Annotated in this window: 31 protein-coding genes (1 of these 31 running past the window's edge); 13 read left to right on the forward strand and 18 right to left on the reverse strand. The window is 42.0% G+C overall.

Features of this window, described 5'->3' with window-relative positions; genetic code table 11:
• Nucleotides 1-377: 377 nt before the first annotated feature.
• From hisS to DMB45_RS12975, 12 genes are all read left to right on the forward strand, one after another.
• Nucleotides 378-1,739, forward strand: coding sequence for a histidine--tRNA ligase (hisS, locus tag DMB45_RS12920; protein ID WP_041501950.1), 1,362 nt, complete (start codon nt 378-380; stop codon nt 1,737-1,739).
• Between the two features lie 169 nt (nt 1,740-1,908).
• Nucleotides 1,909-3,408 carry a histidine ammonia-lyase gene (hutH, locus tag DMB45_RS12925; protein WP_041504878.1) on the forward strand — a complete coding sequence of 500 codons (1,500 nt, stop codon included), beginning with the start codon at nt 1,909-1,911 and terminating at the stop codon, nt 3,406-3,408.
• Nucleotides 3,409-3,931: 523 nt separating this feature from the next.
• Nucleotides 3,932-4,486: an RNA polymerase sigma factor gene (locus DMB45_RS12930; RefSeq protein WP_041501948.1), complete on the forward strand. Its 555-nt coding sequence runs from the start codon at nt 3,932-3,934 to the stop codon at nt 4,484-4,486.
• Nucleotides 4,487-4,686: 200 nt separating this feature from the next.
• Entirely contained in the window at nt 4,687-5,613 is a 927-nt protein-coding gene (locus DMB45_RS12935; RefSeq protein WP_041501947.1) for an ABC transporter ATP-binding protein, read from the forward strand.
• A 20-nt stretch (nt 5,614-5,633) separates the two neighbouring features.
• Entirely contained in the window at nt 5,634-7,934 is a 2,301-nt protein-coding gene (locus DMB45_RS12940) for a Gldg family protein (protein ID WP_041501946.1), read from the forward strand.
• A gap of 50 nt (nt 7,935-7,984) precedes the next feature.
• The gene (locus DMB45_RS12945; RefSeq protein ID WP_041501945.1) at nt 7,985-8,917 is read left to right on the forward strand and encodes an ABC transporter ATP-binding protein; all 933 of its coding nucleotides are present in this window, start codon (nt 7,985-7,987) and stop codon (nt 8,915-8,917) included.
• Nucleotides 8,918-8,935: 18 nt separating this feature from the next.
• On the forward strand, nt 8,936-11,236 hold the full coding sequence (locus DMB45_RS12950; RefSeq protein ID WP_041501944.1) for a Gldg family protein: 2,301 nt from the start codon (nt 8,936-8,938) through the stop codon (nt 11,234-11,236).
• 165 nt (nt 11,237-11,401) lie between these two features.
• On the forward strand, nt 11,402-12,586 hold the full coding sequence (locus DMB45_RS12955; RefSeq protein ID WP_041501943.1) for a FecR family protein: 1,185 nt from the start codon (nt 11,402-11,404) through the stop codon (nt 12,584-12,586).
• 75 nt (nt 12,587-12,661) lie between these two features.
• Entirely contained in the window at nt 12,662-16,102 is a 3,441-nt protein-coding gene (locus DMB45_RS12960; protein ID WP_041504877.1) for a SusC/RagA family TonB-linked outer membrane protein, read from the forward strand.
• 10 nt (nt 16,103-16,112) lie between these two features.
• The gene (locus DMB45_RS12965) at nt 16,113-17,609 is read left to right on the forward strand and encodes a RagB/SusD family nutrient uptake outer membrane protein (protein WP_041501941.1); all 1,497 of its coding nucleotides are present in this window, start codon (nt 16,113-16,115) and stop codon (nt 17,607-17,609) included.
• Between the two features lie 11 nt (nt 17,610-17,620).
• The gene (locus tag DMB45_RS12970) at nt 17,621-18,316 is read left to right on the forward strand and encodes a DUF4843 domain-containing protein (RefSeq protein WP_110688833.1); all 696 of its coding nucleotides are present in this window, start codon (nt 17,621-17,623) and stop codon (nt 18,314-18,316) included.
• Between the two features lie 21 nt (nt 18,317-18,337).
• The gene (locus tag DMB45_RS12975; RefSeq protein WP_041501939.1) at nt 18,338-19,930 is read left to right on the forward strand and encodes a PKD-like family lipoprotein; all 1,593 of its coding nucleotides are present in this window, start codon (nt 18,338-18,340) and stop codon (nt 19,928-19,930) included.
• A gap of 160 nt (nt 19,931-20,090) precedes the next feature.
• On the opposite strand, the gene DMB45_RS12980 is transcribed toward DMB45_RS12975, so the two are convergent.
• The 18 genes from DMB45_RS12980 to DMB45_RS13065 form a co-directional block, all read right to left on the reverse strand.
• Nucleotides 20,091-22,811, reverse strand: a complete 2,721-nt coding sequence (locus DMB45_RS12980; RefSeq protein WP_110688834.1) for a S9 family peptidase — start codon at nt 22,809-22,811, stop codon at nt 20,091-20,093.
• 92 nt (nt 22,812-22,903) lie between these two features.
• Nucleotides 22,904-25,531: a zinc-dependent metalloprotease gene (locus DMB45_RS12985; protein ID WP_052649357.1), complete on the reverse strand. Its 2,628-nt coding sequence runs from the start codon at nt 25,529-25,531 to the stop codon at nt 22,904-22,906.
• A gap of 74 nt (nt 25,532-25,605) precedes the next feature.
• Nucleotides 25,606-28,236 (reverse strand): zinc-dependent metalloprotease, encoded by a 2,631-nt coding sequence (locus DMB45_RS12990; RefSeq protein ID WP_052634292.1) that lies wholly within the window; start codon nt 28,234-28,236, stop codon nt 25,606-25,608.
• 282 nt (nt 28,237-28,518) lie between these two features.
• Nucleotides 28,519-30,843, reverse strand: a complete 2,325-nt coding sequence (locus DMB45_RS12995) for a S9 family peptidase (RefSeq protein WP_041501937.1) — start codon at nt 30,841-30,843, stop codon at nt 28,519-28,521.
• A 94-nt stretch (nt 30,844-30,937) separates the two neighbouring features.
• A complete protein-coding gene (locus tag DMB45_RS13000) occupies nt 30,938-33,259 on the reverse strand; it encodes a S9 family peptidase (protein WP_041504873.1) in 2,322 nt (773 codons plus the stop codon).
• A 5-nt stretch (nt 33,260-33,264) separates the two neighbouring features.
• Nucleotides 33,265-35,601, reverse strand: a complete 2,337-nt coding sequence (locus tag DMB45_RS13005) for a S9 family peptidase (RefSeq protein WP_041504872.1) — start codon at nt 35,599-35,601, stop codon at nt 33,265-33,267.
• Nucleotides 35,602-35,717: 116 nt separating this feature from the next.
• Entirely contained in the window at nt 35,718-37,343 is a 1,626-nt protein-coding gene (locus DMB45_RS13010) for a PKD-like family lipoprotein (RefSeq protein ID WP_041504871.1), read from the reverse strand.
• A gap of 18 nt (nt 37,344-37,361) precedes the next feature.
• A complete protein-coding gene (locus DMB45_RS13015; protein ID WP_041501933.1) occupies nt 37,362-38,123 on the reverse strand; it encodes a DUF4843 domain-containing protein in 762 nt (253 codons plus the stop codon).
• Between the two features lie 9 nt (nt 38,124-38,132).
• The gene (locus DMB45_RS13020) at nt 38,133-39,641 is read right to left on the reverse strand and encodes a RagB/SusD family nutrient uptake outer membrane protein (RefSeq protein WP_110688835.1); all 1,509 of its coding nucleotides are present in this window, start codon (nt 39,639-39,641) and stop codon (nt 38,133-38,135) included.
• Between the two features lie 14 nt (nt 39,642-39,655).
• Nucleotides 39,656-43,078 carry a SusC/RagA family TonB-linked outer membrane protein gene (locus DMB45_RS13025; protein ID WP_059025332.1) on the reverse strand — a complete coding sequence of 1,141 codons (3,423 nt, stop codon included), beginning with the start codon at nt 43,076-43,078 and terminating at the stop codon, nt 39,656-39,658.
• A 280-nt stretch (nt 43,079-43,358) separates the two neighbouring features.
• On the reverse strand, nt 43,359-44,546 hold the full coding sequence (locus DMB45_RS13030) for a FecR family protein (RefSeq protein ID WP_146216448.1): 1,188 nt from the start codon (nt 44,544-44,546) through the stop codon (nt 43,359-43,361).
• A 135-nt stretch (nt 44,547-44,681) separates the two neighbouring features.
• Entirely contained in the window at nt 44,682-45,266 is a 585-nt protein-coding gene (locus tag DMB45_RS13035) for an RNA polymerase sigma-70 factor (protein WP_059025330.1), read from the reverse strand.
• 269 nt (nt 45,267-45,535) lie between these two features.
• The gene (locus tag DMB45_RS13040; protein WP_070807432.1) at nt 45,536-46,663 is read right to left on the reverse strand and encodes a metallophosphoesterase; all 1,128 of its coding nucleotides are present in this window, start codon (nt 46,661-46,663) and stop codon (nt 45,536-45,538) included.
• Nucleotides 46,664-46,698: 35 nt separating this feature from the next.
• Entirely contained in the window at nt 46,699-50,097 is a 3,399-nt protein-coding gene (locus DMB45_RS13045; protein WP_110688837.1) for a SusC/RagA family TonB-linked outer membrane protein, read from the reverse strand.
• A gap of 159 nt (nt 50,098-50,256) precedes the next feature.
• Complete coding sequence (locus DMB45_RS13050) at nt 50,257-51,762, reverse strand: RagB/SusD family nutrient uptake outer membrane protein (protein WP_059025327.1); 1,506 nt, start codon at nt 51,760-51,762, stop codon at nt 50,257-50,259.
• A 12-nt stretch (nt 51,763-51,774) separates the two neighbouring features.
• Nucleotides 51,775-54,963, reverse strand: coding sequence for a SusC/RagA family TonB-linked outer membrane protein (locus DMB45_RS13055; RefSeq protein WP_181416521.1), 3,189 nt, complete (start codon nt 54,961-54,963; stop codon nt 51,775-51,777).
• Nucleotides 54,964-55,100: 137 nt separating this feature from the next.
• Nucleotides 55,101-56,288: a FecR family protein gene (locus DMB45_RS13060; RefSeq protein ID WP_110688839.1), complete on the reverse strand. Its 1,188-nt coding sequence runs from the start codon at nt 56,286-56,288 to the stop codon at nt 55,101-55,103.
• 73 nt (nt 56,289-56,361) lie between these two features.
• On the reverse strand, nt 56,362-56,910 hold the full coding sequence (locus tag DMB45_RS13065) for an RNA polymerase sigma-70 factor (RefSeq protein WP_059025324.1): 549 nt from the start codon (nt 56,908-56,910) through the stop codon (nt 56,362-56,364).
• Between the two features lie 394 nt (nt 56,911-57,304).
• Here DMB45_RS13065 and DMB45_RS13070 point away from each other — a divergent pair, with 394 nt between their 5' ends.
• On the forward strand, nt 57,305-57,671 hold the 5' portion of the coding sequence (locus DMB45_RS13070) for an iron-sulfur cluster assembly scaffold protein (RefSeq protein ID WP_110688840.1). 326 nt of this gene lie beyond the right edge of the window; 367 of the gene's 693 nt are visible here — the first part of the coding sequence; its start codon is at nt 57,305-57,307; its stop codon lies off the right edge, out of view.

Below are 57,671 nucleotides of genomic sequence, written 5' to 3' on the forward strand. Positions count from 1 at the left end.
CCGGAAAGCGGGTGCAAAGATAAAACAACTTTATCCCCTTTTCCAAATTTTTTATCACATTTTTTCCAGGAAAAAATCAAACGGGAAGCTATCATCCTGCGGATGAATCGTTTGAAAAAAAAGAAACAAACGCGTTTTCACGCGAGAGGGAAATCGAGAATCGATCGCTTCGAATAAAAATACGGGGTACATAAAAGGCGGTCAAATACTCCATGCATCGACCAAGGGCATTTTACAATTGTCAATTTTCAATTGCCAATTATCATTTTTATCTTCTATATTTGCAGCAGAAAAATGAGAGATTAACGTAAATTTTAGGCGAAAAGGCAATACATTGTCCGTCCTATATATTATAAAACATAAATCTAAAACCGACCATGGCACAAATTCCATCCATACCCAAAGGCACAAGAGATTATTCACCTGAAATCATGGTGAAACGGAATTACATATTCGATACGATCAAATCCGTATTCAAACTTTACGGATACCTTCCATTGGAAACACCGGCTATGGAAAATCTATCGACATTGATGGGAAAATACGGGGAGGAAGGAGATAAGCTACTCTTTAAAATCCTTAACTCCGGTGATTTTCTATCCTCCGTCTCCAATAACGAGATCGAAGAGAGAAACATTCCCCGACTTACGAATAAAATCTGTGAAAAAGGATTAAGATACGACTTAACGGTCCCATTTGCCCGCTTTGTCGTTCAGCATCAAAACGAAATCAGCTTTCCATTCAAACGCTATCAAATTCAACCCGTATGGAGAGCCGATCGTCCTCAAAAAGGACGTTACCGGGAATTCTATCAATGCGACGTGGATGTAGTCGGTAGTGATTCCCTATTAAACGAGGTAGAACTTATCCAAATCGTAGATGAAGTATACCGTCGTTTAAAAATCAACGTACGCCTACTGATCAATAACCGCAAAGTCTTGGCCGGAATCGCCGAAACAATCGGTGCTTCCGACAAACTGACCGACATTACGGTCGCCATTGACAAAATGGATAAAATCGGTGCAGAAAGCGTAAATGCAGAACTGCGGGAAAAAGGAATTTCCGAAGAGTCCATCCAAAAACTGCAACCCATATTGAATTTGCAGGGTAGTAACGAAGAAAAATTGAACTCTTTACAGCATATACTTCAAGAAAGCGAAACGGGTCTAAAAGGCGTTGAGGAATTAATTACGGTCTTTCAATACATAAAGGAGCTGAACATTGCAACCGATATAAAATTAGACCTTACCCTCGCCAGAGGTTTAAGCTATTACACGGGAGCTATATTTGAGGTGAAAGCGAAAGACGCGGAAATCGGAAGCATCACGGGAGGAGGACGCTACGATGACCTAACCGGTATCTTCGGCATGAAAAACATGTCCGGCGTAGGTATATCTTTTGGAGCCGATCGTATTTTCGACGTCATGAATCAATTGGATCTATTCCCCAAAGATACTACCACTACGACCCGTATTCTGTTCGTCAATTTCGGAAAACGCGAGGAAGCATTTTGTCTCCCACTTCTGAAAAACTTACGGGATCAGGGCATCAATGCAGAGATCTATCCAGATACGGCAAAAATGAAAAAACAAATGACTTACGCCGACAAAAAAGGAATCCCTTATGTAGCATTAGTGGGAGAAAATGAGATGGCAAATCATACGGTAACATTGAAAAACATGGCAACGGGAGAACAGGAGAGTGTAGCAATCAACCGTCTATATGAAAAATTAAAATAATCTCTACCGATAGGTTCTATATTATGCAAATCTATAAAAAAGAACAGCGTCCTTTAAAGAATCACGGATTCGATACCCGTTTCCCATGAGAATCCCCTTCCTACTGTTTAGAGGATAGTTATCCTCTGTTTTACATATTGATAATTTCTAATTTTTAATTGTTAACAAGATGAAAACTCATTATATATCACCTGATATTTTAACCTTTGAAACAATCGAGGCTATCTTAACTCAAAAATATAAATTAGCCCTATCGGAAGAAAGCAAAAAACGAATCAACGATTGTAAAGCCTATTTGGACAATAAAATTGCGACATCAGACAAACCCTTATACGGTATCACGACCGGATTCGGCTCTCTTTGCAAAATAAGTATCTCGACAGAAGACTTAAGCCAACTGCAAGCCAACCTGGTCATGTCCCATGCATGCAGCATCGGCACTCCCATTCATAAAGAGATCATCCGTCTGATGTTATTATTAAAAGCCCACGCCCTCTCGTTAGGCAAATCCGGGGTACAACTTCAAACAGTGGAACGAATCATCGATATGTTCAATCGCGACGTGCTCCCTGTCGTACGGGAATTAGGCTCGTTAGGTGCTTCCGGAGATTTAGCTCCGTTAGCCAATCTCTTTTTGCCGATTATCGGTGAAGGAGAAGTCTTTTATAAAGATAAAATCTACCCGGCGCAAGAGATCAATAAAAAATTCGGTTGGGAGCCTATTGCTTTAGGAGCGAAAGAAGGTTTAGCCTTATTGAACGGAACCCAATTCATGAGTTCTCATGCTGTATACGCCTTATTAAAGGCTTTTAAATTAGCTAAATATGCCGATATTATCGGAGCTCTCTCTTTAGAGGCTTACGATGGCCGCATCGATCCGTTTTTACCACAAATTCACGAGGCTCGTCCTCATCCCGGACAAATCGAGACGGCCCGTAATATACGCTCCCTGTTAGAGGGTTCCGAATTCCAGCAAATAGAGAAAACACACGTGCAGGATCCTTATTCGTTCCGTTGCATACCTCAAGTTCACGGAGCCGTCAAAGATACGATCAATTATGTCGCCTCGGTCGTAGAAAGAGAGATCAATTCCGTTACGGACAATCCGACAATCTTTTTGGAAGATGACCTGATCCTGTCCGGAGGAAATTTCCACGGAGAACCCTTAGCCTTAGTACTGGATTTCTTAAGCATCGCCGTAGCCGAATTAGGCAGTATATCGGAAAGAAGAACATACCGGCTTATTGCCGGCGATCGTAAAACACCCGAATTTTTAGTCGCCAATTCAGGACTGAACTCCGGATTTATGATCCCGCAATATGCAGCAGCAGCTATCGTAAGTAAAAACAAACAACTGTGTACCCCGTGTTCCGTCGATTCTATTCCCTCATCCAACGAACAGGAAGATCATGTCAGCATGGGAGGCAATGCCGCCACGAAGAGTGTAAAAGTGATGGAAAACGTGGAGAGGATCTTGGCCATAGAACTTATGAATGCCGCACAAGCCATCGACTTGCAACGTCCCACTAAAACTTCTCCCTATTTGGAAGATTTCATGGCAGAATTCCGTAGCATCGTTCCTTTCAATGCAGAAGATCGGGTGATGTACAAAGACATTGAAAATGCCATCGAATTTTTAAATCAAGGCGAATTCGCTAATTTTAAATAATAAATATAACGACCGAGGGGATAAAGCCTCTTGGTCGTTTTCACGCAAACCTATATTCTTCTATTTAAAATTCAAACGATATTCTTCCTATCGCCCGCACAAGCTTAAAATACAATTCCCAAATTGAAAATTCTGTATTTTCACGTACTTGATTAAATGATCATTCTCTTTCAATCAGGTACATAACAATGCCCCACCTCGCGCGGGGACAGGATCGTCCGATTTCGTTCGATACCGCTCGTAAACACCCGCACGTTTAATATCTTGCCATCATTTGCTCCCTTTTTACATCTTGCAGAATGAGTAAAACATATGCATTCAAACGTTCAAACTACCGTCCCCAACAAGTAAACAAGTATAAAAGAATAACATAAAACGTTCGTTTAATGATATACAACCTTATTGCCAAATGAAATTTTTAATTATTTTTAAACAAACTAATTATCAATTATTTCAAAAAAAATAGCAAATCATTTTTTTTTGTTACATTTGAACGCATTAAACGAACATTTTTAGCTTGCATATGGCAGAAGGTATTTCATACGAAGCTATCAAAGGTGGTGATATAGACGCATTCGGGAAATTATTTGAAGAACTTTATCCGTCCATGTGCAGGATCGCGATGAAATTTATTGCAAATAAGGCTGCAGCAGAAGATATCGCACAAGAGGCATTTGTCCGATTATGGGAAAAAAGAACGGCTTACGATAGTATTCCCAACCTGAAAACCTTTTTATATGTTTCAGTAAAAAATTTATGTTTTAATCACTTGAGAGACAGAAAGGAGACCATCGAATATACCTCTCCCGAGGTTGAAAGGCAGGAGATCCTTTTCCATAACCGACTTATCGAGGAAGAAACTTACCGAATCCTTACACAAGCCATAGAGAAATTACCCTTTCAAAGTGCAAAGATTATAAAACTAACTTTGGAAGGTAAACAAAATAAAGAGATATCTGAAATTATGGGCATATCTGTCAATAGCGTTAAAACACTAAAATACAATGCTATACACAACTTAAGATACAGTCTTAAAGACTATTTCTACCTCTTATTGATTTTCTTGAGTCAAAAATAAATTAATAGATACATTCACACTCTATCATTTACATGGAAGAATCCATTTTTGATCTCTATTGAAGAAAAAATTATCTACCATTCATCCTTTTTAATATTTGTCGTGTTCTCTAAAAAGGAACACGGAATTTTCCCGTTTTCCGGCCAAGTCGATGGCAAAAAAGATTGATTGTATGTAAATCTGTAAAATAAATTGAATGTATGGAAGAATCAGTAGTAAAAGTTGTACATCTTTCTCATCGTTATAGCATTCAATGGGCTATAAAGGATATCAATTTTGAAATAAAAGAAAAAGGTATCCTCGGTCTGTTAGGTTCTAACGGGGCAGGTAAATCCACGACTATGAATATTATTTGTGGAGTTCTGAATCAAACCGAAGGAGAGGTGTATATCAACGGTATTAATTTAAGCGAAAATCCGGTCGAAGCCAAGAAGCATATCGGTTTTTTACCGCAAAAACCTCCGTTACACCCGGATCTGACAGTTGAAGAATACCTTCGACATTGTGCCATTTTAAGACTTGTCGAGAAAGAAAAAGTAAAACAAGCTGTCGATGAAGCAATGGAAAGGTGTCGCATCACCCAAGTCAGTAATCGATTGATCCGAAATCTATCCGGAGGCTATCAGCAACGGGTTGGTATAGCACAAGCTATTGTACATCATCCCCGTTTCGTTGTGTTGGACGAACCGACCAACGGACTGGATCCCAATCAAATAGTGGAGATTCGTAACCTGATAAAAGAAATTGCCAAAGATCGATCGGTATTGCTTTCCACTCACATTCTGCCCGAAGTACAAGCCACTTGTGACGAGATTAAAATGATTGAACACGGTCACGTCGTTTTTTCAGGTTCCATCGGAAATTTCAATAATTACATGGCACCCAGTACTTTCGTCATGACATTGGAAAATCCTCCCGATCTTTCCATATTAAATCAAATACCCGGCGTCGTACATGTCGAATCATTAACCAGAACACGCTTCAGGGTTCACTTTAAAGACAGTCCCGACATAACCAAAAAAATAACAGCATTAAGTGTTTCCAACGGTTGGAGACTAAGTGAAATCGCGTTAGAACGAGAGTCGTTAGATACGATTTTCGCTCAATTATCCGGGAAGAATCTTTAAAATACAAAATTAGATAACTTATGAATACTATATATAGACTTGCAAAATCCGAATTAGGACAATTGTTTTTCTCTCCTGTTGCCTGGTTAGTACTCATTATTTTTGCTTTTCAGACAGGAATGATCTTTTCCGACGTTTTCGGGAATCAGCTACAAAACCAATCCTTAGGGCATTCACTTTACGGTGTAACCCATCAAGTATACGTAGGGTATGTGGGAATTTTCACCAAAATGGTTCGTAATCTTTATCTTTACATCCCTCTTTTAACCATGGGATTAATGAGTAGAGAATTTAGCAGTGGTTCCATCAAGCTACTTTATGCTTCCCCCATCACTAATTTACAGATTATTTTGGGTAAATATCTTTCCATGATGGCATACGGTTTTATTCTCATCTGCATTTGGTTACTTTACATTCTATTCGGAGCATGCACCATCGACCATATGGATATCCCCTTGACGTTGTCATCCGTATTCGGTTTATATTTATTGATCTGCGCTTATTCTGCCATCGGACTTTTCATGTCCACTTTAACCTCTTATCAGGTTGTCGCTGCCATGGGTACTCTTGCTGTTCTCGGTTTTTTGAATTTTGTAGGAGAAATGGGACAAGGCGTTGACTTCATTAGGGATATCACCTATTGGCTCTCCATTTCGGGAAGAGTTTACGAGTTTTTAGAAGGTATGATCTGCAGTGAAGACGTCATCTATTTTGTTGTCGTTATTTTCCTCTTCCTCGCACTCTCCGTTATAAAGCTACAAGCCGAACGAAAAAAACGAAGCTTACCGAAAACCATATTTCAATACAGTGCAGTTATTATTTCCGCACTATTTATCGGTTATTTGAGTACTCTTCCCCATGCAAAATACTATTACGATGTAACAGCAACAAAAAACAATACATTAACTCCTAACAGCCAAGAGATTGTAAAAAAAATAGAAGGAGGGCTTACAATTACCACCTATGTCAATTTATTGGAAGAGAACCGTTACACAGGACTACCACGGAATAGAAAAGACGACTTCAAAAGGTTCGAGAAATACATTCGTTTTAAGCCAGAGATTAAAATGAAGTATGTTTACTATTACGATCATGCCAAAGATGAATCTCTTGAAAGTCGCTATCCCGGATTAAGCGACAAGGAAAAAGCAGAAAAACTTTGTAAAGTGGATAAACTAAACTTCAACATGTTCCTGTCACCCGAAGAGATAAAAAAAATAATCGATTTAAGCCCGGAAGAAAATCGTTTCGTTCGTCTTATAGAAAGAGATAACGGCCAAAAAGCAGTACTACGAGTTTACGATGATATGGAGAAGCATCCTTCCGAAACCGAGATTACAGCAGCTTTAAAACGCTTTTTAGTAAAAAGTCCCCGGTTGGCCTTCCTCATCGGACACGAAGAACGGAACATCACGAGTGGCGGAGATCGTTATTACAAACGTTTTGCCACCGATGTTTATTTCAGACATTCATTGATCAATCAAGGATTCGATGTAACAACCCTTTCTCTTAAAGAGGAGGAAGTTCCTCAAGACATCGACATACTGATTATTGCCGACATGAAAACGCCCCTGGACCCGTTGGAGCAAGAGCGTTTGAAACGCTATATTGATAAAGGGGGTAACCTGTTTATCTTGGGAGAACCCCAACGTCAGGAATTCATGAATCCCATCTTAGCTAATTTCGGAGTTCAACTCATGCCGGGCATCCTTGTACAGGACAACAAAGAGGATTTTTCTCCTACCTTAATCATCGGAGAAATTACGGATGAAGCGGCAGAACGATTTCCTTCATTCAGACTGACCCGCTACCACGGTTATTCTTTTGCTTTTCCTTCTGCCTGCGGCTTAAACTACGTGACGAACAAAGGGTTCGATGTATGTCCCGTCGCCCGGAGTCCGCAACAAAAAAGTTGGAACGAATTAGAAACGACCAACTTTCAGGATGCCGTACTCACGGTCAATACCCAAGCCGGGGAAGTGGAACAGGCCAATTCCGTCGTTCTCGCTTTAAGTCGTAAACTCCACAATAAGGAACAAAGAATTATGATTGTCGGCGATGCGGACTGCATCAGCAACGGAGAACTGGGTAAACGACGGAATGGAATTTATATAGCCAATCACCAATTCGTAACAGGTACATTCAAATGGCTTTCTTACGATGAGTATCCCATCGCTACGGATCGTCCGAATCTCCCGGATAAAAAAATAAAGTTGTCCATTCAAGCTTCAATCTGGATTAAAACAGCAACCATGGGTGTTATACCGGGTTGTTTATTCCTATTAAGCATCATGACTTGGATTAGAAGAAAAAGAAAATAACGCGAATCCTATCCTGTAAATCATCATCTATTATTATATATCAAAAACACATGGAAGAATCAGTCGTAAGAGTAGAACATCTCTCCCACAGATATAGTGTTCAATGGGCTATCCGTGATATTAACTTCGAAATCAAAGAGAAAGGTATCCTCGGATTATTAGGTTCCAACGGAGCAGGTAAATCCACCACCATGAATATCATATGCGGTGTACTAAACCAAACAGAAGGAGAAGTATATCTAAACGGTATCAATTTACGGGAAAATCCGGTAGAGGCTAAACGCCATATCGGTTTCCTTCCTCAAAAACCCCCGCTATATCCCGATTTGACGGTAGACGAATATTTAACCCTATGCGCCCATCTGCATCTGGTAGAAAAAAACAAAATAAAAAAAGCGATAGATACAGCCAAAGAAAAATGTTGCATTACTCATTTCAGCAAAAGACTAATCCGAAACCTATCGGGGGGATACCAGCAACGGGTCGGCATTGCACAAGCCATTGTTCATAACCCCAGTTTTGTCGTTTTAGACGAACCGACAAACGGATTAGACCCCAATCAGATCGTAGAAATTCGCAACCTTATCAAAGAGATCGCAACAGACCGAACAGTCATGCTCTCCACTCATATTCTTTCAGAAGTACAGGCCAGTTGTGACAATATTAAAATGATCGAACAAGGAAGAGTCGTTTTTTCGGGGAGCATGGATGATTTTGATAATTACGTGGAACCGACCGCCTTTCTGGCTACTCTGGATAATCCTCCCGCAATAGAAGAATTACAGGCATTAGAAGGCGTAAAACGAGTTGAACCTCTCGACAACTCGATTTACCGGATTCAATTCGACGCTCCCAGGAACATTACCGAAAGGATGGTTGAGCAAAGTATCTACAATGGATGGGAACTTCGTGAAATTCACCTTGAAAAAGAATCATTAGATGAAATCTTCGCTCAATTGTCCGGAAAAAGATCACACAAATAAAAATAGTAAAGATACATTATGAGAACATTATTCAGAATCACCAAAACAGAACTAAGCACGCTGTTTTTTTCCCCGATAGCGTGGCTGATTCTAATCATTTTCACCTTTCAAGCAGGGATGACCTACGCGGATGTATACTCGGACGTGATACGTTATCAGGCATTGGGTTACAACCTTTCAGGTATAACTTCCAGACTTTTTTCCAACTACAACGGAGTTTTCTCTAAAATGCTCGATAATTTATATTTATATATTCCTCTTTTAACCATGGGATTAATGAGTAGAGAATTTTATAGCGGATCCATCAAATTACTTTTCTCTTCTCCTGTAACCAACAAACAAATCATATTTGGAAAATACTTGGCCATGATCATCTACGCGTTGATCCTAATTGCCATTCTCTCCATATATATCATATTTACCGCTTTTGCCATAAAAAACATCGATCTTCCCCAACTTTTGTCCGGATTGCTGGGAGTATTTTTAGTCACGTGTACTTACGCGGCGATCGGTCTCTTTATGTCTTGCCTGACCTCTTATCAAGTGGTTGCCGCAATAGGAACATTAGCTCTTCTAACTGTATTAAACTTCATCAAAGAGGTAGGACAAAACATGGAGTTTGTTAGAGAAATAACCTATTGGCTGTCGATCTCGGGGCGGTCATCCACCCTGTTGGATGGTCTGATTTGCAGCGAAGACGTACTTTATTTTATTATCGTGATAACTTTATTCTTAACTCTTTCCATTCTGAAATTAGGTTCTGAACGGAAAAGACACAAGCCATACGTTGTCCTCTTCCGGTATGCTTCAGTCATTATCATAGCCCTTTTACTCGGTTATATATCTTCCCGACCCCAGTTTATGAGTTTCTACGACACCACAGAAACTAAAATAAACACGTTAACGCCCAACAGTCAGGAGGTAATGAAAAAACTAACAGGAGGTTTAACGATCACTACTTATGTCAATATTTTAGAGGATAACTATTGGCGGGCAATGCCCGATCGAAGAAAATACGATTTCGAAGAATTTGAAAAATATGTACGTTTTAAACCGGAAACCGAAATCAAATACGTATATTACTATCATCCCTGCTATAATCCTTATATGGACAGGCGTTATCCCGGATTAACCCCCGAACAGCGGGTCCAAGAAATATGTAAAGTCATGGAATGGGACACCGCCATGTTCCTCACCCCGGAACAAATCAATCGACAAATCGATCTCTCCGGGGAAGGATACCGATTGGTTCGGGTTATCGAACGAGAAAACGGTCAGAAATCATTCTTGCGATTTTATGAAGACATACGGCGCACTCCGACAGAAAGTGAGTTTACGGCTGCTTTAAAACGTCTCGTCACGAAACCTCCCAAAGTTGCCTTCCTTACGGGACACGGAGAAAGAAACGTAGACGGGGCAGGAGAACGGGATTACGGAGCTTTCGTCAGAGATCTCACCTTCCGCTACTCGTTACCGAACCAAGGATTCGACGTAACATTGTTAAGATTAGACGAGCAAAAAAAGATCCCGGAAGATATCGATATACTTGTTATAGCAGAACCCAGAACGGTTTTAGCACCGGAAGAATTAACCAAAATCAAAGAGTATATAGACAGAGGAGGAAATATGATCCTATCGGGAGAACCCTACCGTCAACACATAATGAATCCCCTTCTCTCTTTTCTCGGACTTGAATTTATGCCAGGAATCTTAGTCCAACCCTCCAAAGATTTCACGGCCGATTTGATTTTTGGCAACATTACCGAAGCAGCAGCACAATCGTCCAAAGGGTATCAAAAACTATGGAGAGGAAAATATAAAATTACAATGCCGGGAGCCGTAGGAATCAAAATCTTAGAAGAAAAAGAATTCAAAGTCACTCCTCTTGTCACCACAAACGAAGAAGGAGCCTGGAACGAATTAGAAACGACAGATTTTATTGATAATCGACCTATTTGCAACTCCCAAGTCGGAGAGGAGGAACGAACGATTCCGGTTGTTGTCGAATTAACGCGTCGGGTAGGAGAAAAGGAACAACGTATCTTCGTATGGGGAGATGCCGACTGCATCGGAAACGGAGAATTAACCACCTCGCGAGAGGGAGTGAAGAGTTCTAACTTTTCCTTGATTACAAATTCATTCGGCGATCTCAGTTACGGTGAATTCCCGGTAGACACGAGCCGACCTCGCCCCTCTGATGATAAAGCTTACATAGGAGAAGGTTCTGAGATCTGGTTAAAACTACTATTCATGGGACTTCTTCCCGGCATATTAGTATTTATCAGTCTGAGAATGTGGTGGTTCAGAAAAAGTAGATAATACAATAATCAATTCATTCGTATCAACAACCAAGAGCTGTCCGAAATTTTAGTTTCGGACAGCCTCTTCATCAAATCAATTATTTATAAAAAATAAACACTCTCATTCATCCTTTTCAACTTTTGTTGTGTTCTGTCAATAAAAGGTCCCATTAAAATAAAAATAATGACTACACATTATTCTGAAGATTACAGGATTTCACAACTTTTAGCCAAATACTTGGCCAAAACCATAACCTCAAAGGAAGAGGCTGAGCTGGAGGCATGGAAAGCGACAGACGAAAACAATCGAATCCTATTTGAAGATATCTGTTCTACCGAAAACAGAAAAGAACGAGATCAATTCATACAACAAATTAATATCCCCCTGGCATGGAGTAAAACCCGGAAGCGCCTATTCGTACCCCGAAAGAGAAATAAAAAGTTATTTGTCTATGGCGGTATGGCAGCAGCTATCAGTCTGTTTATCGGTTTTTCCATCCTCTTTCAATCTCCCCAATCGGAAAAAGCTGTAACTCCTACGGCACAAATTGTACCGGGAAGTTCAAAAGCCATGTTGATTACCTCCTACGGACAAAAAATAGCTCTATCATCAATTGATGAAGAAGAACAGGCCATCCAACTTAAAAACGGTACAAAAATAACCAATGACGGGAAAAAAGTAACTTATTTCCCAACAACGGATTCCTTAGTTCCCGTTAAGATCGATACGATCCGTACTCCTCGCGGAGGGGAATTTATTCTAATTTTACCGGATGAAACCACCGTTTGGTTAAATTCGGAAACGGAAATCTCCTTCCCGACCCGATTCGATAAAGACAAACGAATTGTCAATTTAAAAGGTGAGGCTTTTTTTTCCGTAACAAAAGATTCTTCTGCCCCATTCATCGTTCGAACGGCGGATAAATTAACAATTAAAGTTCTCGGTACAAAATTCAACGTACAGGCCTATACCGATGAAAATACCATAGAAACAACACTTAGCGAAGGTTCTGTTTTAGTCAGCAACGGACAACGGTCGATCCAATTAAAACCGAACCAACAAGCCGTTTACCATACGAGTAATCGAGTTTTAAATTCCAGAGAAGTAAATGCCGATCACATCTCTTCCTGGAGAGAAGGTAAATTTATTTTCGAAAACGAAACGCTTGAATCTATCATGAATAAGTTGAGCCGATGGTACGATATTCATCTGTTTTACGCGAACGAATCTGTTAAGAATTTCCATTTTACAGGAGATTTGGAACGATACGATGATTTCAGCGAAGTACTAAAAATGCTTGAGAAAGCAACCAATATTCAATTCAATATCAACGGGAAAAATGTGATTATAAGTAAAACTCATAAATAAAAATACAGAAGATAGTGGTAATATCTTCTGTATCCTATTAATCTATTAATCGACTATTAATAAATTCTCAAATTTATGGAAAAAAAACGAATCTATGTCTTTGATTTACATCAAAGATACAAAAAAACGTTAACCATTCTGCGAGCAACTCTATTGCTTATTCTGATTTCCACGTTTTCACTACAAGCCGGAAATACATCACAACACGGAAGGTTGACTGTAAAAATGCAAAATGCTACCATCGATGAATTAATTAAAAGTGTCCGGGCAGAAACAGAATACAAGTTTCTGTATCGTATCGAAGAAGTCCAAAAATACGGGAAACGGGATATCGATATCAAAGATGCTACCATCGAAGAATTTTTACAAAAAATTTTAGCCAATACCCAACTATCATATGAAATCCAAAACGGAGTGATCATCATTCGCCCCCAACAAAAAGTTCGGGAGGACTACAAGCCTCGTGTAATCAAAGGAAAGGTTATGGACGAAAAAGGTTTGCCTCTGCCTGGGGTTTCTGTTATTATCAAAGGAACGACACTCGGCATCGCTACCGGAATAAACGGTGAATTCAAATTGGAAATACCCAAGTTAGACAGTACGATTTTGGTCTTTTCGTTTATCGGGATGCAAACCGTAGAGCATCGTTTAAAAGAGGATCGCAAAGATGATAATAAAGATTTGATCATCAGAATGAAAGAAGACGTAACAGAAGTCGACGAAGTCGTTATTACCGGTATTGCCAATATCCGTAAAGAGAGTTTTACGGGTTCTTCCGTAACCATCCATAGAGAGGAACTGTTAAAAGTATCCAAGACCAATGTGATCAAGGCATTACAGGTTTTTGATCCCTCTTTTCGTATTCAAACCAATAACGAATGGGGATCCGACCCGAACGCCTTGCCTGAAATGTATATTCGAGGCCGTTCCGGAATCGGATTAAAAGAATTGGATAAATTAAAAGCCGATCAGGCACAAGGCTATATTTCCAAATCGGCGTTAAAAGACAACCCGAACCTGCCGACGTTTATCATGGACGGTTTCGAAATCAGCGTACAAAAATTATACGATATGGATCCCACGCGGATCGAATCGGTCACCATCCTAAAAGATGCCGCCGCCACGGCCATGTACGGATCGCGAGCTGCCAACGGAGTTGTCGTTATTACGACCGTTGCCCCGAAAGCCGGAAGTATCAATGTCTCTTATAGTTTCGATAGTGAGATTACTATGCCGGACTTAACCGATTACAACCTGACGAATGCGGCGGAAAAACTCGAAACGGAAGTTCGTGCCGGTATCTTCGAGGCGGAAGACGAATATGACAGGGTAACCCTTGAAAAAATTTATCACAGGAAACAGGCTAATGTAGCCAAAGGTGTCGATACCTACTGGCTTTCATTACCTTTGAGAACAACCTTTAATCACAAACATGCCCTTTTCGTGGAAGGAGGTTCAGAAGCCTTGCGTTTCGGGTTAGATGTTTCTTACCATAATCAGGACGGTATTATGAAAGAGTCTTTTCGAAACAGATTTGGCGTGGCCTTATATATAGATTACCGGTTAAAATCCTTACAGGTAAAAAATCAGGTCTCCTATACTGTTGTAAGATCCCAAGAGTCCCCTTTCGGAAGTTTCTCCGAATACACGAAAGCACAACCTTACGATGTGTACAAAGACAAATTCGGACGTTATTTGGAAAATTTGGATGGTTGGGGAGAAACTCTGAACAAGCCCAACCCTCTATACGAATCGACTTTGGGAAGTTTCGAAAAATCCTCTACCGAAGAGATTACCAATAATCTCAGCATCAACTGGTACGCGACAAACCACTTGTTGATTAAAGGAGAGTTCAGCATAACCAAAGAAGTGAACGACGGTAAAAAATTCTTAGATCCGCTATCGAAAAGAAATTCTCAACCTCTCAGCTCTTACAATACCTCTTCTGGAGAACTTAGGACCAACGACGGAAAAAATTTTAACTGGAACTTAAATTTCCAGGCATCTTATAACCGCAACATCAACAAACACAACATCAATGCTTTGGCCGGAATAAACGCCCGCTCAACCAAAACGACCGGAAATTCGGCCTTTTACAGAGGTTTCCCGTCTGGGAGTCTTTGTTCTCCAAACTACGCGCAAACGATCGTTCAAAAACCGTCTTATTCGGAAAATTCTACCCGGTTAATCGGATTCGTGGGTTTAGTTAACTATAGCTACAACAATATCTATCTATTCGATGCCTCTATTCGCGTTGACGGTTCTTCCGAATTTGGAGTAGACAACAAATACGCCACCTTCTGGTCAACAGGAGCCGGTATCAATATCCATAACTACGCCTTCCTAAAAAACAACTCCATTATCGAACAATTGAAAATTAAAGGTACTTACGGACAAACCGGTAAAGTAAATTTTGCCCCCTATCAAGCGAGAACCACGTACGAGATTCTTTCGGAAGAGTGGTACAAAACCGGATACGGAGCATCCTTAAAAGCATTAGGAAACAAAGATTTAACTTGGGAAACCACGAATAAGATCAACCTCGGTATCGAATTAGGTTTATTGAAACAGGCTTTCTATGTCGATTTCAACTATTACAACGAAAAAACCGTTGATCTGGTCAATAGCGTAACGATCCGCAGTTCAACCGGTTTCACGACCTACGTGGATAACATCGGAAAATTACGGAAAACCGGATTCGAAATCAACATGAGAAGTAACCTGATCTCAAAAGGAAACCTTTTTCTCGCCCTGTTTGCCAACTTGGCTCACAACGAGGACAAACTACTGGAAATCGCCCAAAGTTTAAAAGATTATAACAACCAGGTTAACGATCATTTCACGAATAGTAGCCGATATGACGGATCGAATACCAAACCCTTCCGTCAATTTGAAGAGGGAGGCTCGCTAACGTCCATTTTCGGAGTCCGCTCATTAGGAATCGATCCTGCCAGCGGTAATGAAATATTAGTGAAAAAAGACGGAACGTTAACCGATCTGTGGAATGCCAACGATCAGGTTATCCTGGGAAATGAGGAGCCCAAAGCAAAAGGATCGTTCGGTATGAATGCAACGTATAAAAATTTCAGTTTATTCGTTACCTTTTCATATGAATGGGGAGGTCAGATCTATAACCAGACTTTAGTAGACAAAGTTGAAAATGTAAACATCCGTACCACAAACGTGGATAAGCGCGTATTGAAAGAGCGTTGGAAAGAACCCGGAGATATCGCGAAATACCGTAAAATTAATTTAGGAATAGCCAATCAATCGGAAGAAACGACCCGTCCTTCCTCTCGTTTTGTTGAAGATAACAACTGGTTGTCTTTGAACTCCGTTACCCTCGGATATGATTTCGACAGAGAGTCAAGCTGGATGAGAGCTTGTCGCTTAAGCATGTTGCGTTTAGAAATAGGTGGCAGCGAAATCTTCAGATGGAGTACGGTAAAGGCAGAACGCGGATTGAGTTATCCCTTTGCAAGATCTTTCAGTTTCTCAATAAAGGCCAGTTTTTAAATTGTAAGTTATGAAATTAAAGAAATTTTTAATCATATGTATTTTACCGATCGTGCTGAATTCCTGTAATGATTGGTTAGACGTAGACCCGCAAGATACCGTAACGGAAGAAGAACTTTTCTCGACTTACGAAGGTTATCGAAATGCACTACACGGAGTATATCGCCAAATGTCCTCATACGACATGTACGGACAAGAGATGAGCTGGGGATTGGTCGATGTCATGGGACAACTTTATTACAAATCCCGCTTCAAAAGTTCTACCGCCTATCGCAAAATTGCGGATAGCTATGCTTATACCGACAAAAGGGTAAAGCCTATCACAGAAAGCATCTGGACGAAAACATACAATTGCATCGCTAATTGTAACAACCTGATTACGAAACTACAGACAACCGATCCCCTGATTTTCCCGGGAGCTCAGGAAGAGAAAAACCTAATCGAAGGAGAAGCATTGGCCTTGAGAGCCCTACTCCATTTCGACATGTTACGTCTTTTCGCTCCTTCGCCGGAAGCAGCCAAAAACGACGATAGAGGTTACATCCCTTATTTCAGTAAATATCCCTCTACTTTCGAGCCGGATAGAACCGTGACCGAAATATTGAACCTGGTCGAACAGGATTTGCTAAAAGCAAAAAACCTCGTGGGTTCTTTCGACACGATCCCCGCTCATGTGGATATGCTAAACATGGCACAATACAGGTATTATCTTTCAGGTGAAAGCAGTTATGTCCCTAAAGATTTATTTTACAGGTATCGCGGATATCGCATGAACTATTACGCGGTAACGGCCTTATTAGCCCGCGTCTACAATTACATGGGCAAACACGAAGAGGCCTACAAACAAGCAAACGAAGTAATCGATGCCGCTTACGGAAGCTGGGATACCAAAGTATATAGTTTTACCGATGCTTATGATGTCGAAAGCAACAAGGATCGTAAAATGTACGAAGAAATCATATTTACATTATCTAACACGCTGTTATTGGATCGGTATAAATCAGTCAATAACTACAATGACAACAGTATAGAGTTCACCCTTATGACCAAAACTACCGATCTGAAAACGATGTTCGATGACGGAGGAGATTGCCGCGGAAATGCCGTAACGGAATTGATCGGAAGTTACAGAGCTTGCAACAAGTTGTTAGAACCTACCGGAAGTGCAGGCAATTACAGCAGAAGTGCCGACATGATTCCGATGATTCGTCTTGGTGAAATGTACTATATCAAAGCCGAATATCTTTTCAGAAATAACGACAAAACCGAAGCTTTGAAAACCCTCGACGATTTAAGAGAAGCTCGGGGATGCGAACGAGAAGGCCTTAACAACAAAATCAACGATTTAGATAGTTTCCTGGAGGAATTAATAAAAGAAGCCAAAAGAGAATTCATGCAAGAAGGCCAGCTCTTTTACTACTACAAACGTTTAAACATAAAGCCGGTCAGAACGATGCCCGATAACGGATTTGTTATTCCATTACCCGATAATGAACTCATCAATTAAACATCTATACCATGAAAAAATATATTCTGTTATTCGCTTTTTTTGCAGCATTAATCGGCTGTGAAACAAATGAAACCCCCATCTACGAAGGGGAAGCACGCTATCTCTATTTCCCCAATGATGAAGGACGGGATTCTGCCGTGATCTCCTTTACCCATTATCTCACGAATGAACTGGACGTTCCGTTTGAAATTGCCTTAATCGGTAAACCGTCTCACGACTCTCTGGAATACAAATTGGTGGTCGTCGATTCATTAACAACAGCGCTACCCGTGGATTACGAGTTACCCAATACATTGAAATTCGCTCCGAATCAAGATAAGGATACCATCTATATCCACATCAAAAAAGCCAGGCCGGAGCTTTCGGAAAGAAGCTTTAAAGTTACCTTCCGGATCACTGCCAATGAAAATTTCTCACCGGGAATTTACAACAAGCAGGACATCAAAGTTATTTTCAGCAATATTAAAAGCCAACCGCTGTGGTGGAAAGACGATGTCGAGTTGATTTTGTTAGGAGAATACAGCGATGCTAAGTACGACCATTTTGTTATTGCCACCCAGGTCAGCGATCTTTCCGAAATGTCTTTTTCTGAAATTCGAATTCTTGCATTGAAATTCAAAGAATATCTGATTAAAAACAACATCATGGAAAAAGATAAGGACGGCAATGAATTTCCGATGGTAGATGGAGTTCCGGCTTACTAACTTTATAACTAATAAAATATTATGAGATCGAAAAATATCATATATACACTCGCGGTATTGATACTGAGTTTTATCGGATGTTACGACGATAAAGGAAATTACGACTACGCCGATCTGAACGAGATTCGGATCGAAGAATTCAACTATATCTCCAGTCCGACCCTCGGAGATACCATACGGATCGTTCCGAAGTTCACTTACTCGAAAGGCGACAGCAGCAATGTGGAGTTAAGTTACGAATGGACATTTGCAGGTAAGGTTATTGGCAATGAACGGAATCTGGAATGGATTATCGACACCATGACCAAAGCCTATTGCATACTGCGGGTCACGGATCACAAATACAATGTGCAATACATGCAAACGACCCAGTTGAATATTACAACTCCTTACGTCAACAACGGTTGGTACATTTTAACGGAAAAGAACGGGTATTCCAGTTTAAGTTATATTCGTGAAATTCAAGATGACGAGACGAATATATACCACAATCGAATCTACGAAAATCTCTATAAAACCGTAAACAAGGAAGAGATGGGGAGCGGCCCGTTAAAATTACATGAACATTTCGGTCGCCGTACGACACCTCCCGCCCAACTTCTGGTACTTCAATCAGGAGGACAAGGCGATATCGATGTTAACAGCACCACATTCGAAAAAGATATAAACTTGAAGCAAGCGTTCATTGGAGGCAATTACCCTGTCGACTTCCGTCCGGTAAACGCCATGTTTATGCAATGGGTTGATCTTTTACAGAACCACGACGGCAAAATCTATTCGCGTGTCAAACAAACCAATGAATTGATTCATTCCGGATTTTTTATTCAGACTCCTATGAAAATCGAGGAACATGAAATTTACGGAGAATTGATTCACTCCAGAATCGGAGATACTCAATATTGTCTCGTTCATGAAAAAGGTACTTCTCAAGCTCCTCAAAATAGATTCTTGGTTGTATTCGACGTAAAAAATACTTTCCAGGATGTTTATGCCATGGGGAAAGTGGAAGTGTTGCCGGATCCTAACGACGGATGGCCCAAACAATACATACCGGCAAACAACTTAGGAAACAACACCTTGATTCATTGTGGCTATATATTCCAAGGTAATACCTCTTGTCAATATTTCTTAGTATTGAAGGACAACATAACCAATAAGTATTACCAGGAACAATTCATTCTCAAAAGAGATTACAGCTCGACCGGCTTAACTTATGAATTCCCCGGCACGGCATATGCGGAATTACCTCAGCAAGCATCAGACGGAACCCCGTTAAAATACGAAGATTGTGTCATTTATAACTTACCCTATAAATCTAAACCTTTCGTGATGATTGCCCAAGGAAAAGATTTATTCATCTACAATCTCAATAACCCGGAAAACGGAGTTAAACCGTATTATCATTTCGAGGACAGCGAAATTGCTTGTATGAACGCTGAAAATTACAATTCAAACAGATTAGGCATCGTTCTTAAGAACGGCCGGGTCATTATACTCGAAGTGAACGGTTTGAATCTGGAAAAAGAAAAACTACTTTGGGAAATGCCCAAGGGAACGAGCTTGGGTGATAAAATTATTAATATTCTTTTCAGAATAGGAAGCGACTTCGGATAATTATTTCTCTAACATAGCGCAAAGGGCAGCCTCGCAATGAGGCTGCCCTTAGCATTTCAGCAAGAATCATATTATCGATACGAAACCAGACAAAAAAAGTTGAATTCAAAAGTTTTAAGCTTTTGAATTCAACCTCCCGTTAGTAGAATCGATTTTTCCGTTACTTCACGTAATCGTATTTCTGATCAATTCCCCTCTCGTTAACGTCAATTCCTTCATCCATCCAACGAGGCATAGGCGCATCCTTCAAATAATAATCGAAGAACTGTTGCAAACGGATAGTCCAATCCACCTCTGCAGCATGATTATAGATAAAATGACGATCTCCCTTGTAATTCAATAACCAGGCCGGTTTCTGCAAACGACGCATGGCTAAGAAAAGGTTTAATCCTTCCGAATAGGGCACGGCTTCATCGGCATCGCAATGGAAAATCAACAAGGGGGTTTCAATCTTATCGGCAAAAAAGATCGGGGAGTTTTTAATATACATCTCCGTATTTCCTTCTCCCCACAACGGTTTACCCATACGACTCTGAGTCTCTTCGTACATAAACATACGAGGCATCCCGCTGCCGGAACGAATACCCGTATAAGCCGAAACCATGCTGGACACGGCAGCTCCGGGATTAGCGCATTTAAACATATTCGTACGCGTCACCAGATAAGCTACCTGATATCCGGACCAACTATGCCCCTGTATACCTATCCGGTCTTTATCGGCGATCCCCTTGTCTATCAACATCTGGGTTCCACTGACTACCGCATTATAACTGCTCTCCCCGGGAGCCCCGACCGTAAAATGGACATCGGGCATAAAGACGACATAACCATTGCTTACATAGGTCACCGTGTTGATCATGGCACTACTTAAAGCGGGGACATGGTACATGTGAATATCTCCCGTGTGAGTCTCGTAAAAATTCACGATGGTAGGATAAATTTTGGTCGAATCGTACCCCTCCGGCAAATAGAGTAAACCCCGGTTAGGTTTTCCTTCGTAATTGGTCCATTCCACCAACCGAACGGAACCCCACTTATAGTTTTCCTGTTGCGGATTGGCATGAGTCAAACGTTTCGGGTGTGTAAAATCGGATTTACTCCACCATAAATCACGGAATTCCGTGTAACTCTGTCGCGTAAAGATACAGGATTTTCCATCTGTAGAAAATTGATTGACATAAATGGAAAAAGGTCCTTCGATCAATTTCTTAAATTTTCCGTTAGGAGAGAAACGATATATTCCCATATCCAAATTACTTACCTTCACCGTACGCAATAACAGACTCTGGCTTGCGTCCAACGTTTTGGTGTCGTAATCCGCTTTCAACCAGCGCAAAATAATATTATGCTTGCGTCCGTATTCTCGTGTTAAGGAAACGGTTTTATTTTTCCCCGTCAGATCAATGGTCCAGATATCATAACGATCGTAAAGATAAACGGTATTCCCGTCTTCCGACCATCCCGCTATACCGTAAGCATCCGCAGGTTTCGGCTTATCATGGTCTTCATCGTATACCGGATAACCGATGGCCGAAGAGATGTCGCTCAACTCTCCCGTCCGTACATCCAACTTGTACCATACTTTTTCCACCCCGCGATACAGCAAGGCATATCGTCCGTTCGGACTCCAGACAGGACGTCCTTCGAAATCCTTAAATAACGGTTTACGCTCCCCCGTTTCTAAGCTGACCAAATACAAATCGGCGTTCACTCCGTCTTTCCAATCGGAGAACCTACGATAGGGAGCTTCATCCACGAGGATAACATATTCATAATTCTCACAGGTGGGAGCAGAGATCCGTTCGATATCAGCCGGAGCGATCTCGATGCATTTTTTATCTTCCACATGATAAACATATTTCGGCATTTCCCTCCTGAGACGGGTCCCTCCCTGCCTTTGGCGGCTTTGTGAAACTTCATCGTCCCATTTCCACAACTCCAATTCAAAACTGGTATCCGGTTTTGCTTTAGGCTTACGCGGTTCTCTCACCTTAGGTTCTACATCAACTAAAATATACTTACCGTGGTTAAAAACAGTATAAGTACTGGGACTGATCTTGTATTCTCCCGGTAATTCCACCTCTTTCAAATCCATCACCAATTTATATTTTCCATCGGCAACAGAAAACGTATACAGTAGATCCGGATTTTTCAAATAGGAGGTATCGGAAGCGACCGTAAACACACCCTCTCTTCCTCCCATTTTCAAAGAGAAATTCTTTATCGGAGCCTTTGGGTCCCCGTATATCAACCGATGCTTTCCTTTCAACGGTCCGACGTAAAGACTCTTGTGCGTTCCGTTATTCTTCAGGTAAGCGATCGTCTTGTATTGGTCATAAGAAACGGGATATTCAATGCTGTCGAGCACCGTGGAATCTCCTGTCTCAAAATTCCATACTACCAATCTGTTAACAGGTTTCCCGTCAGCTTCTCCGATAGAATAAGTATACGTAATAAGCGGTGAACGGGGCGATTCATTACACGCATATTCCCTATCCCAATACGTTTTTTTCATGTCCTTTAAGGAGAGTAATATCGTAGAGTCGGATGTCAGATTGGCCGTATCCAACGGAGATTTATTCACAGTATATTTCAACCCCTTACCCCCGTTAAAGAAATTCACGTAATTAACATTCCGCAATTCATACTCTTTACCGGTCGCCACATGGCGTAAATAGGTTACCGGTTCATCCTTATCATGTCCTTCGCCGTCAATATACGCAAAACGGTAAGTAACCCATTTACCGTCCTCGGACATCTTTTGAGCTTCCACCCGTCGCCATAGTTTATAAGACTCCAAATCCAAAGGCCTCTTTTGGGCTCCGGCTTCCCATACGACAAGCAACAGGATCAATACGCCGAAAATTCGTTTTAAACACATAATATACAATTTAGATTTACCTTTAAACGAATACAGGCTGACCAAGTACGAAAAATATACCCGCCAGCCCGTAATCTTATACTGTATTAAAGTTATTTCGGGTCAAGAGCTTTCTCTACCTTAAACAATAACAATTGATAATAAGATTTGGCCTCGCCTGTACTTCTGTTCACGGCCTGCGCCAGCATATCTTTTGTTTTCAAAAGCATGTTATAGAATAGATGAGTGGTAGAATACGGTTTTGCCTCGATATAATCCACCATACCGAATCCCTCTTTTTCTCCGGCAATCATCATACCCTCTTTCATCGGCCCTACCGGGAATTTGGCATTTTCAAGCAAAGCAAAATTATGCTGATACATGCTCCGGACACTCAAATCCTCGAAATCGGCCAAACGGAATGCTTCCCTCGGAACATCGAATACGGCCGGAGACATATTAACCGTAGAAGTCGTAATGATTCCCATCAAAAAGGCACTCTGTAATTTCATATCCTTATTGGTCAATTTCTGATTCTTCATCGTCGGAGCCCAGATGATATTATAAATATCATTTACATACTCTTCCGGAGTATAGTCTCCTCCCCGTTCCGCCGAAAGGGCGATAAACCGGATCCGATCCAACAATCCGTAAATGATCTCTTCCTCGTTTTTAGACGCTATTCTATCTCCAATTTCAAACTCCTTCAAAACCGCCTCATTATCCAACCAAGAGAGATCACGGGAAAGATCGACCAAATACTTCACAATCTCCTTTTGTTTTGCCTTCGGTACCGGCTGATAGGAAGGCTTGGTATCTCCCGCACGTTTATCCGTCAAGTACATACCGCCGATATAGGCAAAAACATAATCCAGTTTCGTCCTGAATGCGGAAGTCAATCCGGAATACATGGAACGCCTCTTCGTCATACTTCTGTCCTTGTCTCCCCCATACCAGGTAAACACATTTTGAAGAGACGTTTTCAGGTTGTTCACGGTATAAATCAATCCTTTCACGGGATCATCCCCCAAATCGGCATAAAGCGAAGTCGGATCATAAGAAGCGTAAGAAGCTTGTCTGATTCCGAAACGATACATCGGATCATCCTGGTGTTCACGAATCCACTGATCCAGCACGGGTTCTTCATCTTTCGGGGTAGCAGCTTCATATATGGGTTTATACAACCATTGAATGGCATAATAATCATAAGCCCCGATCCCGGTAGTCGTTAAACGAACGCCCTTCTCCACGTCTTCCGGTTGCGCCACGTAGTTAAACATGAAGTAATCCATGATGGAAGGACTCAGACCGTACTTCTGGGTGAAAGAAGCAGAACGCAAAGAATCGGTCGGATAGGCAGCCGTAGCTCCCATATTTTCCGTTAAACCAAGACATTTACCAACAATTTGCATCACTTTCAAACGAAGAGCCTCTCCATCCAACTCCGGGGTCGGATCGAACGTACGAACGGAAGGATCAGCAGCCATTGTCGTGATCAAACGATCTTCATGCAAACCGATAACCACATTATCGTGAATATACATGGATGCCTGTAAAATTTCTCCCGTACGAGGATCCGTAAACATGGAGTTTTGAATAAAATACATCCACAAGGGAGCGTAACGAATGGTATTATAGTTGATATTATTGGCATCAAACGTGGGATCATCAGCAGGAAAATCTTTTACCCGCAATACATTTTTAAATCCGATCTTCTCGAAAGCCTTATTCCACTCTTCAACACCGGCCTTGATATAGGGTTTCCAGAATGCAGGCATTAACGTATCGATATAAAATACAATCGGTTTTTTCGGTTCAACCAACTCTCCGTTCCGGTATTTTATCTCGTCGGAAGGTTCTATTCTCCAGCGTTTCGTATAATACATCGGTTTGAAACCTTCGCTTCCTCCGGTATAATCGGTTTTTCCCGTGTAAGCAACTCCGATACGGGAATCGGCCATACGGGGACGCATCGGTTCTTCCGGCAAAAGAGATAACATTTTATCCACGTTTACGCTTACCGGAACATCCTTTTTCATTAAGAAAGCCCCGAATACCAAATGATCCACATCGTACCCCATATTACACATCACCACGACATTATCGTCATAAGCCTTAATACCGGAGACGGAAGAACGGTCACCCTGGAATTTATGCGTCCGTGCCACAAAACCGAAAAAAGAGTTTCCGGCATAGCCGGCAAACGGATTGGTATAATAGGAATGCTCCAGGAACAAGTCCGTCATGTCGACAACAATTGCCGTACTGTCCGGAGTGTAAGCCTTAATTTTAAAAGATTTGAAAATACCCGGTAGATTGGATTCTACCAAAGCTTGATTCGCTTTCACCTCTTTTCCCGTATTTACAGGGATGTTGAATAAAAGAAATCGAGCTTGTAATAACGAATCCTGACGGGTAAAACGCAAATGCATTGGACGGCCGGCAAACTGTCCGACAACACCCTCTCCGTTATCGCTAATCGTTCTGATAGAGGAGGTCAATGCCATATCCCGATCCAATAAGGCAACCGGGAATTCGACCCAAATCTTTCCCTGCATGTTATGAATCTTCATCAGCCCCTCTGCCGTAGTATATTTCTTTCCCCTGAACAACTTATCATAAGCTGTCTCGGTCGCTTTTTTGGTTTCCTTGCTTGTCTCTTTTTTCCGCTTGGCATCTACTTGAGTACAGATACCGAACAAGAAAAACGAAAGAAACAATAAATATATTCCTTTTTTCATATATCAAACTTTAGATTCATGATTTCAGACCCGGGAATTTCGGCGACATACCGCCCCGGATCTTCTATCGCAAATTATTTTTTTAGCGCTTGTTCTATTTTGTAGATCAACAATTTGTAATGTTGACGCGTATCTGCATTTCCGGTATTCGCTTTACTCTTCAATAAAGTCAACGTATTTTGCAACGCGTTGAAGTAAAGGTGTTCCAACGGTTCATAGGGAGGTGTAACACTCACATACCAACCAAATCCTTGTTTTTCGACACCACCGCATTGTACATGGTCATGACTTATCTCTTTCTTGTTCGTGAACATACCCATCCAATGCTCGGACACCTCACCATACATTTTACGGCTCTTCTCTTTTATGCATTCGGGAACCTGAATCATCAGGTCTTCGGCATGGAAACTCAAAGAATTGCCTCTCATCATATTCATTCCGGTATTTCCGATAGTGAAAGAAACAAAATTCAATTGCAGTTTTTTCTCGATATTACTCAATGATTTACCTTGCTTGGTAGGAGCCCATACAAAGTCCATCAAATCTTTCATATAATCTTTTTGCGTGTAAGGATTCTTCTCCGCTTTGTCCGCACTCATGGCAACGGCACCGAAACGTTTGGTCAAACCTTCCCAAATAGCATCTTCCATATCGGAAATGATATTGCTGCGGATTTCGAAATTCTTCAATAAAGACTGGTCATTCAACCAAGCGAGATCTTTCAATTGAGCCAACATAAATTGAGTTGCCCGTTTTTGTTTCTCCGTCTCCACGGATTTATAGCTCGGACGTGCATCCTGTGCATAACGCTCGTTCAAATAGATACCACCTATATTGAAAATCACATGATTGATATAGCGGAAATATTGATAAATCACCTCATTATAAATATTCTCGCGGAAACGGAAGTCCTTATCTTCATCACCGATCCAGTTGTTCAGGTTTTTCATCAGATATTTCAAGTTCTTCACACCGTAAGTAGCAGCCTTTATCGCATCGTCACCCAAATCTTCTTCCATAGCACTCGGGTCGATCCGGTAATTGATCTGTTGTTTTCCGTAACGATAAATCGGGTCATGGGATTTTTCCGTAATCCATTTATCCAATACAGGCACCTCCTCTTCGGATGTTTTAGCTTCGAATATCGGAGTATACAACCAATGGATAGCATACATATCGTAAACACCCAAATCAGGAGGGGTCATTTTCACACCCCGCTCGGCATCTCCCGGTTGCGCTACATAATTGTTACGGGCATAATCCATAATAGAGTATGTCGTTCCGTATTTTTGAGTAAACGACGGAGAACGCAAAGAGTCTACCGGAATAGCGGAAGAAGATCCCATGTTATGCATCAATGACAAACAGTGACCGATCTCGTGAGCTACCACATAATGGATGCAATCTCCCAGAGTCTCTTCATCCAATACCATTTTACGAACGGAAGGATCTGCAGGTCCTCCTTGGATAAAACGCCAGTTCTGTACTAACTCGATCAAGTTATGATACAGGTATACGGAAGCATTCAAAATCTCTCCGGTACGAGGGTCCGTCCAGGAGGGTCCCATCGCGTTAGCCGTCCAGGAGGGAGAATAACGCACACAAGAATATTTCAAATTATCCGGATCGAATTCAGGATCATCCGTGGGAAAATCCTTAGCGATAATCGCATTTTTAAAGCCGATAGCTTCAAAAGCAGCCTGCCATTGCTCTACACCTTCTTTGATGTATTTACGCCAAGCTTCCGGGAAAGTGTTATCCACGTAGAACACGATCGGTTTTACCGGCTCTACCAACTCTCCCCTCTTATACGCTTCCACGTCAGAAGGCTCCAATCTCCAACGGTTAGCAAAATAACGAGGCTGTATACCGGAACCGTCACTCGTAAATTCAGAACGACCTCCCACGAAGATTCCGATACGAGGATCGGCGTAACGGGGACGCATCGGCTCTTCCGGCAGCAAGATAATACTCCGGGTCATTACCGCATTGAAAGGAGCCTTATAAATATAATAGTAACGTTGATCGCTTACGCTGACAACATAACTCAATGAAGACTCCACGCTAACATTATCAGCATAGGCTTTAATACCGGTAATCTGGGAATCCTGTTTTTTAAACTCTTTCTCCAAACGACGACGATATAAAATAGGAGCATACGGTGAGAACGGTCCGATGTTATCTTCGTTGGAAAGGAAATAATCCGTCACATCGAATACGACAGCCGTACTGTCCGCATTGTAAGCCATAATCTTAAAGGTCTGCATAACGGCGGGAATCGTACTCTCCTCAATCCGCTTGCCAATGTTTTCATCTTTGGTCGTATAATTGGTGTTAACGGCACAAAGATTCATGGAAGAATCTCTTTTCACAAAGGTGATGTGCAAAGGATCATACGGTTTTTCACCAACACTACCAAAACCGTTATTGGTAATCTGGGTAATCGTTGATCCCAAAAGCATATCCTTATTCAATAAATTCAATGGAAATTCAAAATAAACTTTCCCGTCCATTTTGTGAATGGTAATCATTCCCTTTACAGTCTCGCACTTCTGACCTTTAAATAATTTGTCATAAGCAGACTCTTTCTTTACTTCAACTTTCTCTTCCTTCGATTTCTTTTTTTTCCTTTCTCCTGCAAAAGTCACACTGCTTTGCAACAAGAAAAGACCGACAACAACAAAAACGATAGTTTTCAGTCTCATAATAAATCAATTTTGGTTTAAAATATAGTACACATTAATTGTTCGATCCGTTATGCCGCATGCCCTTGTTAGACCCCTTTTCTACATACACATCCGGCATCACAACTCATTATACAAATGAAATAAATTTAATTTAGACAAACTTGCAATATAACATATATAACATAAGTTTAACAAAAGTACCCCGTTCCGTTAAACTTATAACAAAATGGAGTTCCGGGACAGCGGTTAACCGGGTGTTATTCCCGGTTAACCCCATAGCTATATCCCTCCCCACAAACATTAACGCTTCATAAAATAATTGATATCGCCTTCGTAATCAGCGGAATCATCTTCTAAAAGATGCTTTGCAAAATGAAACCACAATTTCCGTTCGAAGAAATCTTCCGCTTCTCCGCTAAAACCGTGCGTATTACCCGGTAATACCAACATATCGAAATTTTTCCCCGCCTTTATCAAAGCATCCACGACCCGTAACGTATGTGACGGATGAACCGTCTTATCCATATCTCCGGTAACGATCAACAACCCCCCTTTGTAATTTTTGGCCAACTCCGCATTGCTCTTACTTTTAGTCGTAAATGTAATCTCCTCCCGGTCTCCGTTAACGCTATCCTTAACGATTTTCTTGTTCTCCTTCACGCCATAATGGATCTCCACGAATCCCTTATTATAAATATTATTATCATGATTTCCCGCGGAAGATACAGCCGCACTGTAAAAGTCGGGATAAGTCAATAAAGCCGCCGTAGACATAAAACCGCCCCCGGAATGGCCGAATATTCCGACTTTCTTCCCGTTGATATATGCATGACGGTCTGCTAACTGTTCGATAACGTATTTATCATCTGCTAAAGGGTAATCCCGTTGATTACCATAGCCGTAGGTATGATAAAATTTACCCCGCATAGGTGTTCCCCCCCGATGTCCGACAGAGATTACGATAAAACCGACTTGTGCCAAACGGGTATTCAAATCATCATTTAAGGTAAAACGAGTCTGGACATACTCGAAAAAAGGTCCCGGGTACACGGAAGAGATAATCGGGTAACACTTGGTCGAATCAAAATCGGCCGGTTTCCACATCGTCCCGTATAAATCGGTAACCCCGTCAGCCGCTTTCACTTTAAAGCGTTCCGGTTTTTTCCATCCCAATTCATAAAGACGGCGTAAATCCGGTTTTTCCAACTCCATAATAACTCTCCCTTTCCGGTCGCGAACCACATTTACAGGCTCCATATCTACCCTCGAATAACTATCGGTAAAATAGTTGCATGAAGGAGACAGACTGATATCATGCGTTGCGTTCTCGGGAGTCAGCAAGGTTATCGCGTTCGTTTTATCTATATCGGCCCGGTATAACACGTAGTAATAAGGATCCACGTTTGCCTCTTTACCCAAACCGATAAAATAGATTTGTCTCTTTACCGTATCGATTTTCATAATCGGTCCGGCGACCCAGGCCCCGGAAGTCACCTGATTCTTCAGGTTCCCGTTTTCGTCATATAAATAATAATGCCCCCATCCGGTACGTTCCGAACGGAATAAAATCTCCTTCCCGTCATTCAGAAAAGAGATACCTCTCATCTGGTAATCCAAATAAGGCTTATCAACCTCATGAATTAAAACTTTCACCTCTCCGCTTTCCGTGTCCACACAGCAGATTTCACATTCATCCCAGGTTCTCTTGTAACGTTGGAAATAAAGTCTTTTCCCATCATTACTGGTATACAACACGTCAATATACTGATCTTTCCACCGGCTTATATCTATTTTCTTTACTTCCCCTTTATCTGCATCTCCGATCAGAAGTTCATATTGGATCACATGTTCGTCCCCAGCTAATTCAGCCTTGTAAGTTTTCAGTTTCGGACGCGGTTCCGCTAACGCATCGACCAACCACAGTTCCTTTACTAAACGGGAATCCTCCCTTATGGCATAAAACTTATGCCCCTGCTTAAACCATTTGGCGGAACAACCGAAACGATCGTCGATCTCTCCTTCGTCCTCCCGGTTAAAAGTATAATAACGTTCTCCATCCTTTGTCAGCTGTACCTCTGTCGTATCCTTTCCTTTTTCAGCATTCCCGACCACGTAAAGATTATGTCTTTTAGCAAAAAGCATGTAGGAACTATCCGCACAATAGTACATCCAATAAGGAGAGGAAGAGTAATAACCTCTCGTTTTCTCTTCCGTTTTCAGCACTTTGGTTTCCGTATTATAGGCAAAATTATTCCGGTCAAAGTTGAAATAAATGGTCTTCCCGTCGGGAGCAAATTCAAAATTTATATCCAACTCTTTATCGCTATAAGCCTTACGGGTAATCTCACTGATTTTCATCAACAACTCCGCATTGTCAAAGAGCAAACGTTTACTTTTTTTCGACGGATCGACCAAATAATACCTATTCCCTTCTTCCGTCCGGAAATCATACCAGAAACGGTCGGTATTATTGATATAACGGGGACGTATCTCCAACGAATTTTTCACGACAGGCACCCGAGTAAGACACCGGAAACGTTCCGCCAACTCGTAATTCGCCCTTTGTTGCGCCGTACTGCAAAATACGATCCCTGATAATAAAATACATATTAAAATACTCCGCATCACATATAATATTATTTATGATTTAACGATTAAAAGATTCTGTGATCGAATGAAGTAATCACAGAATCTCTAAATTACATCCTCTTCGAATCTTTTAGTTTCGATCCTTGTACTGCTCTATCTCGTAATAAAAATCACCCGTTTCGTCACCCAACAGATGCTTGGCAAAGTGAAACCACATTTTCCGCTCATAGAAGGTATTGGCAGCGCCTCCAAAACCATGATTTTCAGCAGGTAAAATAATCATATCAAAGTTTTTATTCGCACGGATCAAGGCATCCGCCATCCGCAAGGTATGTGCCGGATGCACATTATCGTCCACCCAACCGTGAATCAGCAACAAACCGCCTTTGTAATTCTTGGCCAATTGCATATTCGTGGGGACACTAAATTTAAAGGTACTCTCCGTCCGATCGCCGTTGATACTGTCTTTAATCACTTTTTTCTCCTCTTTTACCCCGTGATGAACCTCTCCCCACCAGGAATTATAGATGTTATTGTCGTGATTTCCGGCAGAAGACACGGCAGCACTATAAAAATCAGGATAGGTACAAATAGCTGCCGTGGACATAAAACCACCTCCCGAATGGCCGTATATACCGACCTTCGTACCGTCGATGAAAGAATAACGGTCCGCCAACTGTTCGATGGCATATTTGTCATCCGCTAAGGGATAATCCCGTAAACGACCGTGACTATAAGTATGATAGAACTTACCCCGCATAGGAGTTCCCCCGCGATGCCCCACGGCAATCACGATAAAACCGAGTTGAGCCAAACGGGTATTATCGTCATGCAGCAATGCGAACTGGGTCGGAACATACTCGTAGAACGGTCCGGGATAAACCGAAGAGATAATCGGATACTGTTTCGTGGAATCAAAATCGAAAGGTTTCCACATTACACCGTACAAATCGGTCACGCCATCGGCGGCTTTTACCTTAAATCTTTCGGGGGCTTTCCATCCCATCTCCACCGCTCTCCGGATATCCGGTCTGGCTAACTCCATTAACTCTTTACCTTTCTTATTTTTGAGTACAATACGGGGAACCATATCTACCCGGTTGTATATATCCACAAAATAGTTATAGGATTTAGGAAAATGAACCATATGGGTCGCATTTTCAAAAGTCAGTTGCTTCACGCTTCCCGGTTTGTCGATATCCACTTTACACAAGGTATAGTAATAAGGATCGATATTTTTATCTATCCCCAAACCATAAAAATAGAGCGTGCGTCCCACCGTATCGATATCGGACACAGGACCGGCCACCCAAGCTCCCGAGGTAATGGCATGTTTAAAATTACCCTCCCCGTCATAAAGATAATAATGTCCCCAACCGGTACGCTCCGAACGATAAATAATATCTTTCCCGTCATTCAAAAACATGATATTGGCCATCTTATAGTCCATAAAAGGCTTATCGACCTCATGAATCAACACTTTCACCTCTCCCGTTTTCGTATCCACAACGCCAACTTCCTGTTCGTCAAATGTCCGGGGACGACGCTCGAAAAAGATTTTATCGCCGTTTTTCGAAGTATGTAAAACAGAAAAATATTCTCCGTTCCATTTTTGTATATCAATATTTTTGATCTCTTTCGTCTCTACATCGATAATCACCATTTCCGTACGGCCGGCTTCCTGATCTCCCGGCATTGAGTATTTATAGGTTTTCAGTTTGGGACGAGGCTCTGCCAATACATCCACGATACCCATCTCTTTCATATTTCTCATATCCTCGCGAACGGCAAAGATTCTCTTCGAATCTTTCAACCATACGGCAACAGGAGCCGTCGGAAACGTATCCGCCTCCTCTTTCGCGTAAGTATAATATTTCTCCCCATCCGTCGTCAATTGTACAACGGTCGTATCTTTTCCTTTCTCCTTATTCCCCATCAGGAACAGATTATGATTTTTGGCATAAAGGATATAAGAACTATCCGGAGAATACTTTTTCCAAGATTCTCCCCATCCCTTGCTGATCACGGTATCCACCTTTTCAACGAGCCCCGTTTTCATATCGTAACGATACCTGTTTTTCTCAAAAACGAAGGTGAAAGAGGACCTTTTCTTATCAAACTCGACTCCCTGAAGAGTAAAATCCTTTGTATCGTATGCCTTACGGGTCTCCTCACTCAATTGTCCCAATAACTTTCCCGTGTCGAATAACAACCTTTTTTCCCGTTTGGCAGGATTCACGTAATAATACTTTTTACCCTCTTCCGTCGTAAAAGAAAACCAGAAACAATCCCCGTCGTTGATAAATTCCGGGTAAATAGATAAACTGTTCCGGTCGGCATACCGGAAATTTTTAAAGGTAAAACGATCGGCCAATTTATAATTCGCTTTCTGTTGGGCAGAAAGACTAAAACCTGCCAATAACAGCATCCCTAACACTATATTCTTTATCATCGCTTTCAATTTTCTGTTTCTTTATATTGATCTATAGTTCCAAAATGATCGGCCGTCGTATCGCCTAATAGATATTTGGCAAAGTGATACCACAATTTCCGTTCAAAGAAATAGTCGTCATTTCCGTATCCGTGGCCTTTTCCGGGCAATACCAGCATATCGAAATTTTTCCCGGCTTCTATCAATGCATGAGCCATCCGCAAGGTATGGGCCGGATTAACGTTTTTATCCATATCCCCCGTGACCAACAAAAGATGTCCCTTCAGATTTTTCGCAAGCTCCATATTCGTAGCAACTTTCACGCTGAATTTCGACACTTCCCGGTCTCCGTTGATGCTGTCCTTGATCACCTCTTTCGTCTCTCTCACCCCGTGATGAATCTCGACCCAACCGTTATTATAGATATTATTATCGTGATTTCCCGAAGAAGAAACCGCTGCTTTGTAAAAATCAGGATAGGTACAGATGGCTGCCGTGGACATGAAACCGCCACCGGAATGCCCGAATATACCGACTTTCGTGATATCTATAAAAGGATAACGATCGGCTAACTGTTCTATGGCATATTTATCGTCGGCCAAAGGATAATCCCTTAAGTTTCCGTATCCGTAACGGTGGTAAAACTTACCCCGCATCGGGCTTCCTCCGCGATGTCCCATAGACACCACGATAAATCCGAGCTGCGCCAACTTCATATTGTAGCTGTCGTCCAAACTGAATCCGGTAGAGACATATTCGAAGAAAGGTCCCGGATAAACGGAAGAGATGATCGGATATTTCTTGTTCGGATCGAAATCGGCCGGCTTCCACATGATTCCATGAAGATCCGTCAAACCGTCTGCCGCTTTCACGGTGAAACGTTCCGGAGCCTTCCACCCCATCTCGTAAGCCCTTCTGAAATCGGCTTTTGCCAATTCCGGGATAATCACTCGTCCCTTATTGTCTTTTAAAACAAACTTCGGTTCCAGGTCTACCCTTGAATAGGTATCTACAAAATATTTTCTGGATTCAGAAAAAGTAGCTTTATGCTGACCGTCTTCGGGAGATAACAAAGAAACCCCTTCCCTGTCGATATGGGCTTTTACTACTTGGTAATAGTAAGGATTTATCTTTTTATCATACCCGTGCGCATATAGATAGACGGTCCGGCCGGCAGTATCTATGGCCGCAATTTGTCCGGCCACCCAATCGCCTGAGGTAATCGTATTCTTCAGGTTTCCTTCCCCGTCGTAATGATAGTAATGGGCCCATCCGGTTCGCTCCGAACGGTAAAGGATATCCTTTCCTTCATTCAGGAACACGATATTCCGCATATGGTAATCGATATAGGGCCTGTCCTCCTCGTGGATCAATACTTTCACTTCTCCGGTCTCGGTATCGGCAACACAAAGTTCCACCTCATCCCGCTTCCTCTTGTAACGCTCAAAGAAAATTTTATCTCCCTTCTTGGTCGTGTATAACACTTCCATATCCTGATCCTGCCATTTATCTGCATTGATTTTCAACACCTTGCGCTTCTCAACATCGATAACGGACAATTCCCATTTGGACAACTCTTTTGCCCCGGCCATATCGTATTTATAACTTATTGCCTTAGGTCTCGGTTGAGCCAATACGTCGATCACGGCCATCTCTTCCACTTTCCGTTGATCCCGGCGTAAAACGTAAGCCTTATCGGCGAACTTAAACCAACGTCCCTCCATTTCCGTCTCCGTGGAGTCCATACTTTGGTTATCCCGGGCATAGGAAAAATATTGTTCCCCGTCGGTTGTCAACTGTATTTCGGTCGTATCCCGACCTTTATATTTATTTCCTCTGACATAGAGGTTGTGATTTTTCGCGTATAAAATATAACTGCTATCCGGAGACAGCGACATCCAGGTATAACGCACGGGTTCCTCCTTCTTTTCCTGCTTAGGCAATTGTCGTACAACCTTCGTTTTCATGTTGTATTCGTATTCTCCGTTATCCATGGAAAAGGTCATTTTCGACAAATCTTTGGAGAAATCGATATCCGACAATACTAAATTTTTCTCGTCATAAGCCCTGCGGGTGTACTTACTCACTCCCCGGGCGATATCCGTATTATTGAAAAGCAGACGCTTTTCTCCTTTTTCCGGATCTACAAAATAAAATTTCTTCCCCTCGTCCGTTCTGAATTCAAACCAAAATTTTTCTCCGTTATGGATATACCGGGGAACCACGTGCTTACTATTTTGCGACACGACCCCGCTCAATCCCATCCGGGTAAATTTTTCTGCTAACTTATAATTCGCTTTCTGCTGGGCATTCCCACTTTCAAAAACAAAAAATAACAGAAATAAAATCAAACATTTTTTCATACAATTATCATTTACATACAATTACCATCTATATCCTTCACATCCGCACTCTCTTTCGTTAGAACATAGAAGGGAGCCTAAGCTCCCTTCCATATTTATTAAAATCCAGTTTGTAATCAATTCGGCTGATACTTATAATTTAGTATAGTACTTTCTCCATACTTATATATGACATCTACGATATTACCAAATCCGGCATAATGATACAACTCCCGCATCTCGGTCACTTTCGCCGCATCCTCGTCATACTTCAACTCGTAGATATAGAACTCCCCGTTATCCAACGCCACTCCGACATGAGCACCGCCGAAATCATATCTCGGGCTATCCGGATTTCGTCCCATATCCTTGGCATCAATGGCAACGATATTACCGGCGAAGGTCATAAACTCTTTACCGGGATCGTTCTCGTCGGTCAAAGAACAACTGTATAATTTGTTGCCGTTAGCCACGATCAAACATTTATAAAAATTAAGAGCAGCCACATCCGTGAAATTATCCATCATGGCAGAAGAAATTTTATGTGTTCTTCCGTTGGTTGAGGCAACATCCAAATTGGGCTCTTCCGAAGAAGGATTACTCTTATATACAAAAGAATAAGTATGCATGTAATAATCGCCCTGTCCTTTCAACAAAGATACGAACGAAGGATCTTCGTACTCTTCATCCGTCCATGTCGTAAACAACACCTCTTCCGGAATATTCTGGAACAAAGTCTTATCGTAGCTTGCTTCGGGGAAACGAATCTCGGCTAACGCACCCGCTTTACCCCCCATTTGAACATCCTGACTACCGTATCTGGCAGTAGCATCGTCTACGATTCCGACCAAAGTGTTATTTGCATCCAGAGCCAAGAAAAACTTAGCGTTATTCCGGTTGGATTGATAAAGTGCTTTAAATTTCCTTCCGTTGAAGGCCGGCTCCGACGGATATCTTCCGGCATGGAAATCGGTGATTACGGCTCCCGTACTCGTGTAAACATAACCGTCTTGATCCAATACGCATTTTAATCCGGTTGTCATAATAGCATCCAAAGGACGGAAATTAGAGGGAACGGCTCCCGAGAATTCTTCTTCCGTGTTAATTACTTTATGCAAGTCGCTCCCGTGTAATTCAGCGCATTTGTTATCTTGTAATACAACAATTTCATCCATGGCTCCGTCAAAAGCATAATCGTAAACCATAAAAGATTCTCTCAATTTCTTCGGTCCCGTTCCCAGATCCTTTACAATATTGATATCCTGGCCATCATACAAAACCGTATCTTTGATTTGATTTTCCGGTAAAGCGACCTCGCTTCTTCTCATCAACACCATGGATACCTGAGAAGCGTCTCCGGCCCCCTTGGACAAGATCATCCACCCTTTTAGCCAACGAGAGTCAACGGAAACCTGAGTTCCTGCCACAAACTGAACACCGGTCTGATTATCGGTCACACAAAAAACGATCTTATGTGTGGCGATAACATCCGATTTGAACGTATACGTGGGCTCCGTATGTTCGGTCAAAGCACCGTTAACATACCAGGAGTAGCTTACATCCGGATTCAACGTGTCTTTGGAAAGCTTTACTTCAGGAACCAAATGCACCTCTTCGCCGGGGAAACAAGTATAAACACTTCTTAATCCTGTAATCTTAGAATCTCCAACCGTATTTATATCCTTGTAATTGTAGTTGTTTTTATCGTCCAAACAACTCACTGCCATCAGCAGCATTACAATCCATAAAAAATTATGTCTCATCTTATTTTCTCGTTTTAATTATCCCTTGATAGGAACAGTTATTACTCTACCTTTCTCATCCTTCAACGGTGTCAACCCGGCAGCTTGATTAGCCGGATCATTGTTGAACTCCTCGATCTTGTACTTCAATTGCAAACAATAACCCCTCAATTTGTTCCGGTCCTTTCCGTCAAAAGGCTCACCGTCCAGTATATCCAGGAACATCAGGTATTTCGTATCCGAATATTCTCCGATATAATAAGCTTCCGCAATATTAAAGAGAGGTTGTCCGTTCGTACCGATAAAATCCCATACGGTCCACCACTCCGGTTGGAAAATCCGGTCCGTGATAGAAATAATCGCTCTTTGATTGATAACCGGTCCTTCCAAAACATCTCCTTTCGGATCGATTTTCAAAACCAATCTCAAATTTTTCGTGGCCAAATCGGGATGGTTGATAAGTTCGATAAAGATCGTATCAACCTTATGATCGGCGCGGTAAACGAATTTTTCCGGAATAACATAGTTCTCCGGATACAAGGTGGTTTCGTTCAAATCTGCAGATACGGTATACTCGATATCCTGATCCGGCCACTTACCGGCAACCGTTACCTCCACGGGAATCGTAATCCGGTTCTCTCCGGCAAACAATTTAAAAGAAGTCGCCGTGCTGTCTTTTGTCGCATCTTTAGAGAAATAGATATAAGTCACATCATTCGAATTCTCCCATAAACCTTGCTCGTCGCAAGCCGACAGAGAAAACAGGGACAATAAAAGAAGTAATATAATATTTGTCTTCATAATTCGATTTTATTTAATAGTAATTTCACTATCGGGTACCGGAAGTACAAAATACTCATCCGAAGGACCGAAGGTCTCGTAATCCGAGGGAATAGCTTCGTTCAATCTCTTAAACATAAAGAACAATTGTCCTTCTCCCCACAAATCTCTACGCATATCGTTACGCAAAGCCTCGATAAAGGTATCTTTATCCTTAATAGCCTGTTTTTGTTCCGTCACGGCAGCAGATCTGATTCCTCTTCCGGATTTTACCTTAAACAGATACTCCTTAGCTTCGTCCAAATTGGTTTCACAAATAGCCTCCGCGGCGATATAATATACTTCGCTCATACGCAACATCGGAACCAAATAGTTGGCAACCTTTGTCTGGGTCGTAGTCGCCGTTTGTTCTTTGTATTTCAAAGGACGGAAATACTCGTATCCCATGTAGTTCTCGATTTGATACTTAAAGCGATAATCGTCACTCGTTATATCTTCATAAGAACCCTTTAAGTCCGGAGCAAAGATTTTTTTAATGTTCGTCAGTCTCAAATAATACATGCTGCTTCCGCTCATCACCTCATTGGCAGCCCGATCCCAATCTCCTAACTTGGGAGCATACAATCCCATAATGATGTCGCTATAGAATTTCAAATCTCCATTGCTGGCCGAATTTCTGAAAGAGAAATAGTTATTTTTCTTCTCCATTTCGATCAAAGCAGTAGCTTCGTTATACGCGTTGGTCGTCTGACCTGCATACAGGTATACCCGGGCCAATGCAGCACAAGCGGCATAATAGTTCATCCGGTAGCCCCGGGTCGAAATAAAGCGGTTGGTCAAACTTCCGGCAACCTCAAAACGATTGGAAGTAGTTAACGCGTAAGCAGAATCGCTCTTCCACAAAAACGCTTTTGCATCCTTCAGATCTCTGATAATCAGATCCAAACATTCATTTACACTTTTCTTGTTAGAGATCAAAGAGGGATAAGTATCCACGTAAGGAATATATTTCGTGGTCGGATTCGTTACCGGAGCTGCCGCATACAAACGCAACATATCGAACTGGATAAAGGCGCGTAAAGCCAAGGCTTCTCCCCATATCATATTCTTTTCCCGTTCTCCGGCTGCAAAAATTTCAGGATCAGCCTGAGGCACATTATTCAATATGTTGTTGCAATTGGCTACCGTATTATAAGCCTCTTCCCAGATCGTTTCGATAACCGGTTTCAAAGCTTCGTCTTCGAACTCGTACTCCACGGCCTTCTTCATATCCCTGGTAGCATTATCCGCCGCGTAATTCATATTATAACATTGTCCCAAAGCATCTACCAATCCCCAAGTCAGATTACGACCGTAAAGGTTATAAGCGGCCATCGATTTATAAACACCGTTCAAGGCATTCCGGAATCCCTCTCCCTTACTCCAAAGTTCTTCCTCCGTGATCTGATCCTCCGGAGAGACATCCAGCCACTTGTTGCACGAAGCCAACACAAAAGGCAACACGCAAACAGAAAGTAATATTAACTTATATCTTTTCATAGTTTTCTAATTAATTAAAAGTTGACCATTAACGAAAAGCTTACACCCCGTGCAAACGGATAGCTAAGTCCCCGTTCTTGACGAATACTGGACCATCTTACGATATCCTCCATACTTACCTCAAAACTCATCCGGCTCATTCTAAGACGTTTTACAAATGATTCGTTGAAATCATACGTCAAAGAGATGGAAGACAAGGTGAGGAAATTATCATCCTGCACGAAACGAGAGGTGGGCAAAGTCGTCACGTCACGATTCTTAATATCTTTCAAAGGAGTCACGTCTCCCGGATTTTGCCAACGATCGGTCAATACCCGTTTGTCCACGTTTCTGTTTTCCACTTTTGCATTCTCAACCCGGTCGACCAACGTTTGGTTATAAGCCTGTCCACCCCATTGATACATAAAGTTAACAAACAAGGTGAAGTTCTTATAAATGGCATTCAAACCGAAAGAACCCTGAGCATCCGGCTCGGTATTTCCAACGATTACCTGTTGGGTTGCACTCCAGGTATGAGTAACGGATCCGTCGCGATTCAGGAAAAGTTCCTTTCCGTTACTCGGGTCGATACCCAAAGATTGCATCGCAAATAGAGAGGTCAAAGAACCGCCCTCTTCGTATTTCATAATCGGCTTGGAATACTTGGGATCTTTACTAATCCAAGAAGCACTAACCTGATCATCCTCGGCATCTTTATAATAGTCGTTTACCTGGTCATTGTACATTTTCAACGACTCGGAGATTTTCAAAATCTTATTTTTATTGTGGGCTAAATTTCCCCAAAGAGCGATGTTCAAATCCCGCTTCTTAATGATATCCGCGCGAAGTTGAATTTCAAATCCGCGGTTTTGGTTCTCTCCCACGTTGTCTACATAATAAGAGAAACCGGATGAGGTCGGAAGCGTCACATCATTGATCAAGTCAACCGTTTTCTTATTGTAGAAGTCGAAATTCAACGTGAACCGGTTAAACACGGTCATATCCAAACCGACATTCAACTCATTCGTGGTTTCCCAGGTCAAATCTTTGTTTCCCAAAGCTTTCAATTTCACACCGTATCCGGTTTTGTACCACTCGTCCGTTTGAGCTTCGTAAGTAGTTATTGCACTGTACGGAGAGAAATTCACCTTACCGGTTTGTCCGTAAGATCCGCGGATTTTCAACTGATCGAAAATTCCGTTGTCTTTCATGAATTCGAAATTATGAATATTCAAACCCAAACCGCCGGACCAGAAAGAACCCCAAGGTTGATTACGTCCGAATTCGGAAGAACCGTCAAAACGTACGGAAGCGTCCAACAGGTAAATATCATTATAAGTATAGTTCAAACTTCCGATAAAACCGACCAAACGGGTCTGGTTCTCACTCTTGGAAGGTTTATCGTATACTTCGGCAGCATAGTTCGGTGAATGCAACTCTCCGGACGGGAAACCTCTGTAGTGAATGGAGGTCGTGGTCGTTTTCGTAGAGCGGGCATTCATACCCAAAGAAAAGTTCACACTGTGGGCACCGATCAAACGGTTGTAATAAACGAATACATTGGCATTCCAGTTCGTATTTTCTCCTTTATTCCAGTACAAATCTCCCAAAAGACCGTCGCTATCGTCAGAATCCTTGGCAGATACCTTGTTGGAAAGAGGATCGTAAAAACGTTCTCCTTTCGTATACTGCTTGGTGATACTGAATTGTCCTTTGACTGACAAGAAATCATTAACATACCAGTTCATACTGAGGTTATCGATAAACTCGTCGTATTTGCTATACTCGAAATTATTCAAAGTAGCTTCATACAACGGGTTGTTCAAACCTGAATTGGAGGCATCCACGGAGAAATCCAACTTCTCTACCAATTTACCATTCTTATCGTATGGACGATCGTAGGGCAACAACTCCGTATAATCGCTGAAGGAACCGTAAGGAGACTCTTGCGATTTCGTGTAGGTATAAGAGATTGTATTCTTTACCTGGAACTTCTTGTTCAAACGATAATCCACGGAAAATCCCACACCCATCGTTCTACGATAAGAGTCTTTCATTACACCGCCTCTGTTGTTGAATTGGGCATCCAAACCGTAACGCAAATCATTATTACCTCCTTCAACATACAAACTGTGTTGGTGTTCAACGACATTACGCAATGGCATCGACATCCAATCGGTATCCACACCCTCTACAAGCCTTTCGTAACGTCTATTGTATGCCTTCATGGCATCGTCCAAACCATTATAATTAGCCGGATCATATAAGCCGGAAAGCACCTCGATATCTAACTTCTCCTTTGCATTTGCCAAATTATAATCGGACAAGTCAGGCATGGTTACCGTGGCTTTTCCGGTATAAGAAACCGTCACTTCTCCCGGTTTCGGAGCGATCAACTCGATAACGATCACACCGTTAGCAGCACGAGAACCGTACATAGCCGTTGCAGCAGCATCTTTCAAAATCGTAATATTGGCAACCCGGTTCATATCCAAGTCGTATACCTTCTGTACATCTACCTCAAAACCATCCAAAATAAACGTCGGTAGGTTCGGGTTATTCTGCAAGGCTGATTTAGATAACGGATCTTTATTCAACTCTTTCACACCGATACCGGAACGTCCCCGGATATACATTTCAGGCAATGCGTTCGGGTCGGATCCCCATTGATTATTCGTCTGTATTCTAAAAGAAGGATCAAAAGCCTGCAATGCTTTTATCACATTACTTTTAGAAGCCTTCAGCAACTCTTTACCCTCAATCGTTTGCGCACTACCGGTAAAACTTTGCTTCTTGATCTGTCCGTATCCGGTAACCACAACCTCGTCCACTTCCGTTACATCCGGTTGCAATCTTACGATAACATCTTTGCTCAGATCCTTGATCTTGTTAACATCCACTTCGTGGGATTTCATTCCAAGGAAAGAAAAGACCAGAATCATCGTATCCCGTTTGGGAAACTTAATTTCAAATTTACCATCAATGTCCGAAACGACACCCAAAGTTGTCTTTTTCAAAATAACCGCAACACCGGGTAGAGGTTCGCCCTTTTCATCGAAAACCTTACCTTTTACCGTAACAGCCTTTACTTCTTCTTTCTTTTGATCGTCCGGAGTAATGATGATGATGTTATTCACGATCTTAAAATCATACTTCGTTCCGGACAAACAGGACTTCAATATTTCAGAAATCGTCGCGTCCGTGAAGGAACGGGTAATGTTCGTGATATTCTTCACCTCTTCGTCATTGTACAAAAACTCATACGTAGTCTTCGTTTTCAGTACATTCAACACCTCACTCAAGGACTGTTTTTCAAACTGAACTGTAATGTTCTGTTGACTGAAAGCTTTTTCGCTTGAAAAAGCAATGTGCGTGATTAGCAATAGCATTAACGTCAGTTTCGAGCCTAACGAAAATCGACTATGACCAAACAACCAGTTTTTCATTTTACTTCTCATTGATTTTTAATTTATTTAGGTCATTTTTAGTACATATCACCAGAGTCAGAAAGTCACCATAGTATTCTCTGAATCAAGCAATTGATGTTTTATAAAAATTCAATACACCACAAACCCCCTTTCTCCCGCATAATTTTTTTTCAAAATTATCGCGAGAAAATTTGCTTAATATTTGTTTATGGGAAAAAAAAGAGTATATTTGTAATCCCTTTTGGTTTATTTTTAGTACACATTTAAGGGTCAGGGTTGCAGCTCTGGCCCTTTTCTTATACCCTTTCTTTTATTTTTCCCTAACCCATACACTTTTACCTTTCACTTCAAACGCTATATTTTTTGTCGTCAAACTTAACAATTCCAACACATCTTCGATTTTTGCATAACGAGGCAAAAAACCGGTAAAATGAAAATCTTTTACCGCTTGATTGGCATAAAACACATCCACCACGTACCATCGAGCCAATTTTTTCATGATCTCCTCTATACTACCGCCTTTAAAGCGGAAACTCTCGTGCATCCACGTAGTGTAAAGTTCCACATCTATTCCTTTCACATCCACACCTCTATCCGTCACTATGGCCTGCTCCCCCGGCTTCAATACGATTTGCTTGTTATTACGCGTATTTATTTCGACCTTCCCAGAAGCCAACGTTGTCCTCGAATCTTCATCGTCCTCGTAAGCGGAAACATTGAAAGAGGTTCCCAAAACCCGGACATCGTAAGCTGAACACACAACGACAAAAGGCCGATCGGCATCCTTAGCCACCTCGAAAAAGGCCTCTCCCGAAAGATACACCACCCGTTCCTTACAGCCCGCAAAACTCTCCGGAAAACGCAACACCGTCGCCGAATTCAAATAAACTTTGGTGCCGTCGCTTAAAACCATTCTATATTCTCCTCCGCGCGGAATCTCCATTTTTCCATATTGGGGTAACGAATCCTGCTGTACTTCATCTAAATCCTTAAACACCACTTCCCGTCCGTTATTCTCTGCTGCAGAACTTGCCAACATCAAATCTCCCAACGTATCCAATTGATATGTAATCCCTGAAGCAACCGTCAACCTCGCCATCGGACGTCCCGGCACGATCTCTTCTCGAACGGCCAGTTTCTCCTCCTCCGCAAGCTTATTCGAAGATTTCAACCACAAAATCATAGACACACCGAACAAGACCACGACAGAAGCTGCAACCTTGTATATCCTGAATAAACGTTGTTTACGGCGCCTTTCGGCTTTTATCTTTAACACCACCCATGCACTGTTGGCATCATGAGACAGAATTTTCCGAATCTCCTCCAACTGCATCGTCTCGTCACAAATCCGTGAAAAGAGCTCCTTATGACGAACTGAAGAAGCCACCCACGCATCTAACTTCCGTTGGTCGGCCTCATTGATTTCATTCCGCAAATAGGAAACTATTATGGCGGCAATGTCATACTGATATGTCCGGTTTTCTCTTTTCATCATCATTATTACACGAAGGGTATTCAAAAGGATTAAATGAATCTTCGTTTTTTTCGAAAAAAGTTTTTGCCTCCGCTTCAGGAACAATTATCCTAAAAACAAATACATCATAAAATCCTTGTATACAAGTTAATAATCACATCAACTATATTTATCCAAAATATTCAAAAAAAACATCACGAAAGGAAAAATGTCTTTTAACCCCTCTCTCAAAATTTTTTTCCCGCGCGCTTTTTGAGCCTTCACCGTATTCACGCTTAGTCCTAACTCTTCCGCCACGGTTTCATTGTCCTTTCCCTGAAAATAGGAAAGATCGAACACTTTACGACACTCGGACGGCAGCTTCTCCACCGCTTCGGCCAACTCTTTATGAACCTCGGTAAGAATCAGGTTATCTTCAAAATTCTCAGAAGACTCCTCCCGGGTAATAAACTCTATATACTTTTCCCTGGAAACCTTATTCCTCAAAGCATTTAAACAAGCATTCCGCACAGATAGATACAGGAAGTTTTTCAAATGAAGTTCTGTCTGAAAAGTAACTTTCTTCTCCAATAAACTGATAAAAACATCCTGCACTATGTCCTCCGTAATACTGTCATCCTGGATATACTGAGATGCAAAATAACATAAGGGACTATAATATTCTTTAAATACAGTCTCTACATTATATGCATATCCGTTTACCTTTTTCAAATTCCTATCAGTCATCTCGTACACGTCTTTCATACACAACAAAAATGGTGATAAAGTAACCAATTTCTCACGTGAAAACGATATGAACAAAATAGAAAAATTAAGAAAAAATACTAATAAAAACAATACAAAAATAGCTCAATAAATACAAAAAGAGAACCCCAAATAAGCTAAAAAGGTCCTCTTCTTCCCATTTATAGAAAATGACTGTACATTTACGACTTAAAATAATTTCCTTTTTGTTCATTAAAAGGAAATTCACAAATTATAAAAACCATATCTGTCCTACTCTCTTCAATCTATTACCTCATCTCTCTCCATTTACCGGAATCATAAACCCGGTATAATTTCCCCTTTTTCATCATAACGCCGCGTCCCCGCTGGGCTTCCCGATTTTTTACATTATTCACGTTTACCGCAATCACCCGTTTCCCGTAAAACCGGGATATATCCTTAAAGATAGTATGCCCTACCCATACCTTGTCTACTTCCAATTTCTGCATAACGGATTTAACCTCTTTTAAAGTCATCGGATCGTATTTTTTCTTGTTCAGCACCATCCCCCGGTACCATAAAGGTCCTTTCCCCGAAAATAGAAAGGCGGACAGTTCGGATACGGCCTTACGTTCCGGCTTAGATAAAAACAAAGAAGTACTTACGGTTCGATTTACCACTCCCAAATCTTCCTTCAAAGTGGCAAACTCTCGACTAAAACCGGCATGCACAAAAATGTTTCTCCCGATAAGAGCGACCGTATTTTTGGTTTGAAGCCAGCGGCCTAACTCACTATTTCCATGCCAAAGATTCTGATAAGAAAGCCCCAAACGCTTGGCCAGATTCAAATATTTTTTCCGGGTATAACGTAAGTCTCCCCGCAATACCATCTCTTCGTGATTCCCTAACAATAAGGTAACGGCTCCCCCCGCCTCCCGGGCCTCTTGTTCCAATTTATAAATCAACCAGAAGATCGGGAGCACGTCTTTTCCCCGATCGAAAACATCTCCGATAATAACCAAACGATTTCGACCGAAAATCCAACTATATGTCTTGTCTATAACTTTTCCGGCCTGCAATATGGAAACAAAACAATCCAAATTCCCGTGAGGATCGGAAATTACAAAAACCTGATCCGAAACCCGGGGAATTCTATACTCCTCCCGTTCAAATTCATGTAACCGGACGGAAAAACGGTGTTCTCCATCCTCCGAACGTACCTGAAAAGAGAAGCGATCATCCGGAAAAAACAAACTATCCGTCAATTTTCCGGCCTCATCCACTTTCAACAACCTCAACCACCCCTCTTTCTCGTGTAGAATATAAGGCCCATCTACCGAAAGGGCCGTATCTTTCGTTTGTATTTCTTGTGCAAATACCCGATCTGCAGGGAGCCACATTATGAAATACAGCAATCCCCATATTATCCTGTTCATTTTCATACCTTTCATTAAAATCTAAAAAAACATTTTCAAAACACCATGTATAATCCGACCGTATAGGTCGTGGCCGAAGGATAAACCTCCGGTCTTCTATAACCGGTTAAGGTGATTTCCGGATCGAATCCTTTCAATTCGGTCCACACAAAAAGATTTTCTGCTTGCAAAAACAAATGCGCATGCTCTATTTTAAATTTCTGGGTCCAACTTTCAGGCAGGTTATATCGAACCTTCATACTCTTCAACTTTAAATAATCCCCGTCATACAAATACCGGGTCGAATTATAACGATCCCAACCATTATTTATACGGATCGGATTTTTCCCGGCCGGATTATCCGGTGTCCAACGATCCAATTGATCCCGCTCTATATTCCGATAGTTCCGGGCACCATCATTCTTCGTACTATAAAAACCGGTATAATCCAAGACCTTATATCCGCAGGCATAAGTAAACAAACATCTCCATTCCCAATTCTTATACCGCAACACACTTGTCAATCCTCCGCTAACCTTAGGCAAAGCACTACCTCTCACGTCCCGCGAACCTTTTGAATATTTTGTTGTCAGCTCCTTTTTCCCATTTTTTTCCACATGAACCCATTGCTGTTCGCCCGTCTGCCGGTTCACCCCGACCCATTCCCTTAAATACCAGGAATATATACTCTCCCCGTTCCGCTGTATCTGTAATCCGAGGTAGTCTCCTTTCAATCCGAAAAATCGATTCTTCAGGGTTGCCAGATTAAAATCAATACCCCAACTCCAGAATCTCTTTTTCAGGAAATCCAACTCCACGTCCAACTCAATCCCGGCATTGCACAATCCTGCTTCCGTATTCTCCAAGCGGCTGGAATAACCACTTACGTAGGAGAGAGGAACATCCTGCAACAAATTTGCCGTCACCCGGTAATAATATTCCAGATTCAGATGCATCCGGTTCAAAAGAACGGCTTCTACCCCCAGATTCAATATCCGGTTATTTTCCCAAGTCAAACGTTTATTGGCAATTGTTTCGGCGTTCAATCCCGGTTTACCGTTATATTCATAACCAAAAGAATAAAGGGAACGCCAACCATAAAGCTTCTGAGGCAAACAGCCGTTACTTCCGTAGCTGACCTTCAATTTCAATTCTTGTATCTTATCCTGCCGTTGCATAAATCGCTCCTGGGAAATCCTCCAGGCCGCCGAAACAGAACCAAAAAATCCGAAACGATAGTCGGGATGAAAACAAGAAGAACGATCCCCACGCAAAGAAACCGACAAATAATATTTCTGCCTGTACGTATAATTCGAATTAAACAACCAGGAAAACATGGCATAACCTTCTCCGCCGCCTCCTACTCTCGACACCTTGGCGGAAGCCGATAAATAAGGAAAGTCATCCGAGAGGAAACGTATTCCTCTGGCCGATATATACTCCTCCTTTACATCTTCCAGTTCAAATCCGGTATAAGAACTCCACTCGTGCCCCTTCCCCAGAACGGGACAATAGTAAAGTATTCCCGTACCCACGATTTTCCGGCGACGGGCATCCCGTTCGTAAAGAGCCCCTCCATCTTTTTGTCCATCTCCGAAATCCTTATCGTAATATTGACGACGACGGGCCATTAAAGCCGACAAAGAAACGGTTCCCCGAAAAGAAAGAGATCGAGACAACAAACAACGTATCCATCCCGAAGCATAAACGACTGTTTGCGGACGGGCATAAATGTTATATTTATTAACGGCTAACGGATTCATATTGCTATTCTGTCCGTACGGAAATTCCAGATTCAAAGATCCATCCTCTAAATAAACCGGAACGACCGGAGCCAAAGAAAGAGCCGTATACTGAGGCATGGCATACCCCATAGCATCCTGTCGCGGCCCTCTCTGATCGGAATGAGAAAGCATAGTCTTTATTCCCCAATGAAACGATTTTCCCGCGGGTTCCGAAGCAAAATTCACCCGTAAAGAATAACGTTTCAACTGACTTCCCCGAATAACTCCCTGTTGATTCAGATACTCCAGCGAAATATAGTAGTTTCCGGCAGGATCTCCTCCATCCATGGAGAAATTAATTTTTTGAAACGGAGCCAAGCGAGTCACTTTCTCATACCAATTGACATCCGGTAACTTTCTTCGATCCACCCCAAACAAATCCTCGTAATACCCCCCGTCTCCTCTTTTTATCTTAAAGACCTCATTAAACCTTTGTTGTGCGATATGATACCAATCATAATAGTTCTTCCCCTCGATCAGATAGTTTTCTTTATCCGCATACAACCGTTTCACCTCTTCAAAAAAATTATTTTTAGAGATCTGTTGGTATACTAAACGGTGCATTTCACCCTCCACCCATAAATCGGTAAACTCGTCTGCATTCACCAGATCGGGCTTTGCTCCGGAGAACAACGAAGACAACCCCAACTGGGCATCCAGGGTATAACGGGTCTTCCCGTTTCCGCTTCCCTGTTTTGTCGTAATAACGATAACACCGTTTGCTCCCCGGGAACCGTAAAGGGAAGCGGAAGCTGCATCTTTCAATACCGTAATATTAACAATATCCTGCGGGTTAATCGTGTTCAAAGGATTGATCGGATATTCATCGTCACCGGAGAGATTCATCAAATCCCAAACCATCCCGTCCACGACATACAGGGGATCCTTGGAAGCATGCATGGAACCTACCCCGCGGATTAAAACGGAATAAGCCACCCCGGGTTGTCCCGATCCGCCGACCAACGTACCGGAAGAGAGTCCCCGGATAACATCTTGCAACGAACTGACGGAACGCCCTCCTATATTTTCCGATCCGATAACCGTAGCCGATCCCGTGTAGCCGGTCCGTGCATACTGACCATACCCGGTAATGATCACTTCCCTCAAATGTTTACAATCCGGCCGCAACACCACGTCAACGGTCGCTCCTGCAGTAATCTCCACTTCACAACTTTCCATCCCGATAAAAGAATAAACCAATATCGATCGTCCCTCTTTCGGTACTCGCAAAGCGTAGCAACCGTTTATATCCGTGGCGACTCCGATAGAACTTCCTTTCAACCGTACGGTAACTCCCGGCAACACGACTCCCTCTTCGTCCCGTACGCATCCCCGTATCGTTCTCATTTTCATCTTTACAGGCTGCTTGTCGCATCGTCGAAGTACAAAAACCTCGTGACGGACATCATAACACAACCCGGTACCCTCGAGGTATTTATCCAGAATCGCCCGAACCCCCTTGTTTCTCTCTTTTACCCGGGACAGTCGTACCGATTCCACATCGGACGTACTATAAATAAAAATCAAATCGGTTTTACGCTGCAACTCCCAGATCAAATCCCGTAACATGACATCCTTCAGATTCAAATTAACCCGTTGCTCCTGAGCCTGAAGAGTTTCCCCCATGCTCAGAGACACCCAAAGCAATAGATATTTAATAAATCTTTTCATAAATGCTTCTGTTCGTCCTCGATCTTACGATTTTATTCTGGTTATCGATTACTGTAATTCTCCGGCATAAACCCGGTAGTATCCCTGACGCAAATAAGATTGTCCGAAACCCGTTTTCGGACAATCTCTCTACAAACAAGCAAATCTATTCACCCAAACTTACTGATAAGGCGCATAGCCCGGGTTCTGTTCTCCCCGGATATTGGGATTCGCATCCATCTCATTCTCCGGTATCGGATATACTACCTGAGGCAAAGTATAATCAATATTTTCGTTTGCAGCCGTCACACATCCTTTCCTTTCCCGTTTAAAAGGAATCGCCCGACGGAAACAATCCCAATAGGTATGTCCCAATAAAACCAATTCTTTGCGACGCTCCAATAATATGGCATCGATCAATTCCTGTTTTGTCAACAATCCTCCTTCAAACGTTTCGTCCGTCCGAGCTTCATGCACCTCATTCATATAATCCAAAGCCGTCTTTAATCCGTTGGGACGGCTACTCTCCGCGTAAGCTTCGGCCAGATTCAGATAGACCTCAGCCAAACAAACCACAGGAATATTATGTTGATAATGGGTAGGATCACCTATATATCTCCGACACCCCTTGCCTTTTCTATTGTCACAAATCAAATAACTCCGCACGTCCTTTGCATCCTTTTTTACGATATTCATCCACAACGAATTGATACTATAAGCAGCATATCCCTGCTTGGCCGAAACTTTTCCGTCCTTCGGATCTTCCGGATTATCAATTGTCGGATAGCGTATAATATAATTCAAGGCTGCCGTACTCAAATTATCCGTTGCCGTATAAGCCAACTCCCATATATTCTCCTTACAGAAAGGTTTATAATAATTCGTTTTGTACTCGCTATAATCCATCATCTTACTTTTTCCCCCTAAAGCCAACTCCCCTTCCGTGATCGCCTCTTCCCATTTCCCCAAATAAAGGTATACCCGGGAAAGCAAAGCACAAACGGCATAATAAGAGATCTCTCCCTGTTTTACCGGCATTCCCTTCAAACAAGTCTTCGCCTGATTCAACTCATGGAGAATTTTCTCATAACAAGTGGCTGCATCCGAACGACCGATAGGTGTAGTAATCACACTATTCAACTCCTCGATCGTCAAAACTACAGGTACTCCCTTCTTATATTTATCTTCGTACTTAGCCCCTCCCGGACAAGAGAAGATCGGAGGATAAGCAAACATCCGCATCAAATCGAAATAGGTCAATCCGCGTAAAGCATGAGCCTCTCCTTTTATCCGTTTTTTCTCTTCCTCATTACCGGGAACATTATCGATACGTCCGATGATATTGGTCGTAGCCTTTACCACGCCATAAAGCTGTTCCCACGTATCGATCGCAAATCCGCCGGAAGAAGAGGACTCCTGGTAACCATTCTCCCGTTCGAAACGGTTTCCCGTCCCGCTGTTTACGTAAAAGTCAGGGCCTTTTGCCGCCTCATAAGCATACACTTGGCGTCCATAATAATTTTCATGAGATATCGCATCATACACTCCATACAAAGCCCCCTGTACATGCTCCAATTTCTCGAATACAATATCTTCATCCATATTATCGTAAGGTGTCCGGTCCAAAAAGTGATCACAACCGGATAACATGACCACCAATATTCCTAATAGATATATCTTTTTCATAACTGTATCATTTTAGAAGTTAATCTGTAAACCTGCCGTAAACGTCATAGCCGAAGGATAATCGTCCGGATTACGATAACCGTTTAAGGTCATTTCGGGATCATATCCTTTCAATTTGGAAAGGGCAAACAGGTTCTCCGCCTGTACAAAAACTTTGGCGCTTCTCAATGTCAATTTATCCATCCAGGGTTTTGGAAAATCGTATTGCAATTTAATATTCTTCAATTTCAAATAATCTCCCTTATACAAGTACCGGGTAGAGGTCCAGCGACTCCATTTCTTGGAATTGATCCGTAGCGGATTTTTCCCGGTAGGATTATCAGGAGTCCAACGATCCAGCTGATCTTTTTCAATCGCCCGAATATCCCGGGCCCCGTCATTTTTCGTGGCCGTACGACCGGTATAATCCAACACCTTATGCCCCATAGCATAGGTAAACAGGAAACTCAACTCCAACCCCCGATACGAAACGGTACTGGAGAACCCTCCGTTTACCTTCGGAAGTGCCGTCCCCCGGATATCCCGGTCTGCTTCATCATAATCCTTGGTGATTACTTTATTCCCCTGATCGTCCTTTTTATACCACTGCTGTTCCCCTGTCTGCGGGTCTATACCGGCCCACTCCCTCAAGTACCAGGAGTAATAACTCTCTCCGTTACGTTTGATTTGAGTACCGATATCATCGTTGGTCAAACCGAAAAATTCATTTCTCAACGTGGCTATGTTGATATTAAAATCCCAATTGATCTGACGCTCCTGAACAATCGACGCATGTAATTCGATTTCCCATCCCCGATTTTTCAGCCCGGCAGAAGAGTTCACCAAACGTTCTTTATGTCCCGTTACGTAAGAGATCGGCAGATCTTGTAATAAATTTTCCGTCCTTCGGTTATAATACTCCACGCTCAAATCGATCCGATTGAAAAAGCCCATCTCCAAACCGATATTAAAGATTTTATTCTCTTCCCATGACAAGTCCTTAGAAGCAATTGCCGTCGGTTTTAAACCCAAATGTCCATTGTAATTATAGCCGAAAGAGTAACGGGAACGCCAGCTATAATAAGAACTCGGCAATGTTCCGTTTATACCGTAACTGGCTTTGACTTTCAGGTTATTCAACCAATCTAAACCTTGCATAAAAGACTCTTCCTTTATACGCCAAGCTCCTGATACGGACCAGAAATTACCTACCCGGTAATCTTTATGGAAGCGGGAAGAACGGTCACTTCGGAAAGAAGCAGAAAAGAAATATTTATTATCATAACTGTAATCTCCTTTCAACAGCCAGGAAAGCATGGAGTAACGATCTCCGTCCCCAGCGACCTCATCGGGTACGGCAGCCGCACTTAGATAAGGAAAATCGTCTGAAAGAAACTTCGTCGCTTCTGCCCTGATATACTCAGATTTCATATCTTCCCACTCGATTCCTCCATAGATTAATACCTCATGTACTTCGTTAAAGGTTTTTTCAAGATAGGCTAAATTAGTATTGGAGATCTTCCGTCGACGGGCATCCCGTTCGTATAAATAACCATCACTCTTTGCTCCGTCACCGAAATCCTTATCATAATACTGACGACGACGAGCGTGCAGATAATCAAGACCAAAAGTACTCTTTATCTTTAACCACTTCGTAAGATTAAACTGTAAAAAACCGGATGTCAATACTTTTGTCTGCGGACGATCGTAGCTATTGTATTTTGCTACAGCCAGGGGGTTCATATTCGAATTGACATTTTTGGGAAAATTGAAATTAAAAGATCCGTCCTCTAAATAGACCGGAACAACCGGAGCAAGAGATAAAGCCGTATAATGCAACATGGCGTACCCCAATGCATCCCGGCGGGGCCCCGATTGGGCGGAGTAAGTTAATTGAGTATTCAGCCCCCAATTAAAGAAATTGTCCGGATCATCGGAAGTCAAATTCATACGCAGAGAGTAACGTTTTAATTCGCTCGATTTCAAAACTCCCTGTTGATTGAAATACTCCAACGAAGCATAAAATTTTCCGACACGCGAACCACCCCGGGCCGAAACATTGATCTTCTGGAAAGGAGCCGTACGGGTCACCTCGTCATACCAATTCACATCAGGCATCCTGTCGGCATCCGCCCCGAACAGATCGGTATAGTACTCGTCACTATCCGCTCCTTTTTTGATTTTAAAGACGTCACAAAACTCGGTTTTGGCATCCGCATACCATTCGTTGTAATTTTTCCCGTCAAACTTATATCCCTCCTTGTCTTTATACAAATCCTTAATGATCGCAAAGAAATCATCTTCCTTGGAACAGGCAGCATATACCATCCGGTGCATCTCCCCTTCCAGCCAAAGCTCCGTAAACTCTTTTCCGTTTACCAACTCCGGTTTGGAGGCTTCAAACATTTTGGAAAAACCGAATTGCATATCAACCGTATATTGCGGTCTTTTCCCTATCTGGCCTTGTTTCGTGGTAATTACAATTACCCCGTTGGCTCCGCGCGAACCGTATAAAGAAGCCGATGCCGCATCTTTCAAAACCGTCATACTGGCAATGTCCGAAGGATTTAAGGTATTCAACGGATTGGTGGGGAACTCTGCGCTACCCGACATGTTGGCGGCATCCCAAACAATCCCGTCCACGACATAAAGCGGAGCATTGGAAGCATTCATAGAACTGATTCCTCTTAAACGGATAGTTCCGGAAACTCCCGGTTGTCCGGTCGAGGTTACTAACGTCCCCGGCGAATTTCCCCGCAATACATCCTGAAAAGAGGCCACCGGCCGCTCTTCGATCTTTCTTGCTGTCATTACGGTAGCCGAACCCGTGTACGCTTCCCGGCGGACGGTCGCATAACCGGTCACCACTACATCTTTTATTCTTGCCACATCTTCTTGCAATAAAATTTTCAACGTTGTTTCCGGTTTAGTGATTTTGATCTCTTTGGTCTTCATGCCGATAAAAGAGACCACGATAATCATCTCCTTAGATTTCGGAATTTTAAGTTCAAATTTACCGTCGGCAGCCGTAGCCGTACCGATTTGCGTTCCTTTTAAACGAACGGAAACTCCCGGCATCGGTTCTTTCGTCACACTATCGATGACCATCCCCTTTATCACCCAGAGTTCCGGCGCATGCTCGTTTGTCGTGTTAGCGGAGGGAAGGTTTCCCGCCGATAGGTCTGACAGACTCCAAATAACCACATAAAAGGCTAATCTCATCAGAAAAAAAACCTTTTTTAATTCTTTCCGTGTGAAAGAAATTCTTTTTTTTTCCATAACTTTGTGTGTTAAGTTTAACATAAGTTCTTGTTTTACAAGAACTGGAGCTACGCGATGTTCCCGCATCACGTAGTTTTTTATTTAGTCTTAGTATTCGCTTTTTCCAATACGACGGTGTTCCCCTCTACCTTCACCGTCACTTTACAGGTTTCCTCGAGCAACTCCAATACCGGAGTAATATCCCGGTAACGATTAAAACAACAACCGAACCGGATATCTTTTAAAGCTTCTTCCCGGAATTCGACCTTCATATCGTACCACCTGGCCAACTGCTCCATGATCTCTTCCAACCGCCAATCTTTAAAACGAAACAATCCCTCTTTCCAGGCAATAAAATCAGCTACATCTACCTCTTCTACTTTTGCTTCTCCGGACAATTTATTAAAGCTGACCTGCTCCGAAGGCTTCAGAAGGAATGATTTTCCCCGAACCTTCGCCGTAAAACGGACGCTCCCGCGTATTAATGTTGTTTTTACCTCTTCATCCTCCGGGTAAGCAGAAACATTAAATTTCGTACCCAATACTTCCGTTGACGTTTCTCCGGTCGTCACTATAAAAAGACGATTATCCTTTTCTACCTCAAAATAAGCCTCCCCGGTTAATTCAACTTCCCGTCTCTCTCGCGTGAATCGAACCGGGAAACGCAAGGAACTCATGGCATTAAGATGTACTCGGCTACCGTCACTCAACACTAAAAAATATTCTCCCCCAAGAGGGGTTTTTATCGTATTATATATAACCTTTTCTCCGCTCGTTTCTCTTTCATCCTTCCCCCGGTAATCCAACACGGAAGAGTCTTTACAAATCACCGTCCCATCGGATTCCTGAAAAGTAAAAGAGGAACGGGTTTCCAATGTAACATGCTGCCCGTCGGCTAAAACCAAGACAGCTTTAGCTTCACCCGGACGAATAAGCCGGGCTTGTCCGACCTTTTCATTCGGTCCTTCAGACAAACGAAAAACAAAATAGGATGCTACAAATAAAACAATCAATAAAGCCGCATAGGTCGTCACTCTCCTTACCGTTACAAACCGCCGATTGTCTATTCGTTTCTCCAGATCTTCCCAACGTTGTAATTTCCGGTAACGTTCGGCATGCTCGTTTCTACGGGCCAAATTTTCGGGAGAAGATAATCTTTCGAATAATCGCCGATGGGCAATATCCTCCTCTTTCCATGCTTCCAATAAAGCATGTTCCTCCTCGTTCATCGTTCCGGCTAACGATTTTGCGATGAAAGAAGCAATATCAAATTCCCGATGTAACATTTTTTCAGTTTTTCTCTATAACAACTGAAAGTCAAAAATGGGGTAGTTAAAAATAATTTTTTTTGCAGTTTTTTTATTGTACGCTGTGCATCAATAAGATAAACAAATAAAAATAATGCTTTAACTCTTCTCGCAAACGTCTATAAGCCGTCTTTTTTAAAGAGTGTACCGTACCGTCCGATATTCCCAATTCTTCGGCAATCTCTTTATTCGCCTTGCCTTCCATGGCCAACATAATCACCCGCCGGCACTGCGCCGGTAATTTTTGAATCGCTTGCATCAGCAACCGATAACTCTCCTCTTCTATTACCTCTTCCCCCCAAAGTCGGAAACCCTCTCCCGCCCAATCCCGATAAGCCTCCTCCACACGTTTATGCTTTATTTCATTGAGGGCCAAATTTCGGACAGATACGTATAAAAAAGATTTCACCTGATGTAAGTAATTAAAATTCTTTCGATTCTGCCATAATTTAACGAAACTTTCCTGGACAATATCGGCCGCCATTTCAGGTTCTTCCACGTATCTCTCCGCAAAAAGACACAAGGTCACGAAAAAATCGTTGAACAGACTTTTAAACACGGCCTTATCTTCTATATTTATCTTATATACAGACGAATACATGAAATTTTCCCTTATCTTTAATAAAACAACATCCTGACAACCAATGTAACATCAGACTCTTAAAAAGAACGATTATAAAGATACAAAACTAAACAAAATTTCTCATTATGCAATATTTACATGCGATGTTTATATGATTAACAATCAAAATATTACATTATTGAATAATAAACCACGGTCTACTTATACTGCCATCTCAAAAAAAGTTCGTTTTTTGAGATTCTAAACCGCCTTGTTCATTCTACATATCTATCATATTTTCAGAAAGTTACATCGCAAACGTATGCATAATTATATGTTGTATAAGATGTTTTTTAATCTAAACAATTGTACTATTTTTGCCCGCGTATCTTAACAACAGGAGTATAATAATTATATCTTAATCAAACGAAAGATGATTTATTCACAAGAGGTGCAACACATGTGTGTTGTAAAAAAAGGACCGGCTCATGGTCCGGCTCCCATTCCGGAAGAAGGAAAATGGGTACGTTCAAAAGAGATCAAAGACATTTCCGGTCTAACACACGGAATCGGTTGGTGTGCTCCGCAGCAAGGAGCTTGTAAGCTGACTCTGAACATAAAGGAAGGAATTATCGAAGAAGCATTGGTAGAGACTATCGGTTGTTCCGGTATGACCCACTCTGCCGCCATGGCTTCGGAGATTCTTCCGGGAAAAACTTTGTTGGAAGCCTTAAACACGGATTTAGTTTGTGATGCAATCAATACGGCCATGCGGGAACTTTTCCTGCAAATCGTCTACG

The sequence above is a fragment of the Sanguibacteroides justesenii genome (assembly GCF_003204205.1).
GTDB classification, from domain to species: domain Bacteria; phylum Bacteroidota; class Bacteroidia; order Bacteroidales; family Marinifilaceae; genus Gabonibacter; species Gabonibacter massiliensis.

What these genes read in the sequence shown, in the direction of transcription:
- hisS (WP_041501950.1), top strand. Translation starts at nt 378, where the DNA reads ATGGCACAAATTCCATCCATACCCAAAGGCACAAGAGATTATTCACCT.
- hutH (WP_041504878.1), top strand. Translation starts at nt 1,909, where the DNA reads ATGAAAACTCATTATATATCACCTGATATTTTAACCTTTGAAACAATC.
- DMB45_RS12930 (WP_041501948.1), top strand. Translation starts at nt 3,932, where the DNA reads ATGGCAGAAGGTATTTCATACGAAGCTATCAAAGGTGGTGATATAGAC.
- DMB45_RS12935 (WP_041501947.1), top strand. Translation starts at nt 4,687, where the DNA reads ATGGAAGAATCAGTAGTAAAAGTTGTACATCTTTCTCATCGTTATAGC.
- DMB45_RS12940 (WP_041501946.1), top strand. Translation starts at nt 5,634, where the DNA reads ATGAATACTATATATAGACTTGCAAAATCCGAATTAGGACAATTGTTT.
- DMB45_RS12945 (WP_041501945.1), top strand. Translation starts at nt 7,985, where the DNA reads ATGGAAGAATCAGTCGTAAGAGTAGAACATCTCTCCCACAGATATAGT.
- DMB45_RS12950 (WP_041501944.1), top strand. Translation starts at nt 8,936, where the DNA reads ATGAGAACATTATTCAGAATCACCAAAACAGAACTAAGCACGCTGTTT.
- DMB45_RS12955 (WP_041501943.1), top strand. Translation starts at nt 11,402, where the DNA reads ATGACTACACATTATTCTGAAGATTACAGGATTTCACAACTTTTAGCC.
- DMB45_RS12960 (WP_041504877.1), top strand. Translation starts at nt 12,662, where the DNA reads ATGGAAAAAAAACGAATCTATGTCTTTGATTTACATCAAAGATACAAA.
- DMB45_RS12965 (WP_041501941.1), top strand. Translation starts at nt 16,113, where the DNA reads ATGAAATTAAAGAAATTTTTAATCATATGTATTTTACCGATCGTGCTG.
- DMB45_RS12970 (WP_110688833.1), top strand. Translation starts at nt 17,621, where the DNA reads ATGAAAAAATATATTCTGTTATTCGCTTTTTTTGCAGCATTAATCGGC.
- DMB45_RS12975 (WP_041501939.1), top strand. Translation starts at nt 18,338, where the DNA reads ATGAGATCGAAAAATATCATATATACACTCGCGGTATTGATACTGAGT.
- DMB45_RS12980 (WP_110688834.1), bottom strand. Translation starts at nt 22,811, where the DNA reads ATGTGTTTAAAACGAATTTTCGGCGTATTGATCCTGTTGCTTGTCGTA.
- DMB45_RS12985 (WP_052649357.1), bottom strand. Translation starts at nt 25,531, where the DNA reads ATGAAAAAAGGAATATATTTATTGTTTCTTTCGTTTTTCTTGTTCGGT.
- DMB45_RS12990 (WP_052634292.1), bottom strand. Translation starts at nt 28,236, where the DNA reads ATGAGACTGAAAACTATCGTTTTTGTTGTTGTCGGTCTTTTCTTGTTG.
- DMB45_RS12995 (WP_041501937.1), bottom strand. Translation starts at nt 30,843, where the DNA reads ATGCGGAGTATTTTAATATGTATTTTATTATCAGGGATCGTATTTTGC.
- DMB45_RS13000 (WP_041504873.1), bottom strand. Translation starts at nt 33,259, where the DNA reads ATGATAAAGAATATAGTGTTAGGGATGCTGTTATTGGCAGGTTTTAGT.
- DMB45_RS13005 (WP_041504872.1), bottom strand. Translation starts at nt 35,601, where the DNA reads ATGAAAAAATGTTTGATTTTATTTCTGTTATTTTTTGTTTTTGAAAGT.
- DMB45_RS13010 (WP_041504871.1), bottom strand. Translation starts at nt 37,343, where the DNA reads ATGAGACATAATTTTTTATGGATTGTAATGCTGCTGATGGCAGTGAGT.
- DMB45_RS13015 (WP_041501933.1), bottom strand. Translation starts at nt 38,123, where the DNA reads ATGAAGACAAATATTATATTACTTCTTTTATTGTCCCTGTTTTCTCTG.
- DMB45_RS13020 (WP_110688835.1), bottom strand. Translation starts at nt 39,641, where the DNA reads ATGAAAAGATATAAGTTAATATTACTTTCTGTTTGCGTGTTGCCTTTT.
- DMB45_RS13025 (WP_059025332.1), bottom strand. Translation starts at nt 43,078, where the DNA reads ATGAGAAGTAAAATGAAAAACTGGTTGTTTGGTCATAGTCGATTTTCG.
- DMB45_RS13030 (WP_146216448.1), bottom strand. Translation starts at nt 44,546, where the DNA reads ATGATGATGAAAAGAGAAAACCGGACATATCAGTATGACATTGCCGCC.
- DMB45_RS13035 (WP_059025330.1), bottom strand. Translation starts at nt 45,266, where the DNA reads ATGAAAGACGTGTACGAGATGACTGATAGGAATTTGAAAAAGGTAAAC.
- DMB45_RS13040 (WP_070807432.1), bottom strand. Translation starts at nt 46,663, where the DNA reads ATGAACAGGATAATATGGGGATTGCTGTATTTCATAATGTGGCTCCCT.
- DMB45_RS13045 (WP_110688837.1), bottom strand. Translation starts at nt 50,097, where the DNA reads ATGAAAAGATTTATTAAATATCTATTGCTTTGGGTGTCTCTGAGCATG.
- DMB45_RS13050 (WP_059025327.1), bottom strand. Translation starts at nt 51,762, where the DNA reads ATGAAAAAGATATATCTATTAGGAATATTGGTGGTCATGTTATCCGGT.
- DMB45_RS13055 (WP_181416521.1), bottom strand. Translation starts at nt 54,963, where the DNA reads ATGAGATTAGCCTTTTATGTGGTTATTTGGAGTCTGTCAGACCTATCG.
- DMB45_RS13060 (WP_110688839.1), bottom strand. Translation starts at nt 56,288, where the DNA reads ATGTTACATCGGGAATTTGATATTGCTTCTTTCATCGCAAAATCGTTA.
- DMB45_RS13065 (WP_059025324.1), bottom strand. Translation starts at nt 56,910, where the DNA reads ATGTATTCGTCTGTATATAAGATAAATATAGAAGATAAGGCCGTGTTT.